The organism is Runella limosa DSM 17973 (assembly GCF_000482465.1).
GTDB lineage: Bacteria > Bacteroidota > Bacteroidia > Cytophagales > Spirosomataceae > Runella > Runella limosa.
The window spans coordinates 146167-203837 of sequence record NZ_KI519428.1 but is presented as its reverse complement, the minus strand read 5'-3'; the positions used below and the strand labels follow the sequence as shown (position 1 = coordinate 203837).

The window sequence follows — 57671 nt, the reverse complement described above, 5'->3', positions numbered from 1 at the left end:
AATCAGTTCTTCCGAAGATGGAGCTACGTGTGCCAAAATACCCAACCAGCTAAATGGGTACGTAATTGAAAACTCATTGAACGAACCCTTAGGTAACGTTTTCCGACCTACTCCGTGAAAACCATCGCAAGCCGCCACAAAATCGCACTCCAGAACTCTAGCTTCGCCTTGGTACTCAAAGTGAATTTTGGGCGATGCTGTATCAAAATCTTCAATTTTCGTAGCGGAAGCCTCAAAATATAACTCACCTCCACCTACCAACCACGCATCGGTAAGGTCTTTTACTACCTCTTGTTGGCCGTAAATGGTGATATTACGCCCTTGTGTCAATTCTCCAAAAGGAATACGAATGCGTTTTCCATCAAAATTCAAATACACACCGTGGTGTTCTTGTCCTTCTCGAACAAGGCGGTCGGCCAAGCCCAAGTGCTTGTAAATATCCACGGTATTTTGTTCAAGCAACCCTGCTCTTACTCGGGCTTGTACATACTCACGGCTACGGTTTTCGAGAATAATCGACTCTATGCCATGTTTACGGAGCCAATGAGCAAGCGTCAGACCCGCAGGCCCAGCTCCAATAATACCCACTTGGGTTTTGATATGCCCAGCCCCCTTGCCCCCAATGGGGGAATTTATCTTTGCCATAATTTTGATTCAAACAAGTATATTAAAATGGTAAAGTTTAATACTCACTCTACCTTTCCCCTATTGGGACGGTCCGCCACGCGGTCGGACCCTCGCAGGGTTAGGGGGCTATTTAACACCTCCTCTGCCGTGTGAAATGCCTCATTGGCAGCGGGTAAACCACAATACAAGGCGGAGTGCATAATGACCTCTTTGATTTCGGCCACTGAAACGCCATTATTCAAAGCCGCTTTGACGTGCATTTTAAATTCTGCTTTGCGATTGAGGGCTATCAACATCGCCATCGTAATCAAGCTCCGATTATGCTTCGACAAATCGGGGCGTGTCCAAATTTCTCCCCATGCATATCGGGTAATGAAATCTTGAAAATCAACATTAAACTCATTGATTTTGGCCGTTGCACGATCTACGTGTTCATCGCCAAGCACCGTTCGACGAACGTGAAGCCCCCTAGCCCCCAATGGGGAAAAATTAGTGTTACTGGTAAAAAAAGAAATCAATGTTTCAGCATATTCTTTGGGTAATTCGGTACTGGCTAAATGGCGCGCATGGAGGATGTGGAGCGTGGCGTTGGGAATGTGATTGACCAGAAACTGCGCTTGTTCTACGTTTGTCACAGGGTCTTCGTCACCCGTAATGATCAAGGTTTCTACCGATAATTGGTGGAGTTTTTCTCTAAAATCGGCATCACGAATTGCTTCACAACACTTCGAGTAGCTTTTGATGTTGCTCCGTAAAAACATCGCTTTGGTTTTAGCGACTCGTGCTGGATTGGTTTGACGAAAGGATTCCGTAAACCACCGCTCCATCGTATCGTCGACGATAGCCTGCATTCCATTTTTGGAGATGGTATCAATTCGACTATTCCATCGTTCATCGTTTCCAATTTTAGCTCCTGTATTGCTCAAAACTATTTTTTTGAAACGTTGTGGATGATGTATTCCCAACCATTGGCCAATCAAACCGCCCATCGAAAGTCCACAGTAATAGGCTGTTTCAATGTTCAACTCATCCATCAATTGAATGACTTGTTCCCCTAACTCATCAATGGTACAGGAAGTAGCTTCATCATGCGTGTCTGGGGGGCTGGTATGGTAGCGTAACACCCTAAAATAAGGCAGCAAATACGGCACGAGCTCGTCCCACATCATCATTTCTGACCCTAGCGAGTTTGAAAATATCAAAACAGGGCTATTGGGTGTACCTTGTAGTTGGTAGTTAGTATTCATTTTCATACATGGGTTGTTTTTTCTCACAAATTTCCACAGATGAAATACCCACAGATTTTTTCCGTGTCCTTCTGTGTGGATTTAATCCGCGTTTATCTGTGTGCAACAATTACACTTGTCGAAGTACTTCGTCAATTAATTCCAAGCTCAATCCAATTGAATTTTCTGGCTTAAAAAGTTCCTCTAAATCAAGCAAATCCAATTGAAGTTCAAGCAGGATTTCTTTTAAATGTTTCTGCTGATGAATAGCCGTTTTGCACGCCTTTTCCACCAATTCGTGTGCCTGCATTTTGCCCATCTTAGGCGCCAACGCCAAAGACACATTTTCGGCATAAATCAGTCCTTTTGTCACTTCTAAATTGGCCAACATTCGCTTTTCATCCACTTCCAAACCACTCACCAACTCCAAAGCACGTTCGACCGAACCTGCCGTTAAGGTCATCAATTCTACCAAAACTTCCCATTCAGAATGCCATAATCCCGCCGAGCGCTCGTGTTCTTGGGGCATAGCCGAGAGAATCGTTGCCACTAAGTGCGGGGTTCGGGTGGCATTGGCTAGTAAGGCAGCGCACGTTACTGGATTACGTTTATGGGGCATCGTGCTTGAGCCTCCTTTCCCCTCTCCTACCCCTTCATAGACTTCCCCTACTTCGGTTTGCATGAGGAGAGAAACGTCCTTTGCAATTTTCCCAAGACTTCCCACCAAAATTCCGAGGACGCTTGCCCACTCAGCGAAACCGTCACGTTGGGTTTGCCACGAAAAACTAGGCGTTAAACCTAACTCCTGGGCCATTGTCTGGTGAACTGCTTGGTTAATAGACGCATTTCCGCTACCCACGGCTCCACTTAATTGTAGCTTCAACAAACGAGGCTGAGTCTCAGAAAGGCGGTTTTGTGAGCGTACAATTCCCTCCAACCACCCTGCCGTTTTTAATCCAAACGTAATGGGTCGGGCTTGCTGAAGTAAAGTCCGACCAATCATCAAGGTCGAACGGTGTTTTTGAGTTAAAGCTACCAACAACTGACGTAATTGATTGAGTTTTGACTCCAACCACGCCAAAAACGCTTTGATTTGAAGCACCATTGCCGTATCGACAACATCCTGACTGGTGGCACCCAAATGCACCATTTTTGAGGCTTCAACGTCGTTGTTTTTAACAATACGCGTGAGTTGTTTTACCAACGGAATGGCCGCATTTCCCCCTAATTTAATCTCAGTTTTTAGCTTTTCTAGGTCAATCAAATGCGCGTCGCAACATTGGGCAATAATGGTGGCGGAAGTTTCCGAAACAATCCCATTTTTAGCTTGAGCTTGAGCCAAAGCCGCTTCAAAACGCAGCATCTCTGCAATGGTGTTTCTGTCAGAAAACAACCCATTGACTTCGGTCGAGTAAAATGTTTCGGAATATAGAGACATACTTTCAATACCAAAGAGCTAAATATCAAAAAATACGGTCTCGTTTTCGCCTTGCATCCAAATGTCAAAATGGTAACCGTTGGCAGTTTTAGCCGCTATCAACGTAGAGCGGCGTTGTTCGGGAACGACGTTGAGCACCTCATCTTTAGAATTTAATTCTGCCTCATCGGCAAAGTACAAACGAGTGTAAGAGTGGATCAGTTGTCCTCGCATAAATACGATGATGCTTAAATACGGCGCTTGTCCATTGACCGAAGTAGGTTTTACGGTATGAAAAATAAAACGATTTTGGGCGTCGGTTCCTGTACCAAAACGGCCAAACAACTGTTTTTCTCCGTCATTGTGCCACACTTCAATCATCGCATCTGGAATCACAACTCCCTCACCATCAAACACTTTTCCAGTGATGGTAATTGCTTCTTTTTCGTCGATAGGATTTACCATTTGGTTCCCTGCCAACTGCTTAAAATCGTATAAATATTGCTCGGACGAAAGGCCGTAGGCAAAATAAGGGCCAACCGTTTGAGAGGGCGTTTGATAGCCCCCTAACCCCCGATGGGGGGATTCATTTGATGTATTTTCAAGCATTGAAGTTTCTTTTATAGATTAATCATAGTTCCCCCATTGGGACGGTACGCCGCGCGGGTTAGGGGGCTTGGACGTTTTGATTGTGACCTCTTAACACAAAATCAAAACGATACCCCAAGGCAAAATGTGGTTCCGTAATGCTCAAATCAAATTGAGAAATAAGCAACTCCCGACCCTTGGGCGGCACACCCAAAAAGATGGGATCATATTGAAGTAGCGGGTCTCCTGGAAAATACATTTGAGTCACCAAACGATTGGTAATATTTGCCCCAAACAACGAAAAATGAATGTGGTTAGGCCGCCAAGCGTTGTAGTGGTTTCCCCACGGATATGCCCCTGGTTTAATCGTATAAAATTTATAATTCCCGTTTTCATCCGTCATACAACGACCCGCACCTAGAAAATTGGGATCAAGTGGCGCATCGTGTTGGTCAACTTTATGCACGTATCTTCCCGCCGCGTTGGCTTGCCAAATTTCGATGAGTGTATGCGGAATCGGCTGTCCATTTTCATTTATAACCCGACCGTGAACTACGATACGTTCTCCTAATGGCTCGCCATTTTTTACGGAATTTTTGGTCAAATCATGGTCCAAAGAGCCTAAGTTAAAATCTCCAAAAAGAGGCCCCGTCAACTCGTTCAACGATTGTTTAATCACCACCAAAGGCTTTGTAGGCGCTCTCAGAACCGTCGATTTGTAATCAGGCGACAAACGAGGCGGATGTACCTCTTCATCAAATCGGTTATAAATAATATTGCTCATGTTGTGCAACGGTTGGGAAAAATATCTGCTTAAAGGACACAACAAAAGTAGCGGGAAGGTGAAAGATTATCTTGGATAAATCAAAATATAACTTGTACAAAACAAACATTTTTTGGTTAAATTTGTACAATACATTCCATTCTTTACATGCGTCTGCTCTACCTTCTCTTTTTACTCTCACCTATATGGGCGTTGGCAACAGGACAAGCCCCCGACCGCTTAATTTGGCAAGGAGATACTTTACCTTTGTACACTCATCCGTTAAGCTCTCATCCGACTTTTAAACAACACTCTAAAACCCTTTTTGGAACACCACAAGCCCCTTTTAACACGAGCTGCTGGCGAGGATACATTGCTGAATGGGAAATACAACATGATACGCTCTTTCTCGTCAACATCTACACCTGTGATTATCCTAGCAATAAAACCAAAGCTGATTTAAACGCTCTATTTCCTAACCAACTCATTCGTGAAAAACTCCCAGCAACCTGGCTCTCAGCTCCTTTGTTAGTACCTCAAGGCAAATTACTGTATTACACTCAATCGTACATCGCTATCCATGAGAAGGAAATAGAATTGACGTTAAAAAAGGGCATAATCGCTCATTTTCAAGAGTTTGACAACTCCAAAACCCAGCTTTCGGTGTATGCAGAAAAGAATGATAGCCTACTGAATTATGTTTACAGCCACATCAATTGGCAGTTATTGCCCGATTTACCACAACCCGTCAAGGTTTTTGCCGAAATTCTCAGCGGCTCTCGCCCGTTTCCTGACAGCGTCCTCCTGTTAAAAAAATCTCAACAGGCTATCTTCGACAATGAAGCACTGCGCGTTTTAACGTCCATTCCGTCTTGGAGTTGTTATTATAAACGGGGAGTTCCCTACCCGATTGGCTATTATTTTGTTGTCATTTTTGACGAGAATCGTCGAAAAAAATACGCAAAACCTTAACTTTTTAAGCTTGTAATTTTCAAACATTCATTATGCAAAAGGCATTAGTCCATTTTAAAGGGCTTTACGGCGACAACCCTCATTCTCTTTTACCCAACTTTATCCATTTTGAAGCCCTCGAAACTCGGAGTAAAATATACGATTGGGAAATCAAAGAACACTTGCATACGGATTTGTTTCAGGTATTTTTGATTAAAAGTGGGGAAGGTTTGCTTGTTTCTGAACAAAAAGAATGGGCGCTTACGGGGCCTTGCATGGCAACCATCCCCGCGCATAGTCTTCACGGTTTTGTGTTTCAACCCAACATCAACGGTGAAGTGCTGACATTTTCCGACTCTTTTTTGGAGGGATTATTAAAAAACTCCCCCAAAACATTACTAGAAATCAATCATTTACGAGTACTTTCATTTGATGAAGATTTTGAAACATTTGAGCGACTCATGGGATTTAAAAACCTCATTGTAAAAGAATTATACGAAGATTTTGTCGAAAAACAGGTAGTTTTACAGTCGTTGTTTCAACTCTTTTTTACGCACCTTTACCGTTTTTCTCTTCGACTAAGCAGCGCTTCTACTTCGTCCGACAATCGGACATTACGTTATTTTCAGCTTTTTCAAAAAAGCATTCGGAAGTCGTTGCAAGAATCAAAGTCTATTCATGAATATGCCGAAGAGTTGAATATTACGCCTGTCCACTTGAATCGTATTTGTCAGGCGATTGTCCAAAAATCAGCTTTACAGATTGTCCATGAACATCTGATTAATGAAGCAAAAAAATACCTCCTTAATACGAATTACTCGATTTCGGAGGTTTCTTATTTTCTAAATTTCAAAGACCCCGCGTATTTTACACGGCTTTTCAAAAAAATAACCGGAGTTTCTCCTAGTGAGTTTCGGAAAAATTGATAGCATAATAACCTTTATATGCTATCAATTTCTATCACGAAAAGTATCTTTATGTCTCTTATTAGGTCTAAATGACTTTACTGTATGGAAAAGAGAAATACAAAGCAAGAGGGCAACCTGTACGATAAAATCGTAAAAGAAAACATAGAGAGCATTATTCCTGCCTTGATGAACTCTGTATTAGGCTTTAAAGTAGCCAAAGCCGAAATAATCAGGGAAAAATTACAGCAAACCAAAGAAAAAGAGGCTGATGCGTTGCGAGTTGTTACTGACCCCAATGGCCAAAGGTTCATTCTACATTTAGAATTTCAGGTGGATAATTACCTAAAAATGGCCTACCGCATGGCCGACTATTGGATTTTGCTCAAATCCAAATACCAATTGCCCGTTCGGCAGTTTGTTATTTTCATAGGAAGTGGCGAACCAACAATGAAAACAGTTTTAGCTGATGACGGCAACTATTTTCAGTTCAGCATCATCAACATTACTCAATTTGACTACCTTCGATTTCTGAACTCAAACAATCCCGAAGAAATCATTTTGGCAGTTTTGAGCGATTTTGGCCAAGAAAAACCCGAAAACGCCCTCAATCAAATCATTCAAAAATTGGCCGAAACCAAAACCGATCAAACTTCGTTTCAAAAATATCTACGGCAGTTGCGAGTTTTGTCTAAATTGCGTAAGTTAGATGGCAGCGGCCAACCGTCTAAAATTTGACGATATGATACAGAACATGGCTAAGTATATTGATGAAGATAACGATTATCTGGTCATCAAAGCAAAATCAAAAATTGTGGAGAACCTGATTAGAATGGGGAAGTTATCATTAAAAGAAATTGCTGATATAGCCAATGTAACAATTGACTTTGTAATTGCTATACAACAAAAATTATCTACCGATAAGTAATTGAGTGTATGTTGTACATGCCCAAAAGTCCCCCTATATCTGTTTTTCAGATTATCAAAGTATTTTCAAGCTCTTGCCCGTCAAATGATATAGCAGGTATTTCATAGACCCAAAAACTCCTCTTCTGTCATTTTAAAATCCTCAGCAAATTTCACTGTCATTTTACCCTCCAAAATACCTGATTCGTTGCTTCTGGGTACTCAGTATACCACAAAAATGTACTTAACTAACCCGTTTTGACGAAATATACATCGTTATCACACCCGCGATGATGGTCGGGACGGAAAAAATCAGGAAGTTGGTCGTCATTGAGAGTCCCATGCCAATCAGGACGCCACCCAACAATGGGCCAATGATTCCTCCTAGACGCCCCGAACCGATGGCCCAACCTACGCCAGTTGTTCGAAATTCGGTAGGGTACATCCGCGCCGCTACGGCATAAAGCCCCACAAAACCACCTTGGATGCCAAAACCAATCAGTCCAAAAATAACCAACAACCACGAAGACCCTTTGAACCACCCAAAGGCGACCATCAGTACACCCGTCAAAATCAGAAATGTGCCTATGGTACGTTTTAGGCCATATTTACTTGAAAAATAGCCTTGAATGACAATCCCCACAAAAGCACCAAGATTAAAAACTGTGCCCGCATAAATCGCCAACTCCATCGAAAGTCCAGCGTTGGTAGCGAGTTTCGGAATCCAATTGGTCAAAAAATAAAGGGTAGCAAACGCCATAAAAAGCGCCCCCCACAGTTGAAACGTCGGCAGTTTAAACTCTTCCGTCAACATCGATTTGAACGACACCGCTGCTTGTTCGGCAGGTTTTGTTGGAAGTTGAGACAACCTAGTTACCCCCATTTTATCCAAAATCTCGTTGGCTTTACCAAGGGCATTGGAAGGTTGTGCTTTAAAGTAAAAATCAAGCGACTCCGACAACAAAAAGTGAATCAAGGGCACCGACAGTGTAGTGAAAAAACCTGCCAATTGAAACATCGTACCCCAACCCAATTGCGGTATTACTTTCGCTGCAACTAACCCCGACAACACCGCCCCAATAGGGTAACCCGAAATCACAAAACTTACCCAAAAATCTTTGGTTTTGTTTGGGGTGTATTCGGCCGTCAGCGTAGCGGTACTTGCCAGCATCGCCCCAATCCCTATCCCACTAATGAGCCGAATAACTACCAAAAACTCAATGGATTGGGCAAAAGATGTACTAAAAATGCTGATTCCCATCAGTACAGCACTTAACAAAATCATGTTTTTACGGCCAATCACATCTGCTTTAGGAGCCAAAAACATCGCTCCCAAGGTCATCCCGACCAAGCCAGCGCTAAAAACAATCCCGAGGGCTTCGGGCGTAATTCCCCATGCTTTTACAATGGCAGGTGCGGTGTAGGAAATTACCATTACGTCCATGCCGTCGAGCATGTTCATCAACAAACAAATAAACACAGTCGCGTACTGCAACCGTGTCATTTTATTGGAATCAATGTGTTCTTTTATATCAAACGTCATTGGGAGATTGGTAGGCTAAGGGCTTAAATAGATGTATTCCACGAAATAATTGGACATAGCTTCGCAAAAATAGAGGTTTTTTCAGAGACCCATCACGCAAAATCAATTTCCTTTTGTGCAAAATCAATCTACATCAACAACCTCATCGCTTAAACCGATACAAATATGGAGCTTTGTTGGCAGCACCTGTGTATTTTTTTTGAAGGCGTTCCAGCACGTTTAAATCAAGTATTTTCTTCTGGAAGTTGTTGGTGGCAAATGGCCGATCATACACTGCCTCGTAGAGTTCTTGGACTTCTCGCATCGTAAATGTTTCGGGCAGCAGGTTGAATCCAATCAACTTCTGGTCAAGGTTTTGGCGAAGAGCATCGAGTGCACAAGTGAGAATCTCATTGTGGTCGTGCATCATTTCGGGCACTTCTTTGATGTTCATCCACTCCAAAGAGTGATCAAGTTCGCCAATTTGCGGGTTTACTTTACTGATTTCGACCAGCGCATAAAATCCAATACACACAAATCGGCTGGTAATCCATTCGGCATCTGCTTCGTTGTACTTTTGGCTGAGATGAGTGAGGAGCAATGCTTTGTACTTACTATCTATTATTCTGTTTTCATGCCCAAAAACACGAAATTGTTCCAAATAAATATTTTCAAGGTGGGTTCGCTCGTACAAAATTCGGCTTGCCGCTTTTTCAATCCCTTCGGTTTTTAGAATAAATCCCCCAGGTAAGTTCCAAATGTTCTCTCCAAGTTTTGATTTCGCTATCAACACCTTCAATTCTTTGTTTTCATAACCAAAAATCACACAGTCTATCGAAAGATGCGAGATGTACTTTTCAGTGCCAAATTTCCTCATGGATTCAAAAAATTTAGGCACAAAGGTACACCTTATCCCAATACGTTAGCACCAATTAAATGTAATTATAAAACGAAATTATAAAACTTATTACATATATTATCTTTTTTTTAGAAAATAATAAAAAGACTATTACCTTTGCCTCACCAATCTATGTTTCAGTCTCTCCCCCCCCTTTCTATGAAAAAATCCTTGGTTTCATTACCTTCTACTAAAATGGCCTTTACGGCCGTTTTAAGTCTTTATTTTTCGTTTGCCTCGCTGGCGCAAACCAAATCGGACACCACCAGTTACATCCAGACGTTGGACATTACTTCGGGTAAAATAGATACTGTTTTGGCTATCAAAGCCCACTTTGAAGCTCCCAATTGGCATCCAGACAACTACCTGATTCTGAACAGCTATGGCAAGCTACATACGCTAGACTTGGCCTCAAAAAAGCTAAAAGAGCTCTATACGGGCTTTGCCACAGCCTGCAACAACGACCACGGGATTTCGCCTGACAAAAAGTGGTTGGCTATCAGTCACAACGACAAAAGCGACCCTTCTCCCAAGCGCTACAAATCAGCCATTTATGTCCTTCCTGTAAGTGGTGGTGAGCCTCGTAGAGTTACGTCGGAAGTAATGTCGTTTTGGCATGGATGGAGTGCTGATGGCAAAACCTTGGCGTACTGTGGCGAACGCAATGGAAACTATGACATTTATTCGATTGGTATAGATGGCGGGGCAGAAAAAAGATTAACCAACAGCGAAGGTTTGGACGATGGCCCCGATTATTCGCCCGATGGGAAGTACATTTATTTCAACTCCTACCGCACAGGTCACATGCAAATCTGGCGGATGTTGGCCGATGGTTCTCAGCCTGAGCAACTAACGTTTGACGAAAACTCCAACTGGTTTGCCCACCCTTCCCCTGACAATCAATGGATTGTGTATATTGCTTACACCTCTGATGAAAAGCAAGCGCATTTGTTTGGTAAGAATGTAAAACTGCGTTTGATGAATCTGAAAACCAAAGAAATCAAGGATATTACACCTGTTTTTTACGGAGGACAAGGCACTATCAATGTGCCGTCGTGGAGCCCAGACAGTAAAAAAGTTGCCTTTGTAAGTTATGCGGTGAAGTGAAAGAATTATGATATTTTCACATAATTAGCGCGGATATTGTGATTTTTTACACATATTTCTTACTAATTGTTGTGTATTACTCAGTTATAAACACATAGTACATACAAGCATTTTACATAGTAAACAGTAGTGCTTCTACATTTTCTATGGTGTATTTATCTAGCTATGTGGTAAGTAAAACCCTCAATCATAAAATCAATGAAAAACGACAACTCATCCAGAAGAAAGTTTTTACAGCAAATTGGAGCTACCAGTTTGGTGACTGCTTCGTCGCCTTTTGCGTCGTTGGCCGCCCAGCAAAAAGCCGAAGAACGTATCTTACAGTATGAACGCCCCTTTGCAGCCAACGATAAAGTCAGAATTGGTGTAATCGGTTACGGAGTCCAGGGGCATTTTGACTTGAATACCGCCCTCAAAGTCCCTGGGGTAGAATTGGCAGGAATTTGTGACTTATACCCTGGCCGTCTCGACAACGCCAAAGAACAATACGGCAAAGACCTCTTCACCACCCGAAATTACAAAGAGCTATTAGCCAAAAACGACATTGATGCTGTATTGATTTGTACCCACGACGTATGGCACGCCCGTATGTCGTTAGACGCCTTGGCCGCTGGCAAACACGTCTATTGTGAAAAACCGATGGTGTATAAAATCAGTGAAGGGTATCCTGTCATGGCTGCCGCCAAAAAATCGGGCAAAGTGTTTCAGGTAGGAAGCCAACGGGTGAGTAGCCTTGGGTACGCCAAAGCCAAAGAACTATTGGCAGCGGGAGAAATCGGGAAGCTCAACATGGTCAATGCCGTTTATGACCGCCAAAGTTCGATTGGGGCATGGGAATACACCATTCCAAAGGACGCCGATGCCAGCACCACCGACTGGGAAAAGTTTATCGCTATTACTGGTCAAAAAATGCCTTACGACGGCAAAAAATTCTTCTGGTGGCGGGCTTTCAAAGAAGTCGGCACAGGCGTAGCAGGCGATTTATTCATTCACTTGTTGAGTGGTACGCATTTTATGACCAATTCCAAAGGCCCCGAGAGCATTTACAGCACAGGGCAGTTTAGCTATTGGAACGACGGACGCAATATGCCTGATGTGATGTCGGGGGTGATGCAATACCCCAATAGTCCTGAGCACCCCGCCTTTCAACTCACCCTGCAAGTGAACTTTATCAGCGGAACGGGTGGCCAAGAAGTGATCCAATTAGTTGGTTCGGAAGGCGTGATACAGGTGCAGGGCAACAATATTACCATTAAACACAGCCTCATACCCGAAGCTCCTGGCTTTGGCGGCTATGATTCGGTGTTTACTTTTTCAAAAAGCATGCAAGACGAAATGCAAAAGGATTACGATGCTAAGTGGACACCCGAACAACGCAAACGGAAAACCAAAGAAGACATCGTTTTCAAAGCTCCTGCGGGGTACAGCGACCATTTAGACCATTTTACCAATTTCTTTGACGCCATTCGCACAGGTAAACCCGTTGTAGAAGATGCCGAATTTGGTTTCAGAGCTGCCGTGCCTGCCTTGGCTTGTAACGACAGTTATTTTACCAAAAAAATTGTAAAGTGGGATCCTGTGGCTATGAAATTGAAGTAGCGTTTTGACGTAATTTGGACACAGATGTTCCAACACAGATTTTGTATCCGTGTCATCTGTGTTCTCCATTTTTAGACCTATATAATTTTGAGAAAATCATGATAAAATACCTAACCGCACTCTTTGTAACTATTTATCCATTAGCAAATTACGCACAATCAAATACCGATTCGGCGGACATTATCGCACTACTCGAAAAAGAAGCCGCTACTTGGCGAGCAGGCGATGCAAAAGCCCATGCCGATTGCTGGGCGATACGACCTTACAGTCGCATTTTGATTTCGACAACCGAGGCAAAAGTGATTGATTTAGACCCCAACTTTATGCTCAATCCTCCTTCCAATATGCTTGGAAATGGTGGGCGTGCCATCCTGACCAATCATAAAATAGGCATTACGGGCAACAGCGCTTGGGTAAGCCACGACGAAGAATCAATTTCAAAAGAAGGAAAAAGCACTTACTCCTATGAAGTGCGGCTTCTCGAAAAAATCAACGGAGCTTGGAAACTCGTGGGGCAGTCGGTGCATCAGTATAAGAAGTAAGACCTCAAATATCATTCACTTTTTCGCCCGCTGGCTTCACTTTCAATGCCTTTTTAGTTACTTTCAAGTCTTTGAAATAGCCTATGGTCGCAATATCTACCCATAGGGCAATGGACCCACTCTTAGTTTTACCCAACATTTTATCCACGATGAAAGTAGAATATTTGGCATTGTTGATAAATAACTCGGCAGTTTCACCATTTACTTCTATTCGCATCGTAATCCATTCACGCAAAGCTACGGGAACCGCACCTTCGTATTTACCAGGTGCATCTTTGCGAAGTTTGTCAAATTTGTGGTCGGGATAAGCATAATACTGGACTGTATGATTTCTTGCCCCTTGGTCACTCACTCTACCAACTCGAGGACGCAAATAAATTGACTCAAAAGCCTTGTCGTTTTCGCCAATTCTGAACGCTACGCCAATAAACCCTGCCGCTCCTGCAAACGGCGAAGGATTCTGAATATCCGAATACATTTTCACTTCGATGGTACCGTTGTCAAAATCAACATCGGTGAGTTTAGCATAAGTAGGCTCATCAACGGTTGAACCTAAATTTTTCAAATCAAAGGGCAAAGCCTTCAAATCTCGTTCAATTTTTAGCGCTTTTTTGCCCTGAAAATCTACGATTGAACCCGTAACGTTCTTTAATTCAAAGGTTTGTTTACCCAACTGCAGTTGTTGAGCGAAAGTGCTGCTCGAAGCAAGCAAAAGTGAGAAGAAAAGTAATTTTTTCATGTTGATTTGTTATGGAGGTGTAACAAAAAATACGTTTAGATTTTAGTCTTTGCCTCAGCAACCGTCACGGTCTTGCCCAAGGCGCCAAATTCGTGCAAATCGCCGAAAACTTCAATGCGAATAGACTGGTCTAAGCCTCCCACACGTACAGGGGCAAAGCCATTATCACGAATCAATTGCTCAATGGTTTCGTCGATGTTTATATCGTCAGTAGCATAAAACAAGGCGGCGGCTTCGGGTTGCTGATTGGCGGCATTGGCCAAAGAAGCCGCTCCCAACGTACCCAAGGCTTTGGCGAGTTTTGCCCCTTTGGGTAATAGCGAAGCATTGATTTGGCCTGCCGATTCATTTTCACCGATGATTTTATCAAAGCCTCCTTGCGCATTGGGAGCAATAGGATTGGAAGGGTCAATGATAATTTTGCCCTGCAAAAGGGCTTCGTACTGGTAAAAAATCTCTTTAATGGCCGCAAACCAAACCGCTACCACTACAATGTCGGCCTCTCTGATGGCATCGCTAATGGTAGCGGGTTGGGCCAAATCGCCCAGTTGTGCCGCAAGGGTTTGGGCTTTTTCCAAATTTCGGTCGGCGACAATCACCCCACGGTTATTTTTTATCAGATTGTTGGCCACTACTTGGCCTATGTTGCCAAGTCCGATAATGGCTATTTTAGAAGTTGTTGGCGTTTGCATTGTCGTAATTGTTTTTGATGAATTGACAATGCAAAAGTACCGTGAGGAAAGAGTTCTTACCCTTAATCTATCTTAGGAAATACCCTTAATGTAGTTTAAGGGTTGGGGCTATTTCCTACTCAAATTCTTCCGAATCTTACTCAAAAACTCAGGCGTAATCCCTAAATACGAAGCTATTTGCGTGTTGGGTAAGCGATTGGTAAGGTGCGGGTATTGTTCCAAGAAACTCAAATAACGCTGTTCGGCCGTCGAGCTGAACGCCTGCAAAACCCGATTTTGCAATTCGACAAACTTGTTTTCGATGATTACTTTAAAAATACGATCGAGCTTGGGAATGTTGATGTACAAGAAATAAAGGTCTTGTTGCTCGATTTGAATGATTTCCGAGGGCTCGATGGCCTCAATAAACAAGCGGCTTGGTTTCTGAGAATGAAAACTCCCAATGTCGGCAATCCAATCTCCTTCGGCAGCAAACTGAATATTGTGCTCGTAGCCTTTGTCGTCAACACCATACATTTTGAAACATCCCTCTACCACAAACGTATAATGTTTACAGACAAAGCCTTCCTGCAAAATCATCTGACGGCGTTTGATTTTACGGGCTCGAACCCGTGGCTCAAGTAGTCTTTTTTCGTCTTCGATTAAGGGTATATATCGTTGAAAATGCGTCAATAATCTCTCCATTCCACGGTTGATTGATAATCGGTCAAAAGTAGAGAAAAGCGTTGTCAATTCATCATCCGATACTCACTCGGTTTCATTCCCGTTTGCAAAAGGCTACTTGTGCCGTGTCAAGACAATAATGCACATAGCGTGGGTCGGTGAGTTCGAGGTATTCACGGTGGTTTTCTTTATTGATAACGTCGTTAGTATTGGTTCTTAAAACTCCCGTTCCCCAAATTCACTCGATGGCAACTTGGCTTTGCGATCCGTTTTGTTGAAGCTATACGAAAGATTTAGCAAGAAAATATTGGTTTCTTGGATGTAATTGGTGGTAGTGTAAAAATTACTCCCCCAAGTCGAAATGCGTTGCTCATTGACCTTCATTTTGCCAAACGACGTATTTTGCCAAAGCAGCGAAACGCTCATTTTATTGTTCATCAATGATTTCTTTATCGAAAAATTGGGTTGATAAAAACGCGAATCTTTTCCCTGCGCCGTGTTTCTGGCCGATAAATACGAGAGGTTAAACTGCGTACTCAAAGTTGGCGTAAACTGGTAATTGAGGTTAGAATTGATAGAATACACCCAGCCTCGACTATTGACTATCACCGAGTTATCAAACAATGCACCCTTAATTCTTAGATTATAAACGTTTCCACCCACAAAGATTTTTAGCTTCTTAACGGGCGAAATTGTCACCCCAATCTCTGAACCCATCAAGCGCGCTTTGCCTGCATTGGTATAAATTCGATTCAGAATCGTGTCATTATATACACTATTGACGCGGTTGACGATGTTCGTGATTTGTTGACGATACACGTTCCAGTACAACGATACCTTTTTAAAATCTTTGGTGAGCCCAAGTTCATAAATCCCTACAAATTCAGGACGAATGTTAGGGTCGCCTTGTTCGAGGGTCTCGCTGTGTTCGCGTTCAGGATAAGGATTCAGCTCGTTGTTGGTTGAGCGCTGTACGCGGCGACTGTAAGCGGCTTTGAGGCGAAGGTCTTTTCCCATATCGTACAGCAAATTGGCCGAAGGGAACAAGTTTGACAATTTCAATTCATTCGGTTTTCCTCCACGGTTGTCCGTAAACTCACGCAAAGCGTTCTCGTACCGCAGTCCCGACGAAAATTCTAGCTTTTTAAACTTACCCGCGTACTGCGCATAAAGACCATGTATTCGGTTATAAATAGCAACATTGGCCGTAAAGGCAGGGTTAACCACCAAAGGCTGATTGTTTCCATTTTTCTCAGAATAGACAAACACGCCCTCTTGGTTTTGTTGACGATACTGGTAGCCCATCGAGAGTTTCCCAATTCCTAGTTGCTTTTCATAATCGGCTTTGAGGCGGAGGGCACGGAGCGGATTCGACCCCGTATTGAGGGTATATTGAAGCGTATCTCGGAGATTATTAATGTTGACATTGCTATTTTTGGTAAAACCATCAATCATCGCATCTTCGTACAAACCTGAAACGCTCAAGGCGGAGGTATTTTTGAATTTGTGGGTATAGTCGAGGTTTACGACCTTAAATGCGCCCGATTTTAGCACCAAATTGGGATTATAATACTGCGCTCTCCCCACCATTTGACTGGTCAGGAGGTTTACTTTGGTATTGTTTCGGTAATAAATATCGGCCGTTCGGTACTGGTCGCGGCCACCTACATAGACTCCCGCCGAAAGTTCATCCGATTTTGAAATGGTATAAATGGCGGAAGCACGCACGCCGTAGTTTTCCCGTTTTAGACTTCGCTCACCGTCGCTTGGGAATTGGGTCAATACATTATTAATAATGGTATAAACATCCCCGACACGTTGGCCTGCAATGTCGTTTTTGAGGTAATTTCCCGAAACCGTCACATCCCACTTTCCTTTGCGGTAATTGAGCGTGGCGTCGGCCCCGTAGCGGCGGGGCTCGGTAGCGTTTTCGTAGGCTTTCAGGCGAGGTAAGCCGTATTGCAGGTTGGTGGTTAGCGACAAACCATCGTTGGTACCCGTTTTAGTAATGATATTGATAATTCCTGCTTTGCCGTCAGCATCATATTTGGCCGAAGGAGCCGTTATCATTTCAATTTTTTCGATGGTATTGGCAGGGATTTGCGACAAAATCGTGGCGGCATCAATTTGCGAAGGTTTGCCATTGACCAGAATCAAAAAGCCTTTTGACCCTCTGACCATAATTTCCCCTTCGGCATTGACCATCACCGACGGGATATTTTTTAGCACGTCAGTGGCTGTTCCACCCCGTGCTACTTCAAACTGTTCGGCTTTAAATACTTGTTTTTCGAGGGTTGCTACCACGTTGGGTTTGATTCCCGTTACAGTTACCACGTCCAGTTGTTGACTCGTTGGGGTGAGGGAAATCGATCCCAAATCTAGGCGTTGACTAGCTTTGTCATAATTTACCTCAATGTATTTGGTTTTGTACCCGACGTACTCCACTTTAATGACGTATTTATCGTCTTTTAAGCCCACAAACTGAAACGAACCTTTGTCGTCGGCCACTTCTCCTTTTACCAAACTACCTTCTTTTTTTGACTCTAATCGAATGGCCGCAAAGGCTAAGGGCTCGGTGGTTAGCGAGTCCACGAGTTTACCTTTAATAAAACTACCCGACTGGGCATAACTCGCCAAGCCAAGTACTAACAAAAACGGGATAAAGATTAACTTTTTCATAGAACGGGGTAATTCAACTTCTGAAAAAGTATGAACTACCTCGAAGCTACTTTGGTTTCCAGCGAGCAAGACTTTATCTTACCTCCAACACCGCAGGCCCCAACAAAATAACTTTTCCATCTATTTTACTCTTTACAAAAATTTAAATTTTCTTTAAAATCGTCTTTCACCTTTGTGCCATAAATTTATTTTTTATGACACAGCACCTCCCCTCCACCCGACTCCGACACGTACTTTGGCTTGTCGGTGCGTTTTTCATCACAACTCCTATTTTTGCTCAATACGCTAACGTTACCATCTCGGGGTTAGTCAAGGACAATCAAAACAAAACCCCGCTTTCTTTTGTAAATATCGTACTGAAAAATGCGAAAGACAGCTCATTTGCCGCAGGAACGATTAGCAACGAGGTGGGTCGCTTCGAATTGGCTAAAATCAAACCTGGACAATATATTATCCAACTTTCTTTCTTGGGATATATTCAGCGGCAACATCCCCTTTTTATTGGCAATCTGTCGGAGTTTATTGATTTAGGTATAGAGGAATTACAAGCCGATACACAAACACTCAGCGAAGTGATTGTAACAGGCAAAGCCGATGAAGTGAAAGAAGCGTTGGATAGAAAAACGTTTTCGGTGGAAAATAACATCACGCAAAGCGGCGGTTCGATTCTGCAAGTAATGCAAAATCTACCTGGCGTCACTGTGCAAGAAGGGAAAGTGTTGCTTCGCGGCAGCGACAAAATCGTGGTATTGATAGATGGTAAACAAACAGCCTTAACGGGTTTTGGAAGTCAGACAAGTCTGGATAATATACCCGCATCGGCCATTGACAAAATTGAAATCATCAATAACCCATCCGCTAAATATGACGCAAACGGCAACGCAGGCATCATCAATATTGTTTTTAAAAAGAATACCAAAGAAGGATTCAACGGCAAAGTCGGGATGATGGCAGGCTTGGGAGCTTTATGGATCAAAAAGGCTAACCTGCCCGATATACGCCCCCAATTCCGAAACACGCCTAAATTAAACCCGTCATTGGCGCTAAATTATCGAAAACACAAAATCAACACCTTCTTTCAGGGGGATGTTTTATATACGCCTACGCTCAACAAAAACGAGTTTGTCACCCGTACCTACGACTCAGGTGAGGTCATCAATCAGCAAACCAAACGCAACCGAAAAACCACCATCAGCACCCTACGTGCAGGCATGGATTGGAACATTAATTCAGACAACTTATTTACTATTTCAGGGCTCTTCAGCAGTGAAAAAATATTGGACAACGGCGATGAGCCTTTTTTCAACAGAGAATTGACAGAACGCCGCCGCTTGTGGCAGTTTTTGGAAGATGAATTAAAAACCACCGTCACCGCTACCACCGCTTTCCAGCACAAATTTCAACAACCTGGACACGTATTGAATACAGGACTGAATTATACATTTCATCGTGAGGACGAGAAGTATTTTTTCACCAATATCATGCCTACTTTTACTGGTCTGGATGCCTTTAAACTGCTTTCAGATGAGTACGTTCTCGACTATACCGCCGACTACATACGTCCGTTGCGTTATGGGCGATTGGAAGCAGGATTAAAATATCGCTGGCGTGAAATACCTACCAATATGCAGTTTTTTCCTGGTCAAAATTCGCCTTTGGACGTCAATGCAGGCGGAAAGGCTACCTATCAGGAAAGTATCCCTGCTCTTTATGGTACGTATGTTTTTGAAAATGCCAAGGTGGAATTAGAGGCTGGACTCCGCGTGGAATACGTAGGTGTCCGTTACCTTGTTGACCCTAACCACAACACCTATAAAAGTGACGGATATAACTACGCTCAACCGTTTCCGAATGTAAGGCTGGCTTATAAAATCAATGACCGCAACAAAATTTCACTGTTTTTCAATCGTCGCGTAGATCGCCCCAATGAAGTTGACATTCGGGTCTTCCCCAAATACGATGACGCTGAGATTATCAAAGTAGGTAATCCCGCTTTGGCTCCACAGTTTACCAATACATTGGAATTCGGCTATAAATCAGGTTGGAATTCGGGCTACTTATACGCAGCGGCTTACCATCGCATGGCTACTGGCACCATTACAAGAATTGCAAGTACCGCACCAGGCAGCACCCTGATTTATTCGATTATGCAAAATGCAGGGAAAAGCTACATGACAGGGGTGGAAATGATGTGGTCGCAGAAAGCAACCGACTGGTTGTCATTCAGCCTGAATCTCAACGGGTATCGAAATCAAATCAATGCTTTTAGCGTGGTCAATAAATACCCTCAAGTAACTACCTTTACAGCGCCGAAAGAATCTTTGTGGTCGGGCAATGTCAAGTGGAACGGTTTGTTTCATTTACCCAACCGATTGGATTTTCAAATAACAGGTATCTACTTGGCGCCAGACTTAATCCCACAGGGCAGGATAGGGCAGCGTTTCTCGTTGGATACAGGACTGAAAAAGCTGATGCAAAACGGTAAGCGCGAACTCTACATCAATGCATCTGACCTTTTGAATACGATGCAAATCAAAAAGACCATCAAAGGAAATGGCTTCGGTTACATCAGCACGGACTATTACGAAACCCAAGTGATTCGGGTTGGGTATAACTATAAGTTTTAAACCGATGAAATTACTATTGATTGAAGACGAGCCGATGCTTTTGGATGAAATGGAAGCTTACCTAATAGAACAAGGATACCGTTGCGAAAAAGCAACTACCTTTGCGGCTGGAGAAGATAAAATCGTACTGTATGACTATGACGTCATCATTTTGGACATCTCTTTACCTGGGGGGAATGGCCTCCAATTGTTGCAATTACTCAAAAAGCAACAAAAAGAAGCAGGAGTTCTCATTGTTTCGGCCAAAGATTCTCTACCAGATAAATTGACGGGTCTGAACCTCGGTGCCGATGATTACATGACCAAACCGTTTCATTTAGAAGAATTAAATGCACGGGTCAACGCGCTGGTAAGGCGAAAATCATTCAAAGGCAATTCACAAATTCAGGTGGATGATTTAACCATCGACCCTGTCGCAAAAACGGTCTCATGCAACGAGACATTCATCCCCCTTACCAAAAAAGAGTTTGAACTGCTTTTGTACTTTATTGTTAACAAAAATCGGGTCGTCAGTAAACAATCCATTGCCGAGCATCTTTGGGGCGATCATTATGACATCGTCGATAATTTTGACACGGTTTATGTTCATACAATGAATCTTCGCAAAAAAATCGTTGCTCATACAGGAATTGACTACATCAAAACCGTTTATGGTATGGGTTATAAATTTACGTCGGCGTGAAACTCCTTTATAAAACTACCCTAAACTTCTTGCCAGCGATGGTCGCCATTTTGGCCATTGCAGGGTTGTCGTTGTATTTACTACTTCGTCAGGAAGTGACTGATGAAATCAACGAGCAGTTGGAATTACAAGCAGCACTGATTGTAGAAGAACTTAACGCAGGAAGAACCATTAATTTCCCTCTTGCTTCGGCTATGGAAGTTCCTGTTTCATTTTCAGCTCGCAAAAAATTAGGCGACACCCTAATTTATGACCGATTGCAACGCAAAAACGAAGGATATTACTACCTCTCCCTTACCCGAAAGGTCAAACATCGCAACTACAAAATCATAGTAATGACGTCATACATCGGTTGGCAAAGGTACTACCAAACCATTTTTTTCTCTTTTTCGGCGGTCGCTTTAGGAATAACCCTCATAGGAGTGTTACTAAACTACTATTCTAACCACAACCTTTGGAAGCCTTTCTTTCTAAATTTAGAAAATCTGAAACGATTTTCCGTCAGCTCTCCGCTACCATTGCAATGGCACGATTCATCGGTTACCGAATTCGAAGAATTACAGCAATCATTAAAAGAATTGACCGAGCGAAGCCGTCGCGAATACCTCGCCTTGCGAGAATTTACCGAAAACGCGTCGCACGAACTGCAAACTCCGCTGGGGATTATTCAATCCAAATTGGACCGCATGAGTCAATTGGATGTGGATGAGGAAATGGCACAATACATTGTCCAAGCTAAATCGGGCGTGGAGCGATTAACCAAAATGAATAAAAATTTGTTGCTACTGGCTAAATTGGACAATGATGCTTTTGCAGAAAAGCAACCGCTAAACCTGAAAGAATTATTAGAAAATCATTTAGAACAAATGAGCGACTTATTTGAAGCCCGAAACATTACACTTTCAGTTGACGCGTCGCCTCTGACTATTATTACCGACTGCTATTTGTGCGATGTGCTGCTTTCCAACCTTCTATCCAATGCCTTACGCTATACTCCTTCCCCTGGTGAAGTCTCTGTGTCTTTGAATCATAATCAACTCATTATTGGCAACCCTGGACAAGCTTTAGACTTTCCCGAACAACGCTTATTCAGTCGCTTTACCAAGGGAGGAAGTCATCTTCAAGGAACTGGGCTTGGCTTGGCTATTGTCCGTCAAATATGTTTATTAAACGGCTGGATTGCTTCTTATGCTTATCAGGGTGGCGTCCATTATTTTACAATTACGTTTTCCTAAACTCGTAACGCTTTAGACCCCGCTTTGCAAACATAGACAATAAAGCGCCTGTTTAAATCCCTATTTTATTACTAATTTGCTTGCTATTAGCCCATAACCCTTCGCTATGAGATTAGTCGTTGTTTGCATAAGCCTATTGTTTTCGGTTTCGCTTTGTGCTCAAAACCGTTTTACCTATCAGCTGTCTGACGAGCTACAGTCCATAGAACCCTTTACCTATTTTTTAATTGACTCGTCCAAAACGCTGACGTTTAATCAGTTACGTCAACTGCCCGACAAGGCATTTACCCAGAATACCAAAAGTTTTCTCAATTTTGGTAATACCGAATACCCCATCTGGCTGCGCATAGACGTAGAAAATTCATCCAACGAAGCCTTGTTCTTGATTCAGGAACTACACGATGTGCGGCTACTGGATGTCTATCTTTTGGATGAAAACGACTCCTTACGAACTTGGAAAACGGGAGCGATGCGGCCTTTTGGAACGCACTTTTTAAAGCGAAGTAATACTATTTTTGATTTGGGGAAATCGCCCAAAAGGGTTTACCTCCGCATTCAGAACACCAGCGTGTATGTACCACTAAAAATGGGTACGATTCAGGCCGTTTCTAATTATTTACACAAATATGACTTGCTTTATGGTGCTATTTACGGTGTTTTGTTGGCGTTGATGTTTTACAATTTGTTTGTGTTTTTGATCGTTCGCGACCGCGTATTTCTCTATTATTTCTTCTATATTCTAACCTCGGGTTATATCATTTTTAAGGCTGACAATCACCATCACGAGTTTATTTTCAAGCAAATCCCCAATTTTAGCTCTGATATAAATCTATCTTCCCTCATTACGTTATTTTTTATTATTCTTTTTGCCAATGCTTACTTACGAATGAAAGAACTGACCCCCAAATTCTTTTGGACGTTGGTGATTTTGTGGTGTATTGGTCTAGTTTTGATGCCTTTTGAATGGCTCCCTTACCGTGGATGGGTCAATGACGTGTTTCAGTTGTTGGTGATTTCCATCATGTTGGTGCTTTTGGGAGCGAGTATTTACATACATTTTCTGGGTTTCAAACACGCCCGTTACTTTGTGCTCGCGTTTGGTTTTTACATTTATGGGGTGGTCAATGTGTTGCTGGGTTTTATGGGAATTGTGTCGATGAACAATTTACGGTCGGCGTATATCTACCAAATTTGTTCGGTGCTGGAGGCCATTTTCTTTGCTTTTGCGGTAGCCTACCGATTTAATACCTACCGAAAAGAAGCCAAAGATGCGCAAGAAATTGCGTTGAAACGCTCGCAAGAACACGAAGCGCTGCTACAAAAAAACAGTCAGTTGCTGGCCGAAAAATTACAAATAGAACAGAATCTTCAAACGGTGTCGGCCAACAAAGACTTTAACCAGCTTCTTCAACAAATCAAATCGGATAGCCAACCGATTAAGAAAATTTCGATACCTACCGTGGAGGGAGTTATTTTGTTTCCCGAACAAGACATCAGTCGTTTGGAGGCCATGGGGAGTTATTGCACAATTTATTTGACCGACCATAAAAAAATCACCACCTCCAAACCCATGGCGCACTTTGAGCAGATGATTGACGAGCGACAGTTTATGCGGATTCACAAGTCGCACATCGTAAATCTCGACAACGTCACGCGCTACATTCGGGGTGAAGGTGGGTCGGTAGAAATGAAAGATAAGTCGGTGGTACCCGTATCGCGACGAATGAAAAACGAACTTTTGCAACGGTTGGCCATCGAAACTCCCGCCGTTTAGAAATTAGATGCCGCAGTTCAGAAAGTAGAATTGTTTTGAGGACAGCGAGGGCTGTACTTTTGGGTAAATCATTTACCACAATGCAAAAGCGTCACCCTTAAACCTCAAAACTATGTCAAAATCGGCCAAAACCGTTTATTTTTTCAGTTTTTACCTTTTCTTGGTAGGGCTCGAACTTACGTTTATTCCCAACTTTTTTACCAAAACAGCGCAACTCCCCGAAGCCCACGAACCCTACATTAGAGTGGTGGGGATTTTGGCCATTATCCTCGGCGTTTATTATTATCAATCCGCCAAAAACGAACTTACGCCCTTTCTCAAAACCACGATTGTCGGGCGGCTGATTTACTTTTTGGGAGCTGTTGGGTTGGTCGTTTCTCAAATTGCTCCGCCTGTATTTATTGCCTTTGGTGTCGTGGATTTGTTGGGCGCTGTCTGGACGTGGCAAACGCTGAAAAGCGAAGGCAAAATATAAGTGCAACTATTTCTACAACAAATACCCATTCACTAACTGTGCGTAAGCACTTACTCCCATGAAAAAGACCCTTTGTTTCTTATTTTTTGCCGTTGCGTTGACAACTTCCGTTTCGGCCCAAACTCCCATTGCGACCTTGTTTGAGGACATGAAAAAGGCGTTTGAAGCCAACCCCTCTAAAGCCATTCAAGAACAAGCGGTGGAGGATTACGTGCTCATTTCGGGTACGGGCTACATTGCCAACAAACAACAGATTGTCAATTTGTTTAAAGACGTCAGTAAAGTAGATGCGCGCTTTCAAGACCTTAAACTCCGCCAATTTGGTAACCTCGTCATTGCTACTGGTCGCGAGTTTTCCGTTCGGCACTATTCCAACGGCTCGCCCGACTTATCCACCGATTATTTGGTGACTTACGTGTATGAAATCAAAGATGGAAAATTACTCTATGTAAGCGGACAGCATACGGTACCTGCGGCTAAGTGACAGTCTCTCAATAATCATCAAAGAAAAACCTCACTAACGCTTTGTCTAGTGAGGTTTCTTCTCGTTAAAGGCTTATCTAAAACACGTATGAAAGCGTAAAGCTTGGCGATAGTTTGCCCGACAAATCTACTCCCCACATTTTATCAGGCTCTTGGTATTGAAAACCAATACTTGCTAACTGTGTTTCCACCAAAAAATGATTACTAATGATATATGCTAATCCAAAACTTGAACGCACCTGATATACGTTATCATGTGAGCTACTGGTATAGGCATTCGTCTGCCGATTAATATTTGTGCGAATATAATCCAAGGATGTTTCCCAATAAGGAGTAAAGCGGCTTGAAGCCAAATACCTTTTCACAAACAAAGACCCTGTAATTGTCTCTCGTTTCTGGGTACTTTTTTCAGGATTTGAGTATTCTACTTTATTTGTGAAAGAGCCAAAATTCGCTCGAACCCCTATCAATGTCCGATTACTGACAAACCTACCGACACTCAGCCCAATTTCAAAAGTCTTTTCGTTGTTTGATTTAGGATAACTCGGAGAACTCCCCCCATTGTCGGTCTGCAATGTTCGAAATCCCACGTTTGTACCTAGCATCCAACGTCCTTTTTGGAGCGTAGATAATTTTGTTTCTTCCGCACGATAAGAAGTGGGTTGAATCCAATACAGTAACCCCGTAGAAACACCATAAATTTCTATTGGAAAAGAGTTAGAACCCGTAGCGAGTTGAATAGCCCAATGTTTATCAAAAAAATAAACGGCTCCTGCCTTAAACAATGGCGCGATATTAATGCTGGATGAATTGTAAGAAGAAACTAACGCTCTATCAATTTCTGTTTCTGAATTATTAAATCCAGTCGAAATGGTCAGCCCTGCCCCAACAAAACCTCGCCAACGGTCTTTCCCGAAATAATAGGAACCTGATGTTCCCACTCCCAAGTCGGTCATACCACCACGTGAGCGATAGTCAGCTCGTAATGATTCTGACAAGGAGCTATTAAACCGCTCACTGACATTGACTTCCCACAAGATATTATCTTTGATAAATTTTCCATACGACAACCCAGATTCCAACGAAAATGCCCTCCATTTTCCAATGTATTCGCCCGATTGAAGTGTGGATTCAAATCGAGTTGACAGATTAGCAGTGAGAAACGAATTCCCTTTTTCAGTTTGGCCGCACACCTGAAGGGCCGCGAAGATGAGTAAAAATACGTAAGCGTTTTTCATGACATAGTTTTTTTGAGTGAATAACTATACTCAAAACGCCGTTATCACTAATTTATTTGGGAAACTACTTCCTAAATAATGTTAAAATTCGTTGGTTGTCTGCTTTTGTCATTATTCCTAACACCTCCTCCATGTTCCGCTATTTTTACCTCCTCCTTTTTCTTTTTGGATCGCTCAAAAATCAGGCGCAAAACAACGAGCAAATCTATTTTGACCAAGCCTTGTCCAACGGCAAAGTGGCGAACGAAGCGTTCCGACGTAGTCATCATTTTGTGCAAGGCTGGCTTACCAAAGCTGACCCAGCGACGGGGCTGATTCCGCGTAACCTTACCCAAAGTACGTGTATTTGGAACGCTTGGGACGCCGCCGCCGACAATTATCCGTTTATGGTCATGACCGCTTCCATGCTTGACAAACCTCTTTTTGAAGGTAAAATGCGCGAAATGTTAGCCACCGAAACGCGCCTTACCTCACGCGTCGGGCGACTTCCCGATACCTATTCTTTTTGCAAAAAAGCCTTCGAAAATGCTGAAATTGATACAAGTCAAATTGTGTTTGGCAGCGCCGAGTACATGAAAGACGGGCTGATCCCCCTCACCGAATGGCTAGGACCAAGCCCGTGGTCGGAGCGAATGTTGGGTATTTTGGAGGATCTTGACAAAATCGTGGACGTCCCCACCCAAATCAAAGGCAGCTTTTTTGGAAATAGCGCCGTGGTGGAAGTCGGCGGCGATTTGTTGCAAGTATTGGCGCGGGTGTATTGGCTCACCAAAAACCCCAAGTGGCTGGCGTGGGGCATCCAAATTGGTGATTATTACTTGAACGAAGCCCATTTGCCCACCCGCGCTTTACAACGTCTTCGTCTCCGTGACCACGGTTGCGAAATCGTATCAGGCTTGGTAGAAATGTACGCCGTGGTGTCGGTGGTCAATCCCGCTAAAAAGAAGCAATGGCAACCGTACATCCACGAAATGTTGGATACTATTTTGGCCAAAGGACGAAATGAGCACGGGTTATTTTACGATGAAGTTAATCCTCTGACGGGTGAAGTGATTCAAAAACGGATTGCTGATAATTTTGGCTACACCCTCAATGCCTTTTACACGGTGTATTTGATGGATAAAAAAGCGGCTTACCGCGACGCTACCTTAAAAGCACTCAGCGCCCTCAATGCCAATTACCGCAACCACGACTGGGAATCGGGCAGCGCCGATGGCTACGCGGACGCCATCGAAGGAACGATGAATTTGTATTTACGCGAACCTATCGCCAGCGTAAAAGAATGGCTCGATAGCGAAATCAAAGTGTTATGGAATTTTCAAAAGCCCGACGGAATCATTGAAGGATGGCACGGCGATGGCAATTTTGCCCGAACGTCGCTGATGTATGCGCTTTGGAAAACGGCGGGCACGCAACTTTCAGACTGGAATCAGGAGGTGATGTATGGGGCTGTGACCGAAAAAAATGCCGTTTATATCACGCTCAGTTCGCCCAAAGCTTGGTCGGGAAAGTTGGTTTTTGGTGGACAATGGCACAAACAAAACTTGCATTTGCCGTTTGACTATCCGCGCATCAATCAGTTTCAAGAATGGTTTCCGATTGAAGCCAACAAAAGCTACGAATTGACAATTGACGGTAAATCGCTCAAAGTTAAAGGGTCGGTTTTGCTGGCAGGCTATCCCCTCCAACTCAAACCTCAACAAACGATTCAGGTGCGGTGTAAGCGTTGATGATGTATTTAATCGCTTCGGAGAAGCGCAACCTTTGTAGACGCAACATTTGTTGAAAGGTTTTGAATAATCCAAAATCGCTTCGGAGAAGCACAACCTTTGTAGAGGTTGCTCTTCTCCGAAGCGATATAAATAAACTTCTTTGTAACTATTATTCTTTTTCTACAAAGGTTACGCTTCTCCGAAGCGACATCAATTTCTTTTTCTACAAAGGTTACGCTTCTCCGAAGCGGCATCAATTTCTTTGTAACTATTATTCTTTTACCACAAAAACATATTCCCCAGAAACCAACGGCAAGACAACCACCCCATTTTCAAGCTTTGCCCCTTTCCATTGAGCAATACTTTTGCCACTTTCGGTGATTTGGTTCAGGCTTTTGGCAGGAAGATGCAACGTCGCGGTCGTATTGGCAGGCACCGTACATTGGTAACTGAATTGGGTTTTCCTTGTTTCCAGTTCACCAGTAACCAATCTCCATTCACTCGCAATCCGCCCGTACATCGTGTCCACGTAGCCTTTGGCGAAGGTAATGCGCTTGTCGGGGTCAGGAGTTGGTTTGAGCACAAAGGCTTTGAACGCTGCTTTGTCAGGATGGCGCTGGATTCCCAACGAATAATTGTACATCCACGAAGCCACCGCCCCAAACGAATAGTGGTTGAAGGAGTTCATGCTATTATTTCCTCCAAAACCATTTTCGACCGTGTAGCTGTTCAGGCGTTCCCAAATCGAGGTTGCACCGTTGACCACCGAGTACAACCACGACGGATAGTCTTTTTGTTGCACCAACCGATACGCATTGGCGTGATTTCCGTTGTCAGACAGCGCCTCTGAGATAGAAGCCGTACCAATAAAGCCCGTCATCAGTGAATACGCAGGACGCTCGATGCCACCGTCGTCTTTGTTTTTACGCTCGATGGTCTCGTTTAAATACTTGATAGCAAACGGCTTATTTACTTCGTCAAACATTCCCAACGCCAACGGAATGGCGTACGACGCTTGAGTATCCATGAGCACACCTTTATCTGTTTTTGTTTCGGCCGATTGTGGTCCTGGAGGCCCCATGCGCGCTGCTACCACCCCCGATTTGACGGTGCGATGCGTATTTTTGTCGATGTAAACCTCATTCAAAATCTTTTTCACTTCTTCTTTCCGCTTGGCAAATTGAGCTGCCTCGTCGGTTTTGCCCAAAATCGTAGCCACTTTGCTCATGATGTCTAGGTCGTACCCAAAGTACGCCATCCAGAAAAGCGTGTTATCGTTTTTGTTGTTTTCGGGACTCAACCAATCTCCTAACGGGCCTTCGTTTAAAATCCCGTTCGTTTTGTCCACCTTGGTTTCCAAGAAATTGATGTACTTTTTCATGGCGTCGTAGTGTTCGCGTAGCAGCTGATTATCACCGTATTGACGGTAGGTTTCCCACGCCACAGTAATCCCCGCGCTTCCCCAAAGCGTGCCCCCAAAACCACCTCCCACGGGAGCTACGTCGGTAAAGCGACCGTTTTCGGGTTGCATGTCGCGCATGGCCAACAAATGACGACGCAAAAATGGATTGGCTTGGGCTAAATAGGTAGCGCTTTTGGCAAACACCGAAATATCACCGCTCCACCCCATACGTTCGTTTCGGGCGGGGGTGTCGGTCGGAATCGACAAAAAATTACTGCGAAGCGACCACGTTATGTTTTGCCAAAGTTTATTTACCAGCTCGTTAGATGTGGTATAGCTTGATGAAATATCCATCACCGAGCTAATCACCAAGCCCTTTACATCAGACACAGGAATCGCTTGATCAATGCCCGTAATCTCCAAGTAGCGATACCCGTGAAAAGTGAACCTTGGCTGAATCACTTCGTCGCCGCCCTTCAAAATGTACAAATCTTGGGTCAGCGCTGCCCGAATGTTTTCCATCATCACCATGCCTTCGTTGCCTTTGTAATCGGGCAAATTGGGGTATTTCATTTCAGCATAGCGCAAGGTGATTATTTGCCCTTTTCGTCCATTTTTTATAGTAATTTGGGGTATCCCCACCATGTTTTGCGTCATGTCATAGACAAATACTTTGGGGCGAACTTCTTCCACACTTTTGGCCGTCAACGTTTTGACAATCGTGGCATTTTCACCCATTTGCCCCACCAACTTAAAATCGTCATATTCCAACGACGACTTTCGACCCAGTGCATCGGTAACGGTACCCTTAAACGCAGTTCCATCCAAAGGCACAGCTACTGCCGATTTCCAAGCCGCATCGTTGTAGTCCGCCGTCGCCCAGCCATTCACGGGTGCCTCTTTATTCGCATCATATACTTCACCCTGAAAAAACGAACCGTAGCGAATGGGGCCATCACTAAAAAACTTCCATTCGGTAGGATTTGACGTCACCACTTGTTCTGAACCATCAGCGTAGGTAATGACCAATTTACTCAACAGTGACTGGCGGTCGCCGAAGAAATTCCAGTTTTCGCCGCTGAACGTGATATTACCACTCCACCAGCCTTCGCTCAACCACGCTCCAATAGCATTCTTTTTACCCGATTTTATACCAGAAGTAACATCGTACGTTTGGTACATGTGGGTTTTGTTGTACTGCGTCAAACCTGGGTTAAAATAATCGTTAGAAACGCGACTTCCGTTGAGAAAGAGTTCGTAAATCCCACGGGCAGTGACGTACAAACGTGCCTTAGCGATGGGTTTCGACTGCGTTGTAAAAGTAGTCCGAAGCATGGGCGCTGCATTTTGGCTAGGGTCCGCCGTGACTAAGCCGCTACTTACTGCGTAGCTTCCATTCTCAATTTTTACATTTGAGGCCTTAAATATGCCCGAATACGGTTGTTTCTGAAGGTTTTCGGTAAAAATTGGATTTGATGGATAGCGATAATTCCGAACCGTAACCCCCGAAAAAAAGGCTTTTTGTCCCTCAGCAACCCGAAAGCCTATATCGCCCAACATCGGAAAACTGATGTAGTTATTACCGCTTCCAACGGGATTAAGGTTGAGACCCCGCGGGCCAAATCGCCCACCACCCCCTGCGGGTGCGGCTTTGTCTTTGAGTTTGTTTACGTCTTTATTCCCATCCACATAAAACTCAAACAGGCCGAAATTACATTCTACCAATAGCTGGTGTTTTTCATACCTATTGGCGGTGTTTATCAATGCTTGCGGAATGTCGAAACTTTTGAAAGGGACGTTCGCTTTGTCTTCTTTGGTATAGCCCACCCGATAAACATTCAATTTAGCCAACCCCTCTGGGGCATCGCTAACGTTGGAAATATCCAACTCTAAAGCCACATAACTTTCGTCTTTTCCTTTCGTCACCCCCATGAGGTTTAGCTCTTTGGTCATCAAACGTCGGTCGTTAGCACCAAAGACGAAGGCCGCTTTGGTCGTATTGCTGGTTTTATCCAACTGAAGACCATACTCAAATTTAAACACTGACAAATAGTGAGCGTACAGCACCATATCCTCCTCTCCGCCCCCAATCCAGTTAGCACCCGACCACGCCGCAATCGAAGGATTCATTAAGCCCGTTTCAAACCACGAACTACTCGTGTTGGCTTTCCCTGAGTTATCCCAAACGGTCAATTTCCACTGGTAGCGCGTGGTAGGTTGCAGGCTACTCCCCGCGTATTCAATTCCGTGCGAGAGGTCAGAAGTCACCTTTTTGGTATCCCAAACCACCTGATTCTTGGTATTGGAAACCACAATCTGATAAGCACTTTGGCTGTATCCTCGCTTGGCATCAAGGGCTTTCATTTGCCAAGAAAACTGCGGAATTGGGGTATCAATTCCTAACGGCGTGGCTTGATAGTTGACTTGAAGTTGGCTCAGTGCGACGTTTGCCCACACTTTTGCCCCCCACAAAAGCAAGACACAAGCGGTAATTAATAGTCTTTTCATTTTTGAACTTTGGTTTAGATATGCTTCTGCATTTCTTTTAATTATTCAAAAATATATTGACATTATACCGCTTGTATCCTGTGCTTCCCCGCTATTGTCTCAAGTAGGGGCAATAAAAGTTGGCGATGGTTACTTCACCACTTCACTCACCAAAATGATGGGAGCGACATTGGTATAATTGGCAAAATCTGTCCGAATGGCGTCACGGTTTGGCGCAATGGCTGCTTGATAATCACTAAGGCTTTTGACGTAAAAAGAACCAATCGCCATGTAGGGCAGTGGTTGGTTTGGCAAGCCGCTCGCAAGCCCTTTTTCAATGGTATATTTTACCAAATTTGCCCCTAAGTACCCCGCTACCATTGGCATGTGTTTCGATTCATAGTATTCCATGTTAAAGGTTTTTCCTTCGGCGTAAGGGTACATCACCGAGATTTTAATTAAACCTTTTTCAGCAGCATCTTTGTTTTGCTTGTCTTGGCTAAACGCTGCAACCGAAGTGATTAAAAGAAAAAAGGACAGAAGTAGTTTAAGCTTCATGGCTAAGGGTGTTTTTTAAGTGTTAACTGATTGATTTAAAACAATTTCGCACAAATATCTAAAGAGGTTTTATATTTGCAAAACGCTATTTTTCGATAAAAACAATCGAAAAAACCGATTTAGAAACATGGAACTAAGACAACTCAAGTACTTTTTAAAAGCCAAAGAGCTCTTGAACTTTACAGAAGCAGCCAAAGCACTGAATATCAGCCAAAGCACTCTTTCACAGCAAATTAAACAATTGGAAGATGAATTAAACGTGCCTTTGTTCAACCGTATTGGCAAACGAATCACGCTTACCGAAGCGGGAAACCTGTTTGCAGAATATGCGTTACAGAGTATCAATCGAGCAAACGAGGGATTGTTACTCTTACAAGATTTGAAAAACCTGAACACGGGTAAAATCACCATCGGGGTGATTTATTCCATGCGGATTCTTTTTGCCAAAACCCTGATACAATTTGCCCAGCAGTACTCGAATATCAAAATCCAAGTGGTGTTCGGTACGACCAAGGACCTACTCGATAAGCTCAATTCGCACCAATTTGATTTTGTCTTGATATTTCACGAAAAGCCCAACGAGCCTCACCTCAAATACCAGCCTATTTTGACCTCTAATATGGTTTTGGTTACTGCTAAAAAATCACCGTTGGCCTCCAAAAAAACTATCCCGCTCAATGAAGTAGCTACACTCCCTTTGGCGCTCCCTTTCAGCGGCTATAGTACGATACAGTTTTTTGAAGAAGTGTTCAGTCAAAAAAATTTAGAACCCAACATCTGCATGGAAATCAACGACATACCTACGTTGTTTGAAATTATCAAAACGGGTTTTTGGCATACCATTCTGAGCGATACCAGCGTCAATGACCCCGAAGTAGTGGGCATTCCTATTGAAGGCGAAAATATGAGGCGAACGATTATGATTATTTCCCTCAAAGAAGCCTACGAAAAGCAGGCAGTAAAAAAGCTGTATGAGTTGCTGCGGGGGAGTTAAAGAATGTTTTCCTTTTACGTTATTTTCTTGTATTTTAGTAAAAAAATCAACCTTCATGGGCATGAATTCTTCCCTCTCAGCGCTTTTTCACGAGGCAGAGCAATTAGATAATCGGTCTTTAGATACTCTTATTGCCAATATAATTTCATTAAGAGTCCAACGCGAAACGCCTGATTATCAAAAAACAGAAGCTTTTTTATTGAAAAAAATAAATAAAAGTCTCTCCATTGACCAAATCGAACGCTTTAAGGTTCTCAATCAGAAGCGTTTAGATGAAACTATTTCTTCGGAAGAATATTCTGAACTTCTCGTTCTACTCGATAAAATTGAAAAACTGAACGTCAATCGCCTCAAACACTTAACCTCCCTTGCTCTACTGCGAAGAGTGACTGTCCGCGACTTAATGAAGCAATTGGGAATTTCGAACTCACTCAATGGCTAAGTCATATATTTCGTCGAGTACCAAACAAGCTATTTTTGCAAGAGCTCAGGGATATTGTGAGTATTGTAAAAGCCCTGCTGATTTTACCACGGAACCGTTTTCTATCGAGCATATCCAGCCACAATCTAAAAATGGCTCCAACGACTTTCTAAATTTAGCACTGGCCTGTCTCGGATGCAATATTTACAAGTCTGACAAAACTACTTTTATTGACCCTGTTTCGTTACAAATTTCCGACTTATTCAACCCACGTACAATGACTTGGGAAGAGCATTTTATCTGGGATGAAAGATTCACGTCTGTGGTTGGAAAAACGGCTATTGGGCGTGCTACAATCGAAGCCCTGCATTTGAATCGTCGCCCTTTAAAAAACCTTAGGCGCGCTCTAATTGCCATAGAAGAACACCCCCCTAAATAGGCTTCCCTTCACACATATTAGTCTTTATCCTCATAAGATACAAACTCATAAGTAGCGTTGCCAGCAGACACATTGAATCTCAAAAAGCCCCTTGAACCGTGTGTATTACCCCGCCATGATGGTCGGCCAGCGATGGAGCCACCAGTGATGTAGTGGGTTTTTCCCGCTATATTCAAGTCCTCAAACCAATGAATGTGTCCTTGAAGAACAAACTTGAGGTTATGATCTTTAAAAAGGGCTAAGACTTCGTTACGATTAGCAACTGGGGGCTGGGATAAATAGCCGTTTTGAGGAGGATACAGGTCATGGTAAGTTGTCACCAACGGAATATGAGCGACCACCACCACGGGTGTTTCGGGTTTTACCACACTGAGGTCACTTTTTATCCATTTCAACTGAGTTTCATCCACTCTACCTATGTACTTGTAATTATCTACATCCAACACGTTTAAGACGATAAAATGCCATCCTTTGTGGTCAAATGAATAGTATGGATTACCAAAATATCGCTTAAACATGCCCAGTTTATAGTCAGGATGTGAAGAATTTTCTGGGCTTTCCTCATATATTCCAAAGAGGTCGTGGTTGCCTACACAATTGTAAACTGGCACTTTAAATCTACGAGTCTGAGCAATGTAATAGGTAAAAAGTGAATCTCCCTTTGCACGATTCCCCCGCATGATGTCAAAAATCTGGTCTCCTCCTGAGAGTACAAAGTCAGGTTTTATTTGCTCTATTCGTTGTACTACTTTATTGAATGCTTTTTCTACGACGGCGTCAGGACGTAGGTGCATATCCGTCATAAAAACGAAGGAAAAGTTTTTGTTTTGAGCCGAAACTGTTTCTATACACAGGCTGAAAACCAAAACAAGTAGAAAGTGCTTTATCATGAAATGACGATTTTTAAAAGTATAACTGACAAAAGCACTGTTCGGGCTATGGTGTTAAGTAAAGTAATTGTAAAGGTACAACGCCCTTACAGAACCCGAGAAGGCCATTTTATATGAAAAACATCAACCTCCACAATTAAAACTGGCAAAACCACCAACTTAAGAACAAAAGTTTGAGACATGCTATTCATTGTCTCTAATATACACGACAAGCTCTTTAATACTTTTTTCAGACAAATATTTATTTCCATGTAATACAACTTTACCACTCATCTTGTAATGCGATAAATTATTGAAATTTTTATCCCATAAAAGTGCGAAAGGTGAATAGTAGCTATCTACTACTATTAAAAAGAGGTTCCCCTCTTCTAAGAAAAAAACATTTGCTAAATCATCTCTAGTATTTTTAAAATACACCTGACCCTCTATTTCCACTAATTGAGGTTTAACAACTAACTCTTCTGCACCTTTAGCGGAAAGGATCGTTTTGGTTATTCCTGGCAACAGATCAATAAACTCAACTTTTGGAAGAAGCTCTACTCTTTCTAATTTTGGCAACCTCCAAGCAACATATTTACCTTGACCCGCAATAGCAATAATATATTGATTATCAGGAGAAAATTTTATTTGTTTTATTGAAGTATTTCGCCAAGTATCTTTAAAAATTATTTCTTTATAACCCTTTATAAAAGTAGGATGAGCCCAAAGAGTAGTTTTTTTCCCGTCTATCAGGTTATACAATTTTGTTTTATTATTTATAGAGTCGATTGCGTATATAAAATCGTCGGAAAATAGCACATTATGACATTCATATCTTTGTATTAATTTACCATTGAAATCATATATAGAAGACTTCTCATCCTCTCCAATATGTGATACTACATATTGTTTTTCTATGACTATCTTACTACAATACTCTTCGTCAATATGAACATTTCTTTTCAAGTTCCCAACAATATCATAAAACAAAAGAACATTTCGATACAAGACTAAATATTCGTTAGTATCATTTGAGAATTTAAAATCTGTAATAAATGTAATTCTTCGACTTTTTTCATTCTTTTTTTCAACTTTCGGCAGATTTAATACTGTGATAGAATTATCTTTACGAACAATACAATTATTTACATAAAATTCATCTGTTTGTTCTACAATTCCTCCTAATACAGTATGAAAAGTAACAAACCCTTCAATATTTTCTACCTCTTTTTCGACAAGGACAGTGCCATTTTTTGCAAGTTTTATGATTTTTTGTTGATTTATAATCACTAAGATTTCGCCAATTGAGTTTATATAATACGAATTTATTTCAAATTGTGAAACATCTATCCTCAAAGACTCTTTGAAAATTGTTTTTTCAGAAAACTTAAATACTATATTTTGATTTGAAAGAATTTTGACAGTTTTTCCATAAGGGTTTGAATAACTGGTATTAATAACTTTTTGAGCAACTTCTATAAATTTCTCAAGATTTTTAATATTATCTCTAACAGAGCGAGGATTAGTTTTTAAATTATTCTCTATATAATTAAGGCGTTCCTGATAAGCTTTATCAAAGTGCTCTTTTGCTAAATCGGTGTAACCGCCAAAAACTAAAAGCAAAATATGGCTGAGTGATGTCGAATATTCTCTTGCTTCAAATAGTTTAATTAAATCAGACATTTCCTCCAGCTCTGTCAAAAACAATGGAATTTGTTTATTTAAGAGTTCACCCAAAGAAACTGTCTCATAGTTTTCACTATTACCAACATAATAGAGTGTTACCTTTCTTTTAAACTCTCTCGAAGGAGTTGGTGTATAGAAACTATCTTCACCTAAGCTATCATACAATTCATCAATTTCAAAATCAATTGTAGAAGCGATAGTTTGAGTATCATAGCAATACCATATTTGTTCATTGAACTTTTCAAAACACCATTTTTCAAAATCAGGTATCTTAATTGCTCCGCTAATCGTAAACTTTACAATTGTTAAGTCTCTTGACTCATCATAATCTAAAGCAGAAGTGGGGTGTGAAACATAGATAATATGCTGAAAAATACCATTTTGTTTAACAAAATAGCTTTTTGATTTAAGATATTTAAAACCCTGTGGTTTCAGTACAATATCAAGTTCGGGAACAGCATTCTCGTAAATCAACTTTTGAATAGATGTCTCTTTCAGCATTTTCTAAAAAAATTATTGCAGTAACTTTTTACGATTTTCGCTCTTAAATTACTAAATATTAGCATAGAAATTTAATTTTTCCCAAACTTCACTCCCTTCATCGCCTCTTCTTTCACAAAAGGCTGATTGTAAAGGCGTTTGCCTGTAGCTTTAAAGAAAGCATTGGCAAAAGCGGCGGCGGCGGGTGGCAGGGCGGGTTCACCTAAGCCCGTCGGGTTGATGGCACTATCGACAAAATGGACGTCCACATCGAAAATTTCGTTCATCCGTATCAGGCGGTACGTATCAAAGTTCTTTTGGTCGGGAACACCATTTTGCAGCGTTACCTCTCCGTACATGGCGTGACCAATACCGTCGAGGATTCCCCCTTTTACTTGCTGGTAAGCGCCGCTTAGGTTGACCACTACCCCACAATCAACGGCCGCGATAATTTTCTTTAATACTATTCGCCCTTTACTTTTCTCTATTTCAGCTACTTGGGCAATGTATGAACCGTGCGAAAAGTAGGCGCTAAAACCTTGAAATACCCCTTTCTTTTTGCCCCAATTTGATTTTTCTGCTACCAATTTTATCACCCCCTTCATCCGCTCGATGTCGTATTTCACGGCTCCAACGGGTGTTTTTTGGGCTTTGTCGAGGTACTCCAAACGGTATTCGATGGGGTCGCGTTTGGCAGCGGTGGCGATTTCATCAAAAAACGACTGCTCGGCAAACCCCAAAAAATTCTCAGAAGGCGCTCGCCACGGACTGACGGTTACGGGAGATTTGTGGTCAACGGAGTCCACCAGAAAATGGGGAACGGCCCCCGCTGGAAAGTGGTCGGGGCGTGTACTGTTGCCTGAATTAACACCCACTCCGCGCATTCGGTAGCCTATCCAATTACCCTTTTCATCCAATCCCGCCTCAAAACGATAGCGCATCGCAGGGCGGTACTGCCCACCTCGCATGTCGTCTTCGCGCGTCCACATCAGCTTGACGGGTGCTTTGACCAAACTCGACAATTCGGCTGCTTCCATCGAATAATCCGAACGTTGTCGGCGACCAAAACCGCCGCCCATACGCGTCATTTCCAAGGTAACCTTCTCAATATCAACGCCTAATAGCTTTGCTACATTTTTTCGGGTATCTTCGGGCAATTGGGCAGGGCCAACCAGCTCAACGCCATCTTGTTTTACGTGCGCAAAGAAATTCATAGGTTCCATGCAGGCGTGCGACAAAAAAGGTGCTTGGTATTCGCGGGCAATAATTTTTGGCGCTGTTTTCAAAACAGCTTCTATATCACCATCTTTGCGCGATGGTTTTACATCTGATTTTTCCAGCAATTGTTTCATAATGCGGTCGTGGTCGGTCGTGCTTTCCACCGCTTCGTCGGGCTCGTAGGTTACTTTGAGTGCCTTTCGGGCGTTCATTACCTGCCACGTGGACTTACCCAAGACCGCCACTTTATTTTTAAAAACAATCACCTCTACGATACCAGGCATGGCTTTCGCTTCGGCGATTTCAGCAGATTTTATTTTTGTTCCAAACGGCGGGCGTTCAATCATCGCCAACAGCATTCCTTCCCGATAAATATCCAAGCCATAGATCGGTTTTCCCGTAATAATGTCTGCGTTATCGACGTTGTGAATGGGTTTACCAACCAGTTTATAGTCTTTTTTCTCCTTAAACTTTACTTCTGTCGGTACGGGTAAGGCGGCGGCTTCGGTGGCCAATTCACCATAATTAAGTTTGCGGCCAGATTCTTTGTGCCACACCCAGCCATTGTCCGTCGTCACCGTATGGGGAGCTACGTTCCAACGTTTTGCAGCAGCTTCCATGAGCATTTGTCGAGCCGTAGCCCCTGCTTTGCGAAGTCGGTCCCACGAGTGTTGCATGGCTCCGCTCCCCGCCGTGGCTTGACGGTTGAATTTTTTGGTGTCCAAATGGGCTTGAACAATTTTTACGTTCTTCCAATCGGCGTCCAGTTCTTCGGCCACAATCATCGGAAACGCCGTTTTGATGTTTTGACCTACTTCTGGATTCGGGGCAAAAATGGTGATGATGTTATCGGGAGAAATGGAAAGGTAACTGTTGAAAGTAACCTCCGCAGGCAACGTAGCCGCCAACGAATCATTTGCCCGAAAACTCAATAAAATACCCCCTCCTATCATGGTGGAAGCCTTTATAAAACCCCTACGATTCAATTTGTTAGACATGGTGTGTTGTTTTTTAATTTTGACCAAAAACCTTCAGTTGTCGCATCGACCACGGAACCTCGTCGCTGTCTTGGGCCAAATCTTCGTTTAGTTTTAAGCGTAAAAATTTGGTTTTAACGTTCCCCAAAGAGACCACATTTTCCCCTTCTTTTCCCTTCAACTGTGCCAAGGACTCCTTCCAATTTGTCCCATCAGGCGACGTCTCAACGGTATAGGCCCTTGGGTAAGACTGCACCATCGGAGGTGGCGTTTGGGGAGCTTTGGGGTTGCGCTGCCAGCCTTTTTTGATACTGGCAGGTGCTACAAATTGCAGTTCGGTCAAGTTCATTTCCTTAGGAAACTCAATTTGGTACCACATTCCCTTGGACTGACGACCGCCCGTAGTCCAACCTTCGTAGGTAAAGGCACTTTGAGGAGAGACATTTCCCCCAATACGGGTCGAAGTGGTGTGGCTCGCCGTTATTTTCCAACTTTCTTGTGGCGGCAATTCGTGCGGCACTGTTTTTATCAATTTATCATACGGATACATCCCTTTTTGGTCGGCCGTTTTAGCCCGAATGCTCGCCACTTGCTGCGGCGTCACCATCGACGCGTCGTTAGACAACCCATTACGGATGTAAGAAATGACATCAGCCACCCATTCATCCGAATGTTCTTTCATCGAAGTCATCATTCCTCCTGCGTAGGTTTTTCCTTCAATCGCCCCTTCCATTCCGTGCAAAACTACCCGAACAGCGTACTCGGGATGCGACTGAATACGGGCCGAACCTGCCAACGCTGGAGCAATCAACTTACCACCTCCTGCGGGCGTTCCTTGTCCATTATTCCCGTGACACTGCGAACATAACTCATTGTAAATCATTGAACCTCTATCCAAAGATGCCTGTTGTTCTTTACCCAAAGTCGCTCCGCCAAACGGCCCCGTATTTCTGGATTTAGGAGGTTCAATAATTTGCGAACCTACCAGTTTTACGCCCGCTGCATTGTTCTTCTCCATGACGGCTTTGATACCGCTTTCCATGTTTGGCAACTTCAAAAATTTGGCCGTCATCATGGCTTGAATCACCACGTTGGCGTCGGGGTCATTGAGTAAATTGGCATACGTCGTTTCTAAACTTTTTTCGCCTGCTTTGTAAAGCGTTTCACTCGCACGAATGGCCTGAATACGGACACGCGGATTGAGGTCTTGCATTAACTTTTGCACAACACTTGTTTTCACCGCCCCCAATCCCTCCAACGACCACAACGCGTGAAAGCGCGCAACGACACTCTTGCTAGTCAACGCCATTGAAGTCAAGGCTGGAACCACCGAAAGGTCTTTTTTGAGTACGATTAACTGTTGAGCGGCATCACGACGCCAGCCGTTGGGGTGTTCAAGATGTTTGACCAAAGCCGCCGAATTTTCATTGAGCATTTTTGGCGATGCTTTGTCGCGTTCCTTTCCATCGTAGGTAATGCGCCAAATTCGACCCAGTCCTACCACTTTATCCAGTTGATATTGCTCAATTTTGGTACGGAGGTAAGTTCCTTTTTGCGTCCATTGTCCTTCCTGAATGATGCCGTGGTACATATCCACAATGTACATCGTTCCGTCGGGGGCAGTAGCCATGTCAACGGGGCGAAAAAGCGGGTCGGTAGAGCGTAAAAACTCCGATTTTTGGTCTTGAAATACGTTGTGAAGCGTGGTTAATCCTTCTGAAACAACAGGATTAATTTGGCGAACAATCCGCGCAACGGGCTCACCATAAAAGTATTGTCCTCTGAGGTTTTCGGGCAAACGGTCGCCGCGAAACACGTCATTTCCTGCCGCCCCTGTCACCCGATTTAGCGAACCGTCGGGCTGACGCACTTCGTCCATACCACCCTGCATATCAGCTAGTTTGACGGGCGCACCCCAAGGTACATCAAAGCCTTTGGCAAATTCGTTGGGAACGTCAAAATTCCCATAATGAATCGGAAACTGAAAATACGAAGGCAAGCCACTGGCCCCACCTTGAAACCACAACTTACCGTCGTCATCGTGAGTTACGCCCCATTGTGCGCGGTTAAAACCCGTTTTTTCCCGAATCACCCCGTTGGGCGTTTCCCGCACCCGAAAAGCATTGACAGTACTGTACAGCCAGTTGTCCATGCCATAATACATAAACGCCTGCTGGTGTTCGACGTTTCCAGAACGTCCGTATTTGGTGGTAAAAAGTTCTTTCTTGTCGGCCTTTCCATCGCCGTTGGTATCGGTATATTTATACACGTTATCGGCATCTGATTCCATGGTCAAAATGCAATCTTTACCGTAAGGCAACACGAAACGCGGGAAGATTAAATTATCCAAAAAAGTCGTTCCTGACTCATACACGCCGTCGTTGTTTTTGTCTTCCCAACGAGAGATGCGACTGGTAGGCTCCAGCTCATTTTTTGAATCAGCGTCCAACATATATGAGCGCAGTTCCAAGACGTACATACGTCCGTTTCCATCGAAAGCTATCGCTCCAGGTTGCTGAATGGCAGGTTCGGTCAACACAGGCTCAATTCGATACCCTGGCGGCAGCAAAAACCGACTTTGCTCCTCGGCCACTCCGAGCGGTCTAACGGGGGCTTTTGGCTCCAAATCAATCCCTTTCCAATCTTCACTTTCGGGATCTACCCCCGCAGGCAGCTTTACTTTGGTTAAGGTATCTGATTGATTTTTGTACACCTTTTTCAGCGATTCATTCGGGGGAGCAGTGACCATGAAAGAGCAAAAAGCAAGTGCCAAGGAGGCACTTATCAAGCCTAGTTTTAACGTAGAGGTTTGCATACAACTTTGGGTTTTTCAAGTTGTACGTATAAGCCTAAATTGGTCAAAATCTACTAATTAGGCGCCTACGAATGATATTTCTACGCAAACGCTCTGCCATCTACCGCCATGTGCAGTTGCACGGCCTATCCCCGAAGCAGCTCCCGTTACGATTGCTACTTTGTTTTCAAATCGTTTCATTTATTTTTGTAAAAATTTAAAGCTATGAATCAAATTACGAGCCTTTCCCAACTAGACCTATCCCACGAAAGTTATACGTACGCCGACTATCTTTCGTGGAAGTTTGAACAAGCCGTCGAACTTATCAAAGGAAAGATATTTCCGATGTCTGGCCCAAGTCGTAGGCATCAAAAAATATCTTGGACATTGACATTAGCCATTGGGAACACTTTCCGAAATCATCGCTGTGAAGCTTATGCCGCTCCTTTTGATGTTCGGCTATACGATAAACGCAAAGTAGCCAAAGGCGATAAAAACGTGTATAGCGTCGTTCAACCTGACATTTGCATTATTTGTGATTTAGATAAACTTGATGATAAAGGATGCGTAGGCGCTCCCGATTTGGTGATTGAGATTCTTTCTCCAGGCAATTCTTCCAAAGAAATGAAGCTCAAAAAAGAACTTTACGAGGAAAATGGCGTCAGAGAGTACCTGATTATTGACCCCGAACATGAAAATGCCTTTCAATTTCACCTTACCGAAGCAGAAATATATAGCCCAGCCACAATTTACGTGGACGATGAAGTATTGACAAGCGTCATTTTCCCCGATTTAAAGCTCGATTTAAAAGAAATCTTCAGCGCTTCTTAATGAATTTAATCATCCAGTACCGCTTTCTCAAAACGCCTATTACTCCACAAACTTACGCTGGCTCACAGCCGTTTCCGTGGGGAAATCGGTAGGAATGGGAATATCAACTTTGCCCGTAGCTGCCCATTGTGCACCGCGCTGAAGAGAAATAATAAAGCCCACGCACTCTACCGAATAGTCAACGTGGCCGAGCGGCGTATGAAAAATGCGACCTTTACCCTGTTTTATGGTCATCAACATCGGTTCGTGGCGGTCAGTACCACGGTTGTCTTTCGGAGAAAATGCCGTCGCTAATACCTCCATATTTTCGGCAGGCCCACGTAGGCGGTCGTACATTTCGTCCTTGGAGTGCATCCAATTCAGCGGCATTCCCTTCGTAATTGGGTGTTTCGAGTTGCGAACCGTAATCAAAAACTCCTTTTGCGCGCCGTGCGACCCCGCTCTACCTGGGCTAGTATCACGCACCAATTTGCCGTCTTTATCATAGTACACAAACGGACCATCTTTTTCGGTGCGGTCGCCCCAGCCACCCAAACCAATCATGCGGTTGTAGGCAGGCCACATTGGAAACGAATTATCAGCCGCATGGACAACTACCAAACCACCACCGTTGCTGATGTATTTTTCAAAATCGGCTTGCGTGCCGTCCGACCAAGGGGCAGCATTCCATCCAAAATTGCAGATAACGACATCGTACTTGAAAAAATCAGGATGATAAGCCGAGTCCATTCGTGGCTTGGGCAATGATTGCGTCGCAGGAATACCTTTAATTGGGTACTTTGCCTCCAAATCGCCCCCGTTCCAAGTATAGTAGGTACGCTGTACATCCACGGTAAATTTACCCGTTTCTTCCAAATAACGCTTCATCATGTACGTTATCTTAGGCCATTGTTCGTGGTTATTTTGACCATCAATAATCAGTGCCTTTAACACTTTTTTTGAGGGATTAGCAACCGAAACATGGCTAGCACAGATGCCTATCACTAGCACAAGAAGCAAAAAACTGAGTTTCTTCATTGGTTTTCCTTGGGTTTAAAGTACATTTTACCTTTAGGTATGTAAAGCAAAAAAGGTCTCCTTCCTATCTATTGTTTTGGGATTGATTTTTGAAAACCCTTTTAAAACGTCCCGAAAGTTCTGAAACTTTCGGGACGTTGATGTTATCTTTGAAAATTGAACCTCCATACTGTAAACCTGCTACCTATGAAGCCTTAGGCTAGAGCTACTTATTACTAGAATAGCGTAAGGGCTTTATTTTTTAGATAATCAACATGTATAAACAGAAACTCTCTATATCTATTAACTCTTCCTTTGACAGAACCAAACTTTGTGATGAGTTTGAAATATTGATGAGTAATCTTTGCAAGAGAGGACAAATAATTGGGCCTTACGAAACACCTTTCATTGCTGAGAATGCACTCATCGCTTATCAGACGACTTTAGAAGACACTTCTCTTTCTGAAAAATATTATGACGAATATACCGCCAAAAGGATTGGTGATATTGAGAATTGGTGTAATTCAACACTGAGAACCGAAGTTATTGGAAAAGCTATTTCAGACCACAGGGGCGCTTGCCAATGTAAAAAACCAGACTTTTATGTTCTTTTTACCCATGCTTTAAACGACACAGGCTTTTTGGAATGCGGTACTTGCAACCAAATCGTTCCATTGTATAAATTGGCACAACTCAATTACGATGACAGGCATGAAATGTTGAGTTGGGAAACTAATTATAAATCTTGCGATAATTTGCAATTGAACTGTACTGTTGGCGAAAAATGGGCAACAATGCAGATGAGTGACCCAAAGTCGTCACTCTCCAAACAAGGAACAGCCATTTGTCAAAGAATTTGGGAAGCAACAGAAATCCCAACGTATTATTACTTGCACAATTACCGCCGAATCTCGTTACAAAAAGACAAAGAAAGACTATGCCCATCCTGCCATGGGAACTGGCTTCTCAAAAAACCTCTTCTTGATTTTTATAACTTTAAGTGTGAAAAATGCAAATTACTATCCACTTTTTCACCTGTAGCATTTTGAAAGAAACTTTTGCGGTATGATTTCAAAACCTCCCGAAAGTTTTGAAACTTTCGGGAGGTTGGATTTTAGCTATTTGCTTTGATGATTTTTTCAAGTTCGGCGTAGTCCGCGTCGGTAGGCATTGATAAGGGCGGCCGTACATTACCTGCGCTTTTACCAATTATTTTTGCTCCAGCTTTGATTAAGCTCACCGCATAGCCATTTTTCTTACTGCGCAAACGCACCAACGGAATGTAGAAATTTTTGGTGATTTCGGCAACCGTTTCGGTATCACCCGCGCGGAGGCTATGGTAGAACTTATTAGCCAATTCAGGCACAAAATTGAACGCTGCCGACGAATACGTATTGACCCCAATTGACAAATAGGCTTCGGCAATGATTTCTGCCGTGGGCACTCCCCCGATGTACGACAAACGCTTTCCTACCGTTTTGATGGTGTCGTTCAGGTCTTGCATATTCCCCGTTCCGTCTTTCAAGCCAATGAAATTTGGGCAAGCATCCGCCAGTTTTTTTATGTAGTCGGCCGACAAAACCCCGTTACCACGATTGTAATAAATGACGGGCAAAGTCGTATTTTGAATAATAGCTTTGGCATACTCAAACACCCCATCTTGCGGGCATTCGGTCAGGTAGGGAGGGAAGAGCAACAGCGCATTGACACCCGCTTTTTCGGCCATTTTCGCAAAGGCAATGGCCTCAGGAATGCTTCGCCCCACGCTCGAAATGACGGGTACGCGTTCGGCTACGACCTTCGCCGAAAGGTTGACAATCTGCTCATATTCTGCTGCCGATAGCGAGAAAAACTCACCCGTTCCACCCGCTACAAAGACCGACGAGACCTCATGGCTTACAAACCATTCGAGACGGTCGGCGTAAGTTTCGGCGTTGAATTCTCCATTTTCGTCAAAATCGGTAATTGGAAAAGAAAGTAGCCCGTCTTCGAGCGATGATTTTATTTTTGAAAGTTCCATGTTTTTTTAGTGATGAGTGATTAGTTATAAGCGATGAGTTGTTCCTGAGTTTGATAGAGAATATACACTTATATCTCATAGCTCACAACTCATCTCTCTATTTACCAACGTGTTGCCATAAATTTCCAGCCTGGTACTACTTTTTGCATCTCGATTTCGTCGTCACGTTTGGTGAGGCCACATTTGAGGTAGTTTTCGTGCAATTTTGCCAAGGCCGCTTTGTCCAACTCTACGCCCAAGCCTGGGCCTTCGGGAACAGCGACGGAACCTTCTTCAAACTTCAAGCGGCCACCCACCACAATTTCATCCGATTGCCAAGGATAGTGGGTATCGAGGGCATAACGTAGGTTAGGTATAGCCGCCCCTAAATGCACCATCGCAGCCAACGAAATGCCTAAATGAGAGTTGGAGTGCATTGATAAATCGCGCCCAAAGGTTTCGCAAACGCTGGTGAGTTTCATAGATTCTTGCAAACCGCCCCAAAAATGGTGGTCACTCAGAATGATGTCTTCCGAACCTAACTCAATTGCTCTGGGAATGTCGCCAAAGGAAGTCGTACACATGTTGGTTGCCAGCGGTGTTTTGAGAGCTTTCCGAACCGTCGCCATGTTTTGCTGACCTCGGCATGGGTCTTCCAAATACTCCAATACGCCTTCCATTTCTTTGCCGTACTGAATGGAAGTTTCTACCGTCCAAAGGGCATTTGGATCTAAACGCAAAGGCACATCGGGGCCAAAAGCTTTGTGCAAAGCCAAAATAGCATCCACTTCTTGACGAGGCTCGAATACGCCCCCTTTGAGCTTAATTGATTTAAAACCAAACTCCTTACACATGGCATGTGCTTGGGCTACAATCTCTTCGGGGTTGAGCGCACTTGCCTGACGAGCCGCTGCCCAACCCGTGGCGTTGGGGTCGGTGCCAAACTCAAGTTCACCTCCTGCTCCTTCGTATTTATAAAATAAATAAGCAGAAAACGGCACTGCATCGCGCCGACGCCCGCCTAACAAATCGACGATGGGACGGTTGATGATTTTACCGATAATGTCCAAACACGCCACTTCAATGGAGCTAAAAACGTGAACGACCGTTCGCTGATCCCAAGGGGTAAAACCACGGTCGGCAGGTTTTTCTGTGCCAAATTCGGCTTGGAGAATGTCCTTGATTTTATTGAGTTGAAACGGGTCTTGGCCAATGATTAGGCGCTTGCTTCGCTCTAGTGCCTTGTCGATGTCGATATTGCCAGGGATTTCACTGATTCCTACGATGTTGTCGTCGGTGATAAGTTCCACCACCGTACGCAACGCATAAGGCGCGTGAAGCCCCGCCGCATTGAGCAAAGGCGGGTCCACCACCGCGATGGGTGTAATGTTAAATTCTTTAATTCTTGGTCCTTTGGTGGGCAAACTGATAGCCATAGGTAAGTTGAATAAATTGGTAAAAAATAAGATAGAGAAAGTTAATTACCTTTTAAAGAAGGTTGGGGGCTCAATCTTACGTTTTTGCCAAACTTTTTATGAATCTTTTTGGCGTCGGAGACGCTAAACCATTTTGCGCCCCGAATGGATTTCGGGGCGAGCGAGTGCTATTAAGCCGTTTCGCTGGCAACTACTTGCAACAAACCTTTGATGTAACCATAGCAAAACGCAAAAGCTTCTTGGGTGCTGTTGGCAGCGTGGTGGTGCGGTACGTGGTCGGGCATAACCATCCCCGAATAACCTACATCGCGTAACGCTCTAACGACCTTAACAAAATCCATGTCCCCGTTGTCGGGATAGACTTCTTGGAAATTATTGAAACTTCCTTTGATGTTTCTTAGGTGAACGTTAAAAATTTGATTGCGCTCTCCTACCCATTTGATGATGGGATAAATTTCGTTTTTAGGGTCTTTGAGTCCCTCTGCAATGGAGCCAATGCAAAAGTTAAAGCCGTGGTATTCGTTGTCATACAATTTAGCAAAACGCTGAATCCCTTTAAATACGTCTGGACTATTCCAACGCATCACGCCACGGTAAGCGGCAGGAACTGGCGGGTCGGCGATGTGGTTGGCGAGTTTTACTTTGTACTCTTTAGCAACGGGCAACAAACGGTCGAGTAAATACGTAATCCGCTCAAAAATTTGGTCGATTGATACATCACCTGCGATAGTTTTAGGATCATTTCTTTTCAATGCTTCTTCGTAGTTCCATACGCTATATTCGGCATTGCCGCGTTTTGGGTCGATGTATTTTCCCGTCCGCAACACGGGCAAAATCGTCGTATTGTAGTTCAATACTTTAATCCCTGATTTGCCCGCCACTTGAATCATTTGTTGTAAATACTCAATCTCACGGTCACGTTCAGGGCTTTTTCCCAACATAATATTGGGGTAAATCACGCGGTCTATTCCTGCCGAGCTCAAGGGATAATGGTACGCGTCCAAACTAATGCCGTACTTTTCGCAGGCTTCTTTTTTGGCCAACGAATCTTCCAAATCCCAACCTTTGCCAGGAATTACTTTCGGTGAACCACCATCAATGTTAAAGATACCATGACGGGCTTTGAACTCAAGGTTTTCAACACTCGTCCCGCCCGATTGGCAGCCTGCTTTCATCAATACTTTTTTGGGAGGCGTAACCAGCGACGCCGCATGGGCCTTTTCGGCACCTGTTACCGAAGCACTTACCGAACCGACGGCAACTGCTTTGAGAAAATTACTACGTTTCATCTTATTTTAAACGGTTATTTTTTATACCAATGGAAACAAAGCCGCTCCAATCATAATGACAATCAACCCCGTCAACCCCATCACTACTAGCAACGGCGAAATGGTTTTGAGGGCTTCTTTTTCTGTAAGGTTGCTCAATTTACAGATAATCCAAAAACCAGCATCATTCATCCAAGGCACTAATTTTGAGCCACATCCAATCGCTAACCCTAGATAAACAGGGTGAAACGACAGGTTGGCGTTGCTGGCCATTCCTGACAAAATACCCGAAGCCGTAATCAACGCCACCGTAGCCGACCCTTGGGCGGTACGTACCACTGCCGCAATAAAAAATGCCATCGGAATAAGCGCCATTTGGTATTCTTTGGTCAGGTCAGCAATGCGGCTACTGATGCCCGTTTGCTGCAACATTCCCCCAAACGCACCACCCGCCGCCGTAATCAAAATAATACCTCCGCCACTCATCAAAGCCGATTGCACAAAAGGCGTTAATCCGTCTTTTTTAGCCTCTTTTTTCTGACTTGCCAACACCCACAACGCAATGAATCCTCCCGTGAGAATGGCGATGTTTTTATCACCAAAAAATTTCACAATTGCCACCAAGAAGGGCGAGACTTCGCTTGCTTTAAAAAACGCGCTAAAAGCTGTATCGAGGCAAATAAAAAATAAAGGCACAGCCACGGGCATCAACGAAATCCCCAACGAAGGGAGTTGTTTGGTTTCTTTGGCCGCAATCGACTTCATGTCTTCGAGTTTTGCATCCAATGAGTCACGGAGTTCAATTGGCCATTTTTTGTTGGCCCAAAGGGCAAAAAAGTAGCCCGAGGTAATCGTAAAAAGCCCCACGATGACGCCTGTCACCATCATCAAACCCATCGGAATGTGCATTTCGCCAATCAGAAACAACGGGCCAGGCGCAGGCGGCACCAGCGAATTGGCCATTGCCGCACCCGCCATGATGCACAACACCAACAACAGGTAATTTTTACCAATGCGGAGGGTCATGGCTTTGGCGAGGGGCACCATTAGAAACAAAACGGTGTCAAAAAAGACGGGAATGCCGAGAAAAAAGCTACTTAACAGGAAAGCAATGGGTGCTTTTTCGATGCCCGTTAGGCGGAGAATCGAGCGAATGATGCGCTCGGCGGCGCCGCTTTCTAGCATACATTTTCCGATAATGGCCGCCATCGCTATCAGAATGCCAATTTTGGCGCAGGTATTTCCAAACTCGGTAGCAATGCGCTCGCCTACACTCTTTTTCGACAAGGCCAATGCCGCAGCGGGAGCAGTGCCTTTGGACAAAGCGTATTGCTCAATGACTTCGGGTGGTGTCAACATCGCAACGGCCAAGGCACCTAACAACAGTGCTAAAAACGGATGTAGCTTGACGCCAATGATTCCGCCCACCACAATCAACACGCCCACCGACAAGATAAATAAGGGGTCAGACATTCAGGGTTTTAGGTTTAGGTTTATACTTTTTTCTAGACTTGGCAAGTCTGGTTATCTTAATTTCTAAACTTGCCAAGTCTTTTTTCTACTTTTATCAGACTTGGCAAGTCTGGCTATCTTAGTTTCAAGACTTGCCAAGTCTTTTCTCTACTTTCATTAGACTTGGCAAGTCTATTATTTTTTGTCCCACCAGATGCGGGTATCTAACAAGTTAGGGCCTTGGCGGTCGATGGCCTTTTGGACGTTGACTTTATTGACGTTCAACTCCGCATCGGTATAGGTCAAACGGCGAATAAATGGCTCAGTTTTGAGGTCTTTCCCTGGGTATGTATTAGGCGACAACACGGGGTAATCGCTGCGACGGAAGTTCGCCCATGATTCAGGCCCATTGAGAAACGTTGCCACCCAATACTGGGTATTGATTTGTTCCAACTCTTTTCCAACCGCTAACGGATTCGCTTTCACGTATGTATCTATCGCCGCGTCGGCAATGGCCGAACTTGTACCGTAGCCCGCATACTGTTGCATATTCGCTTTTATTCCATTAGCATACAGTGTAGCGGCATCGCCCGTTGTCCATTTCCGATACACTGCCTCTGCCAACAACAATTGGGTTTGGGCATAAGTCACCAAAAAACTAGGAGCCGTTAATCCACCCATACGCGTACGATCCAATTGACTATAATCCCACAAACTTGCCAGTTTTTTTGCAGCCACGGCGGTGCTTATTGTCGTGTTGTCGTAACCTTGAGGAGCCCCAATCTGAACCGCAGACGTACGATTAGCCCGCGACTCCACCTGCTGGGCACCACTCGTTGCACCCACGTAGCGAACCGCAATCGAGGCCAAACGAGGGTCATTGTTTTTATTCAAATACTCCACAAAATCTTCGGAAAGGTAAAAGAACGCCGATTGACCACCGTTGAGTTGCGAACCGATAGGGTTGGTAAAACTCGCATTGTGACGAATTATCGCATTATCAGCGTTGGATTGCATCACCCCGCCTGTCACTGCCTTGGCCACGTATTCTGCCGCTTTTGCGGGGTTTACTTTTGATAAACGCATGGCCGCTCTCAACAAAAGTGAGTAGCCCAGCCGCTTCCACTTGGTCACATCACCATCGTATAGCAAATCGGTAGCCGCTTTGGCTTTGGAAGCATCCAAGGCCGCCGAAGCGCCGTCTAATTCGCTCAAAATCGCCATATACACCGACTCTTGGGTGTCGTATATAGGCGTTGAAATTCCGTCCAAATAGTTCCGTCCTGCTTGGGTATAAGGAATATCCCCGTAGGTATCGGTCAAAATCATGAACGAATAGGCCTGCCAAATCCGAATCATGTTGTAGAGGTTTGCCCGCGCGGGAATATCTTTGGTTTTGGCAAGGGCGTCTGTCAGTTCTTTGATGTTGGTTTGGTAATACGTATTCCAATTGCCCGACGCAACTCCACGGTTGTCTTGGTTAAAATTCGCCGCCGACCCTTGCCCGCTAAAGGGCGTAATCATCTGCTTGACGATGGTCGTTTCGTAACTCAAGTTCCCGTAGGCAGGAGCGGTATTGACAATGGCGGTATTAAGTTGATAGCCAGGGTCAACAGCCGTAAGGGCAATCGGGTTTACGTTCATTTCATCAAACCCTTTATCGCAGCCAACCAAGCCCCCCACTCCAACAACGATTGTCGTCCAAAAAGGGAGCGAACCAGCTATTTTTTTGAATATATTCTTCATTGTTTGTTTCTTTTTAAGGTGTTTTCGAAAACGTTCTATTCGTTCCTTCGGGAGTCAAAAGGATTAAAACTTCACGTTTAAATTAAAACCAATGTTTCGGGTAATGGGAAGCCCCGTAGCTTCGAGGCCGACGAGGTTATCGGACGAAAATCCAAACTGCTCTGGGTGGATGTTTGGCACCCATTTTTTGATAACTGCTACGTTATTAGCAACGGCATTGAGGCGGATTCCTTTGATAAATCGACGGTTGGCAGGCAATAATTTACTCAAATCATACCCCAACGAAATCTGGCGTAGCTGCCAAAGACCTGCGTTATAAACAAACTCTTCAGCAATGTTTTGCGAGCGTACCGTTTCGTAATAAGCCTGAACAACCGACTTGGTTTTGTTTACTTCCCCATTCGGATTTACGCCGTCTCCAATCACAAAATTCTCCGCCCGACCTACCAACGTGGCCTTGTGCAAACCATGTCGCCAAGCGTTGTGGTTGGTGCCCGAAATCATCTTATGACCCAATTTAAAGTCAATCAAAAACGATAACTCTACCCCTTTGAAGTTAAAGCTATTGGTGATTCCACCCACCCAAAGTGGCAAGGCACTTCCAAACGGAATTTGGGTAGCTGTACGAAGTGGGCGGCCATTTCCTGCGTCAAATACTTGGCGGCCTTGCGCGTCGCGGAGGTAACCAAATCCGAACAATTGCCCCATCGGTTGCCCTACCACTTGGCGCAACTCTCCCGTAAATTCTCCCGTACCGACGGTAATCATGTTATCGCTCACGCCGCTTCCCAAATCCAACACCTTGGTTTTGTTGTACGCCGCGTTCAGAATAAGGCTCCAGGTGAGGTCTTCGCGCCGAATGGGGTTGAGAGTCACCAACATTTCGACACCTCGGTTTTGGCTCTGGCCTACATTGATAAGTTGCGTTAAGTACCCGCCTGCATTGGAGGTCTGCGCCCGCAAAATTTGGTCTGAAGACAGTTTATCGTAATACGTAAAATCAAGTCCTAGGAAATTATTGAACAACTTCAACTCCAACCCAAATTCCTTCTCTGAGACACGCATGGGGCGTAAGTTAGGATTCGGTACGGTACTGCCACTGATTGTCCCCAAAGGCTGGGCCACCCCCGTTGGAGAGGGAAACTGCTGCGCATTGATGCTGTAAAATAGGTTATTAGCATAAGGTGACACGTCGGTATCGCTACCCACTTCGGCGTAAGCAGCCCTGATTTTCCCGAAATTAATCCAAGTGGGCAGCTTCGTCGCAAAGGCTTGTGAAAATACAAAGCTTGCCGTGACCGATGGGTACAAAATGCTTCTATTGGCTGGCGACAACGTTGAGAACCAATCGTTGCGTACGGTTCCGTTCAAAAACAAATAGTCTTTATACGACACCTCTGCCGACGCATAAAGGGAGTTCACTTGGCGCTCAGAAAAATCGTAGGTGGCATCACGCAAACGACCATTTCCAACGGTATATAGGTTTCTGGTATAAAAATCTTGCACAAACACATTGTGGCGGCTGATTCGGCGGTACATTTGATTGCCCCCCACGTTCACGTTCATCCCAATGACCCCAAACGTACGATTAGCCCCCAACAAGAAATCGGCGTTGAGTTCGCGTACACTACGCGCATCTTGTACAAATTGCCCATTCACAAAACCTGCGGGGGCTGCTGGTTGCCGCTGCGTACCTGTGGGCAGGTTGTAATCTTGTTCTCTCGAATAGTAATCTTGCCCTACCCGACCTTGTAAAAACAACCAATCTGTAAAGTTATAGCGAGCCGTCAGGTTACCGAAAATACGGTCATTTTGAATATTATCGAAGCGTTTGAGGGCGAAATAAGGATTGGTACGGTTGGTAAAGCGCGACCAAACTACTTCGTTTCCGTTGGCATCTTCAGCATATTTTTCCAACAAATCCAACGGCATCGAATTTGCCATGTTGAAGATAATCACGGGACTATAATCTTGTTCGGCAATGTTTGGCGGGTTTTTGCGGTATTCGTTTGAATAGTTTACGTTTCCCGAAACCGTTAACTTCTTGGCAAACGTTTGGGTAAAACCAAGGTTGATTGTCCGACGGTGATAACCCGAATTTCGGAGAATGGTACGGTTGTCTAAGTTAGATACCGAAAGGCTAAATCCCCCATTTTCACCTCCCGAAGATAGCGTCATGGTATTGGTCCAAGTATATCCTTTTTGGTAAAACTGGGAAAGTTGATTACGCTGTGGCTCATACGGAGCCGTGATATTATCAAACAAAACTTGCGTCATTCCAGGCTGAAATTTTTCTCCAAAACTCCATTGCCCCGACGTAGGAAAAGCAGCCGTTGGACGCAGGCCGTTTTCGCCCTGACCGTATTCGTACTGATAATCGGTATAATCCAAGGGCGTTTCGGACGTAAAATTGGAATTATATGTCAAAGAAACGCCCGAGCCCGAACCACGATTTTTGGTCGTAATCATAATGACGCCGTCTTTGGCGCGAGAACCGTACAAGGCCGAAGCCGCCGCACCCTTTAAGACCGTCATCGACTCAATGTCGTCGGGGTTGATACTACTCAAACCATCACCACCATCGGAGGTACGGTTGCTTCCTTTTTCGGAAACATCACCGCGCGCGCCGTTGTTGGTATTGTCGATGGGCACGCCATTGACCACAATCAAAGGCGAATTATTTCCCCCAAACGACGATTGGCCGCGAATACGAATTTTGCTCGTACCAGCGGGACCAGACCCCAACGATGTGATATTTACCCCCGCCATTTTACCCTGCAACGCATTCATAAAATTGGCAGTACGGTTGACTGTCATTTCGTCTGTGCCTACCGTTGCGGTCGCATAACCCACGCTTTTAGCTTGTTTTTTTATCCCCAAGGCCGTCACAACCACCTCACCCAACGACTTACTTTCGGGTGCTAGCGAAATGTTGATTGCCGTTTGAGTACCTACGATAACCTCCTTGCTTTCGTATCCGACGTAGCTAAAGACCAGCACCGCCGCGTTGTTGGGCACCTCCAATTGATATGCTCCATCAACGTTGGTGGTAGTACCGCGTTGTGTTCCTTTAATGAGGACACTCACGCCTGGCAGACCTACGCCCTTTTCGTCGGACACTTTCCCTTTGATGAGTTCGGCCAATATTTCCATTTTTTCTACGGCTCTCACCACTGAAACCTCCGTCATCAAGGGTTTTTCGGTGAGCTGAGGGGCAATAATGCTCTCTTGAAATCGGGCGTCAGCTTCCGCCGTTTTTTTGGATTTTTTAGAATCTAAAATCACGTACGCCCCCTCTTTTACCTTCTTGTAGTTCAGTCCCGAAACTTTCAAAACTTTCTCTAAATTCGACTCTAACGAGGCTTTGTAATCAACAAGGTCGGTAGGCACTACAAAGCCATCTACAAGCCCACCTTCAAAAAGAATATCAACGCGATAATAGCTTTTAAGTTGGCTCAAAACTCCTTTTAATTTTTGAGTTTCAGGCGCCGTTTTTTGTTCGGGTCTTGGCGCAAGTTTATACGCTTTGGCATACACCTGCTGCGACCAACTTGGCCGCCCAAAGAGCAATAAGGCAAGTAGTAAACTACCTACCCAACTTGATTTTTGTAGGTTTGTCTTCATTATAACACAGGTTTGGGTCTATTATTTATCAGTAAGAAGTACAGTATCACCCACTTTGGTGATTTGGAGGTTAAATATTTCGGAAACGATTTCAAGCAATTCGTCGGCGTTATTGGCCCGAAACGACCCCACAAGCGTCCGTTGGGCCAAAGAATCATCGGCGATAATTACTTTTAAACCGTAATTATCCGCCATAATTCGGACAAATTCTTCCAAGGTTGTATCGTCAAACACAAAGCGGTGTTCTTTCCATGCCGTATGTTTTTCAGGTTGATCCGTGATTTCTTTTTTGAGGTGATTACTTTGGTCAAACGTCACCAATTCTCCAGGCTTCATCATCAGCTCTTTTTGCGTTTTCCCTTCTTGGTAGCGCAACTGAACTTTGCCTTTGTTCAGCACCACTTTGGCTTCTTTGTGACGGGTATAAACCGAAAATTCTGTCCCTAAGACAACTATTTCCACCCCTTTTTCAGTTTTCACCACAAATCGTTGGTTATCAATGGTATGCGTAACCGTAAAATTAGCTTCTCCCGTCAATCTAACTTGGCGCGTTTTTTTACCAAAGCCAAATCGAGGAACTTCCAACGATGAATTGGCATTGAGTGTTACTTGGGTGCCGTCGCTAAGGGTAATTGTTTGGGTTTCACCAAATTCAGTACGATGAATTTTATACAAAAACGCATCTTGATATACCCATCCACTTACTAAAACACTGATTATTGAAGCTGCAATAGCCCACCATTTCCATGAAAAACGGCTCATTTCTTTCGCTTCTGATTCGGCTAAAATCGACCAATCTGGATTTTCATCAACTTGATTAGCCAATTGATTAAAACGGTCTAAACCAGCAGCTATATCGGTACTGTACTGCGGATTTTGGCACTCATATTCGACCAGCCATTTGTAAAACAGCTCTTCGTTTTCAGGTTTTTTAACCCAATCATCTATCATTCGTTTTTGTAAGGCCGACGCGCGTCCTGACAAATAGTTAAATATAATTTCTTTTGTAACTTCTATGTTCATTGATGTAAGTAGTAAAAACCTCACAAACGTGATCGTTTTGGTTAAAAAATGAGACTTAATACGACTAAAACTTCAGAAAGTAACCACTTTTCTTTAAGTAGTGCTCGAATGTACTGATTAGCCCGATGAAGTTGTACATCCACTGTTTTCACGGAAAGATTCAGCTCATCCGCAATTTCTTGGTACTTTTTTCCTTCAAATTTTCGCATCAAATAAATCTTTCGCCGCTCAATGGGAAGTTTATTAACAGCCTCTTCGACATCGTGGTAAAGCTCTTCAAATTGGCTGATGTGATCGGGTTGGTATTCGTCAAGCGTAGGTTTTTGGGCAGCTTCAAGCAGGTCTGCTTTACGGCTCAAATCCCAACGGAGGTAGTTATACGCTTTATTGCGAACGGCTCGAAATAGGTAAAACCGATAAGAGGAAGTAATGTCGCAAAACGTTTTGTTGGCATACAGCTGAAAAAAGATTTCGGAGACAAGGTCTTCGGCCGTTTCTCGCGAACCAACGTACTTCACCGCGTGGGTACAGAGGGGTTGATAATAGCGTTTGTAGAGCAAGGCTATTCCTTCCCGTGCATTGGTTTCAAATGTTTTTCGGATAAACAATTCATCATCAAACTCCACAACTTTTTTATCGTCGGAAGGAGATAATGGTGTGGTGATAGGAGTATCCTTAGTTTCAATACAATCGGGTCTAGCTTGCTTCATTGTCCTTTGGTATCCTTTCTCTAAAGACAAGTTCGCACGAATACTTCCTTACACGAATTGAAAAATATTTTTATTTTTTTGAATTTTATTTAGAACAAGAGGATTGCTCTCGCTAGAGACGAGGTTTTGAGAAACCTCAAGCGTTGGATATGAGTATCCAACGGCACGGCATCAAGTGCTTTCAGATTCTCAAATCTGAAAGTTAAGGTTT

Annotated in this window: 47 protein-coding genes (1 of these 47 running past the window's edge); 19 read left to right on the top strand and 28 right to left on the bottom strand. The window is 43.7% G+C overall.

The window, feature by feature from the left end:
• The 5 genes from K339_RS35115 to pcaH form a co-directional block, all read right to left on the bottom strand.
• Nucleotides 1–645, bottom strand: partial view of a 4-hydroxybenzoate 3-monooxygenase gene (locus tag K339_RS35115; protein WP_051398310.1) — the 5' portion only. 639 nt of this gene lie to the left of the window's left edge; the window shows 645 of its 1284 coding nt (coding positions 1–645); the start codon lies at nt 643–645; the stop codon falls past the left edge of the window.
• 44 nt (nt 646–689) lie between these two features.
• Complete coding sequence (gene pcaDC / locus K339_RS35110; protein WP_051398319.1) at nt 690–1874, bottom strand: bifunctional 3-oxoadipate enol-lactonase/4-carboxymuconolactone decarboxylase PcaDC; 1185 nt, start codon at nt 1872–1874, stop codon at nt 690–692.
• Nucleotides 1875–1983: 109 nt separating this feature from the next.
• Nucleotides 1984–3291 carry a 3-carboxy-cis,cis-muconate cycloisomerase gene (gene pcaB, locus K339_RS0128305; protein ID WP_028526616.1) on the bottom strand — a complete coding sequence of 436 codons (1308 nt, stop codon included), beginning with the start codon at nt 3289–3291 and terminating at the stop codon, nt 1984–1986.
• 18 nt (nt 3292–3309) lie between these two features.
• Complete coding sequence (gene pcaG / locus K339_RS0128300; RefSeq protein ID WP_037302094.1) at nt 3310–3879, bottom strand: protocatechuate 3,4-dioxygenase subunit alpha; 570 nt, start codon at nt 3877–3879, stop codon at nt 3310–3312.
• A gap of 58 nt (nt 3880–3937) precedes the next feature.
• Nucleotides 3938–4642 (bottom strand): protocatechuate 3,4-dioxygenase subunit beta, encoded by a 705-nt coding sequence (pcaH, locus tag K339_RS0128295; RefSeq protein WP_028526614.1) that lies wholly within the window; start codon nt 4640–4642, stop codon nt 3938–3940.
• A gap of 147 nt (nt 4643–4789) precedes the next feature.
• On the opposite strand from pcaH, the gene K339_RS0128290 reads away from it, so the two are divergent.
• From K339_RS0128290 to K339_RS0128275, 4 genes are all read left to right on the top strand, one after another.
• Complete coding sequence (locus K339_RS0128290; protein WP_028526613.1) at nt 4790–5593, top strand: hypothetical protein; 804 nt, start codon at nt 4790–4792, stop codon at nt 5591–5593.
• Between the two features lie 32 nt (nt 5594–5625).
• Nucleotides 5626–6498, top strand: a complete 873-nt coding sequence (locus K339_RS0128285) for a helix-turn-helix domain-containing protein (protein WP_028526612.1) — start codon at nt 5626–5628, stop codon at nt 6496–6498.
• An 84-nt stretch (nt 6499–6582) separates the two neighbouring features.
• Complete coding sequence (locus K339_RS0128280) at nt 6583–7215, top strand: RpnC/YadD family protein (RefSeq protein ID WP_028526611.1); 633 nt, start codon at nt 6583–6585, stop codon at nt 7213–7215.
• 16 nt (nt 7216–7231) lie between these two features.
• A complete protein-coding gene (locus K339_RS0128275; RefSeq protein WP_211243856.1) occupies nt 7232–7405 on the top strand; it encodes a hypothetical protein in 174 nt (57 codons plus the stop codon).
• A gap of 222 nt (nt 7406–7627) precedes the next feature.
• Here the strand turns inward: K339_RS0128275 and K339_RS0128270 are convergent, their stop codons facing one another.
• Nucleotides 7628–8926 (bottom strand): MFS transporter, encoded by a 1299-nt coding sequence (locus K339_RS0128270; RefSeq protein ID WP_028526609.1) that lies wholly within the window; start codon nt 8924–8926, stop codon nt 7628–7630.
• Nucleotides 8927–9068: 142 nt separating this feature from the next.
• On the bottom strand, nt 9069–9782 hold the full coding sequence (locus tag K339_RS0128265; RefSeq protein ID WP_028526608.1) for an NUDIX hydrolase: 714 nt from the start codon (nt 9780–9782) through the stop codon (nt 9069–9071).
• Nucleotides 9783–9962: 180 nt separating this feature from the next.
• Between K339_RS0128265 and K339_RS0128260 the strand changes: the two genes are divergently transcribed.
• From K339_RS0128260 to K339_RS0128250, 3 genes are all read left to right on the top strand, one after another.
• Nucleotides 9963–10910: a TolB family protein gene (locus K339_RS0128260; RefSeq protein WP_028526607.1), complete on the top strand. Its 948-nt coding sequence runs from the start codon at nt 9963–9965 to the stop codon at nt 10908–10910.
• 198 nt (nt 10911–11108) lie between these two features.
• Nucleotides 11109–12509 (top strand): Gfo/Idh/MocA family protein, encoded by a 1401-nt coding sequence (locus tag K339_RS0128255; protein WP_028526606.1) that lies wholly within the window; start codon nt 11109–11111, stop codon nt 12507–12509.
• A gap of 98 nt (nt 12510–12607) precedes the next feature.
• Nucleotides 12608–13051: an endo-arabinase gene (locus tag K339_RS0128250; RefSeq protein WP_037302093.1), complete on the top strand. Its 444-nt coding sequence runs from the start codon at nt 12608–12610 to the stop codon at nt 13049–13051.
• Between the two features lie 4 nt (nt 13052–13055).
• Here the strand turns inward: K339_RS0128250 and K339_RS35105 are convergent, their stop codons facing one another.
• The 4 genes from K339_RS35105 to K339_RS0128230 all read right to left on the bottom strand — a co-directional run bounded on the left by K339_RS35105 (nt 13056) and on the right by K339_RS0128230 (nt 17824).
• Complete coding sequence (locus K339_RS35105; RefSeq protein WP_051398309.1) at nt 13056–13790, bottom strand: LamG domain-containing protein; 735 nt, start codon at nt 13788–13790, stop codon at nt 13056–13058.
• 35 nt (nt 13791–13825) lie between these two features.
• Nucleotides 13826–14482, bottom strand: a complete 657-nt coding sequence (locus K339_RS0128240) for an NADPH-dependent F420 reductase (RefSeq protein ID WP_028526604.1) — start codon at nt 14480–14482, stop codon at nt 13826–13828.
• 108 nt (nt 14483–14590) lie between these two features.
• Entirely contained in the window at nt 14591–15166 is a 576-nt protein-coding gene (locus K339_RS0128235; RefSeq protein WP_037302092.1) for a Crp/Fnr family transcriptional regulator, read from the bottom strand.
• 195 nt (nt 15167–15361) lie between these two features.
• The gene (locus K339_RS0128230) at nt 15362–17824 is read right to left on the bottom strand and encodes a TonB-dependent receptor (RefSeq protein ID WP_028526602.1); all 2463 of its coding nucleotides are present in this window, start codon (nt 17822–17824) and stop codon (nt 15362–15364) included.
• Nucleotides 17825–18018: 194 nt separating this feature from the next.
• Here K339_RS0128230 and K339_RS0128225 point away from each other — a divergent pair, with 194 nt between their 5' ends.
• The 6 genes from K339_RS0128225 to K339_RS35095 all read left to right on the top strand — a co-directional run bounded on the left by K339_RS0128225 (nt 18019) and on the right by K339_RS35095 (nt 25101).
• The gene (locus K339_RS0128225) at nt 18019–20451 is read left to right on the top strand and encodes a TonB-dependent receptor (RefSeq protein ID WP_028526601.1); all 2433 of its coding nucleotides are present in this window, start codon (nt 18019–18021) and stop codon (nt 20449–20451) included.
• Between the two features lie 4 nt (nt 20452–20455).
• Nucleotides 20456–21133 carry a response regulator transcription factor gene (locus tag K339_RS0128220; RefSeq protein WP_028526600.1) on the top strand — a complete coding sequence of 226 codons (678 nt, stop codon included), beginning with the start codon at nt 20456–20458 and terminating at the stop codon, nt 21131–21133.
• Entirely contained in the window at nt 21130–22368 is a 1239-nt protein-coding gene (locus tag K339_RS0128215) for a sensor histidine kinase (RefSeq protein ID WP_157607769.1), read from the top strand. The genes K339_RS0128220 and K339_RS0128215 overlap by 4 nt, the downstream gene beginning before the upstream one ends.
• Nucleotides 22369–22474: 106 nt before the next feature.
• Nucleotides 22475–24142 carry a 7TM diverse intracellular signaling domain-containing protein gene (locus tag K339_RS0128210; RefSeq protein ID WP_084332341.1) on the top strand — a complete coding sequence of 556 codons (1668 nt, stop codon included), beginning with the start codon at nt 22475–22477 and terminating at the stop codon, nt 24140–24142.
• 112 nt (nt 24143–24254) lie between these two features.
• Nucleotides 24255–24617 (top strand): hypothetical protein, encoded by a 363-nt coding sequence (locus tag K339_RS36300; RefSeq protein WP_051398308.1) that lies wholly within the window; start codon nt 24255–24257, stop codon nt 24615–24617.
• A gap of 58 nt (nt 24618–24675) precedes the next feature.
• Nucleotides 24676–25101, top strand: coding sequence for a nuclear transport factor 2 family protein (locus K339_RS35095; protein WP_028526597.1), 426 nt, complete (start codon nt 24676–24678; stop codon nt 25099–25101).
• 76 nt (nt 25102–25177) lie between these two features.
• On the opposite strand, the gene K339_RS0128195 is transcribed toward K339_RS35095, so the two are convergent.
• A complete protein-coding gene (locus tag K339_RS0128195; RefSeq protein ID WP_028526596.1) occupies nt 25178–26338 on the bottom strand; it encodes a hypothetical protein in 1161 nt (386 codons plus the stop codon).
• A gap of 131 nt (nt 26339–26469) precedes the next feature.
• On the opposite strand from K339_RS0128195, the gene K339_RS0128190 reads away from it, so the two are divergent.
• On the top strand, nt 26470–28068 hold the full coding sequence (locus K339_RS0128190; RefSeq protein ID WP_037302089.1) for a hypothetical protein: 1599 nt from the start codon (nt 26470–26472) through the stop codon (nt 28066–28068).
• 253 nt (nt 28069–28321) lie between these two features.
• Here the strand turns inward: K339_RS0128190 and K339_RS0128180 are convergent, their stop codons facing one another.
• Nucleotides 28322–31960: an alpha-L-rhamnosidase gene (locus K339_RS0128180; RefSeq protein WP_028526593.1), complete on the bottom strand. Its 3639-nt coding sequence runs from the start codon at nt 31958–31960 to the stop codon at nt 28322–28324.
• 129 nt (nt 31961–32089) lie between these two features.
• Nucleotides 32090–32497, bottom strand: coding sequence for an EthD family reductase (locus K339_RS0128175; protein WP_028526592.1), 408 nt, complete (start codon nt 32495–32497; stop codon nt 32090–32092).
• A gap of 127 nt (nt 32498–32624) precedes the next feature.
• On the opposite strand from K339_RS0128175, the gene K339_RS0128170 reads away from it, so the two are divergent.
• The 3 genes from K339_RS0128170 (at nt 32625) to K339_RS0128160 (ending at nt 34351) form a co-directional block, all read left to right on the top strand.
• Nucleotides 32625–33491, top strand: a complete 867-nt coding sequence (locus tag K339_RS0128170; protein ID WP_028526591.1) for a LysR family transcriptional regulator — start codon at nt 32625–32627, stop codon at nt 33489–33491.
• Between the two features lie 61 nt (nt 33492–33552).
• A complete protein-coding gene (locus K339_RS35090; protein ID WP_037302145.1) occupies nt 33553–33933 on the top strand; it encodes a hypothetical protein in 381 nt (126 codons plus the stop codon).
• Nucleotides 33926–34351, top strand: a complete 426-nt coding sequence (locus K339_RS0128160) for an HNH endonuclease (protein WP_028526590.1) — start codon at nt 33926–33928, stop codon at nt 34349–34351. Before K339_RS35090 ends, K339_RS0128160 begins: the two co-directional genes overlap by 8 nt.
• A gap of 17 nt (nt 34352–34368) precedes the next feature.
• Here the strand turns inward: K339_RS0128160 and K339_RS0128155 are convergent, their stop codons facing one another.
• From K339_RS0128155 to K339_RS38060, 5 genes are all read right to left on the bottom strand, one after another.
• Nucleotides 34369–35241: a metallophosphoesterase family protein gene (locus K339_RS0128155; RefSeq protein WP_028526589.1), complete on the bottom strand. Its 873-nt coding sequence runs from the start codon at nt 35239–35241 to the stop codon at nt 34369–34371.
• 183 nt (nt 35242–35424) lie between these two features.
• A complete protein-coding gene (locus tag K339_RS0128150) occupies nt 35425–37407 on the bottom strand; it encodes a hypothetical protein (RefSeq protein WP_028526588.1) in 1983 nt (660 codons plus the stop codon).
• A gap of 71 nt (nt 37408–37478) precedes the next feature.
• Nucleotides 37479–39602, bottom strand: a complete 2124-nt coding sequence (locus K339_RS0128145; RefSeq protein WP_028526587.1) for a xanthine dehydrogenase family protein molybdopterin-binding subunit — start codon at nt 39600–39602, stop codon at nt 37479–37481.
• A gap of 13 nt (nt 39603–39615) precedes the next feature.
• Nucleotides 39616–42396: a DUF7133 domain-containing protein gene (locus tag K339_RS0128140; protein ID WP_028526586.1), complete on the bottom strand. Its 2781-nt coding sequence runs from the start codon at nt 42394–42396 to the stop codon at nt 39616–39618.
• Between the two features lie 57 nt (nt 42397–42453).
• Entirely contained in the window at nt 42454–42576 is a 123-nt protein-coding gene (locus K339_RS38060) for a hypothetical protein (protein WP_262506083.1), read from the bottom strand.
• 24 nt (nt 42577–42600) lie between these two features.
• On the opposite strand from K339_RS38060, the gene K339_RS0128135 reads away from it, so the two are divergent.
• Nucleotides 42601–43206 carry a Uma2 family endonuclease gene (locus K339_RS0128135; protein ID WP_028526585.1) on the top strand — a complete coding sequence of 202 codons (606 nt, stop codon included), beginning with the start codon at nt 42601–42603 and terminating at the stop codon, nt 43204–43206.
• Between the two features lie 39 nt (nt 43207–43245).
• Here the strand turns inward: K339_RS0128135 and K339_RS0128130 are convergent, their stop codons facing one another.
• Nucleotides 43246–44223, bottom strand: coding sequence for a ThuA domain-containing protein (locus tag K339_RS0128130; protein WP_028526584.1), 978 nt, complete (start codon nt 44221–44223; stop codon nt 43246–43248).
• A 254-nt stretch (nt 44224–44477) separates the two neighbouring features.
• On the opposite strand from K339_RS0128130, the gene K339_RS0128125 reads away from it, so the two are divergent.
• The gene (locus K339_RS0128125; protein ID WP_028526583.1) at nt 44478–45251 is read left to right on the top strand and encodes a DUF2310 family Zn-ribbon-containing protein; all 774 of its coding nucleotides are present in this window, start codon (nt 44478–44480) and stop codon (nt 45249–45251) included.
• Between the two features lie 65 nt (nt 45252–45316).
• Here the strand turns inward: K339_RS0128125 and kdgD are convergent, their stop codons facing one another.
• From kdgD to K339_RS0128085, 8 genes are all read right to left on the bottom strand, one after another.
• Entirely contained in the window at nt 45317–46222 is a 906-nt protein-coding gene (kdgD, locus tag K339_RS0128120) for a 5-dehydro-4-deoxyglucarate dehydratase (RefSeq protein ID WP_028526582.1), read from the bottom strand.
• A 101-nt stretch (nt 46223–46323) separates the two neighbouring features.
• Entirely contained in the window at nt 46324–47637 is a 1314-nt protein-coding gene (locus tag K339_RS0128115) for an enolase C-terminal domain-like protein (protein ID WP_037302088.1), read from the bottom strand.
• Nucleotides 47638–47807: 170 nt separating this feature from the next.
• Nucleotides 47808–48926, bottom strand: a complete 1119-nt coding sequence (locus K339_RS0128110; protein ID WP_028526580.1) for a mannonate dehydratase — start codon at nt 48924–48926, stop codon at nt 47808–47810.
• Nucleotides 48927–48947: 21 nt separating this feature from the next.
• Entirely contained in the window at nt 48948–50378 is a 1431-nt protein-coding gene (locus tag K339_RS0128105; protein ID WP_028526579.1) for a GntP family permease, read from the bottom strand.
• 174 nt (nt 50379–50552) lie between these two features.
• Nucleotides 50553–52103 carry a SusD/RagB family nutrient-binding outer membrane lipoprotein gene (locus tag K339_RS0128100; protein ID WP_084332340.1) on the bottom strand — a complete coding sequence of 517 codons (1551 nt, stop codon included), beginning with the start codon at nt 52101–52103 and terminating at the stop codon, nt 50553–50555.
• A 63-nt stretch (nt 52104–52166) separates the two neighbouring features.
• Nucleotides 52167–55292 carry a SusC/RagA family TonB-linked outer membrane protein gene (locus K339_RS0128095; protein WP_028526577.1) on the bottom strand — a complete coding sequence of 1042 codons (3126 nt, stop codon included), beginning with the start codon at nt 55290–55292 and terminating at the stop codon, nt 52167–52169.
• Nucleotides 55293–55748: 456 nt separating this feature from the next.
• On the bottom strand, nt 55749–56750 hold the full coding sequence (locus K339_RS0128090; protein ID WP_028526576.1) for a FecR family protein: 1002 nt from the start codon (nt 56748–56750) through the stop codon (nt 55749–55751).
• A gap of 41 nt (nt 56751–56791) precedes the next feature.
• Nucleotides 56792–57460, bottom strand: coding sequence for an RNA polymerase sigma-70 factor (locus K339_RS0128085; RefSeq protein ID WP_051398306.1), 669 nt, complete (start codon nt 57458–57460; stop codon nt 56792–56794).
• Nucleotides 57461–57671: the final 211 nt, after the last annotated feature.

Excerpts from the sequence above, each read along its gene's own strand:
- K339_RS0128255 (WP_028526606.1), top strand. The coding sequence starts at position 11,109 with ATGAAAAACGACAACTCATCCAGAAGAAAGTTTTTACAGCAAATTGGA.
- K339_RS0128235 (WP_037302092.1), bottom strand. The coding sequence starts at position 15,166 with ATGGAGAGATTATTGACGCATTTTCAACGATATATACCCTTAATCGAA.
- kdgD (WP_028526582.1), bottom strand. The coding sequence starts at position 46,222 with ATGGAACTTTCAAAAATAAAATCATCGCTCGAAGACGGGCTACTTTCT.
- K339_RS35090 (WP_037302145.1), top strand. The coding sequence starts at position 33,553 with ATGAATTCTTCCCTCTCAGCGCTTTTTCACGAGGCAGAGCAATTAGAT.
- K339_RS0128095 (WP_028526577.1), bottom strand. The coding sequence starts at position 55,292 with ATGACGGAGGTTTCAGTGGTGAGAGCCGTAGAAAAAATGGAAATATTG.
- K339_RS35095 (WP_028526597.1), top strand. The coding sequence starts at position 24,676 with ATGAAAAAGACCCTTTGTTTCTTATTTTTTGCCGTTGCGTTGACAACT.
- K339_RS36300 (WP_051398308.1), top strand. The coding sequence starts at position 24,255 with ATGTCAAAATCGGCCAAAACCGTTTATTTTTTCAGTTTTTACCTTTTC.
- K339_RS0128240 (WP_028526604.1), bottom strand. The coding sequence starts at position 14,482 with ATGCAAACGCCAACAACTTCTAAAATAGCCATTATCGGACTTGGCAAC.
- K339_RS35105 (WP_051398309.1), bottom strand. The coding sequence starts at position 13,790 with ATGAAAAAATTACTTTTCTTCTCACTTTTGCTTGCTTCGAGCAGCACT.
- K339_RS0128105 (WP_028526579.1), bottom strand. The coding sequence starts at position 50,378 with ATGTCTGACCCCTTATTTATCTTGTCGGTGGGCGTGTTGATTGTGGTG.
- K339_RS0128265 (WP_028526608.1), bottom strand. The coding sequence starts at position 9,782 with ATGAGGAAATTTGGCACTGAAAAGTACATCTCGCATCTTTCGATAGAC.
- K339_RS0128210 (WP_084332341.1), top strand. The coding sequence starts at position 22,475 with ATGAGATTAGTCGTTGTTTGCATAAGCCTATTGTTTTCGGTTTCGCTT.
- pcaH (WP_028526614.1), bottom strand. The coding sequence starts at position 4,642 with ATGAGCAATATTATTTATAACCGATTTGATGAAGAGGTACATCCGCCT.
- K339_RS0128115 (WP_037302088.1), bottom strand. The coding sequence starts at position 47,637 with ATGGCTATCAGTTTGCCCACCAAAGGACCAAGAATTAAAGAATTTAAC.
- K339_RS0128085 (WP_051398306.1), bottom strand. The coding sequence starts at position 57,460 with ATGAAGCAAGCTAGACCCGATTGTATTGAAACTAAGGATACTCCTATC.
- pcaB (WP_028526616.1), bottom strand. The coding sequence starts at position 3,291 with ATGTCTCTATATTCCGAAACATTTTACTCGACCGAAGTCAATGGGTTG.
- pcaDC (WP_051398319.1), bottom strand. The coding sequence starts at position 1,874 with ATGAATACTAACTACCAACTACAAGGTACACCCAATAGCCCTGTTTTG.
- K339_RS38060 (WP_262506083.1), bottom strand. The coding sequence starts at position 42,576 with ATGAAACGATTTGAAAACAAAGTAGCAATCGTAACGGGAGCTGCTTCG.
- K339_RS0128175 (WP_028526592.1), bottom strand. The coding sequence starts at position 32,497 with ATGAAGCTTAAACTACTTCTGTCCTTTTTTCTTTTAATCACTTCGGTT.
- K339_RS0128160 (WP_028526590.1), top strand. The coding sequence starts at position 33,926 with ATGGCTAAGTCATATATTTCGTCGAGTACCAAACAAGCTATTTTTGCA.
- K339_RS0128280 (WP_028526611.1), top strand. The coding sequence starts at position 6,583 with ATGGAAAAGAGAAATACAAAGCAAGAGGGCAACCTGTACGATAAAATC.
- K339_RS0128230 (WP_028526602.1), bottom strand. The coding sequence starts at position 17,824 with ATGAAAAAGTTAATCTTTATCCCGTTTTTGTTAGTACTTGGCTTGGCG.
- K339_RS0128155 (WP_028526589.1), bottom strand. The coding sequence starts at position 35,241 with ATGATAAAGCACTTTCTACTTGTTTTGGTTTTCAGCCTGTGTATAGAA.
- K339_RS0128180 (WP_028526593.1), bottom strand. The coding sequence starts at position 31,960 with ATGAAAAGACTATTAATTACCGCTTGTGTCTTGCTTTTGTGGGGGGCA.
- K339_RS0128290 (WP_028526613.1), top strand. The coding sequence starts at position 4,790 with ATGCGTCTGCTCTACCTTCTCTTTTTACTCTCACCTATATGGGCGTTG.
- K339_RS0128250 (WP_037302093.1), top strand. The coding sequence starts at position 12,608 with ATGATAAAATACCTAACCGCACTCTTTGTAACTATTTATCCATTAGCA.
- K339_RS0128135 (WP_028526585.1), top strand. The coding sequence starts at position 42,601 with ATGAATCAAATTACGAGCCTTTCCCAACTAGACCTATCCCACGAAAGT.
- K339_RS0128125 (WP_028526583.1), top strand. The coding sequence starts at position 44,478 with ATGTATAAACAGAAACTCTCTATATCTATTAACTCTTCCTTTGACAGA.
- K339_RS0128100 (WP_084332340.1), bottom strand. The coding sequence starts at position 52,103 with ATGAAGAATATATTCAAAAAAATAGCTGGTTCGCTCCCTTTTTGGACG.
- K339_RS0128225 (WP_028526601.1), top strand. The coding sequence starts at position 18,019 with ATGACACAGCACCTCCCCTCCACCCGACTCCGACACGTACTTTGGCTT.
- K339_RS0128220 (WP_028526600.1), top strand. The coding sequence starts at position 20,456 with ATGAAATTACTATTGATTGAAGACGAGCCGATGCTTTTGGATGAAATG.
- pcaG (WP_037302094.1), bottom strand. The coding sequence starts at position 3,879 with ATGCTTGAAAATACATCAAATGAATCCCCCCATCGGGGGTTAGGGGGC.
- K339_RS0128150 (WP_028526588.1), bottom strand. The coding sequence starts at position 37,407 with ATGCTGAAAGAGACATCTATTCAAAAGTTGATTTACGAGAATGCTGTT.
- K339_RS0128195 (WP_028526596.1), bottom strand. The coding sequence starts at position 26,338 with ATGAAAAACGCTTACGTATTTTTACTCATCTTCGCGGCCCTTCAGGTG.
- K339_RS0128260 (WP_028526607.1), top strand. The coding sequence starts at position 9,963 with ATGAAAAAATCCTTGGTTTCATTACCTTCTACTAAAATGGCCTTTACG.
- K339_RS0128090 (WP_028526576.1), bottom strand. The coding sequence starts at position 56,750 with ATGAACATAGAAGTTACAAAAGAAATTATATTTAACTATTTGTCAGGA.
- K339_RS0128190 (WP_037302089.1), top strand. The coding sequence starts at position 26,470 with ATGTTCCGCTATTTTTACCTCCTCCTTTTTCTTTTTGGATCGCTCAAA.
- K339_RS0128140 (WP_028526586.1), bottom strand. The coding sequence starts at position 42,396 with ATGCAAACCTCTACGTTAAAACTAGGCTTGATAAGTGCCTCCTTGGCA.
- K339_RS0128170 (WP_028526591.1), top strand. The coding sequence starts at position 32,625 with ATGGAACTAAGACAACTCAAGTACTTTTTAAAAGCCAAAGAGCTCTTG.
- K339_RS0128285 (WP_028526612.1), top strand. The coding sequence starts at position 5,626 with ATGCAAAAGGCATTAGTCCATTTTAAAGGGCTTTACGGCGACAACCCT.
- K339_RS0128145 (WP_028526587.1), bottom strand. The coding sequence starts at position 39,602 with ATGTCTAACAAATTGAATCGTAGGGGTTTTATAAAGGCTTCCACCATG.
- K339_RS0128270 (WP_028526609.1), bottom strand. The coding sequence starts at position 8,926 with ATGACGTTTGATATAAAAGAACACATTGATTCCAATAAAATGACACGG.
- K339_RS0128275 (WP_211243856.1), top strand. The coding sequence starts at position 7,232 with ATGGCTAAGTATATTGATGAAGATAACGATTATCTGGTCATCAAAGCA.
- K339_RS0128110 (WP_028526580.1), bottom strand. The coding sequence starts at position 48,926 with ATGAAACGTAGTAATTTTCTCAAAGCAGTTGCCGTCGGTTCGGTAAGT.
- K339_RS0128130 (WP_028526584.1), bottom strand. The coding sequence starts at position 44,223 with ATGAAGAAACTCAGTTTTTTGCTTCTTGTGCTAGTGATAGGCATCTGT.